Source organism: Micromonospora hortensis, from assembly GCF_022230935.1.
GTDB classification, from domain to species: Bacteria; Actinomycetota; Actinomycetes; order Mycobacteriales; family Micromonosporaceae; genus Micromonospora; species Micromonospora hortensis.
Genome location: NZ_JAKKFE010000017.1, coordinates 1 through 56,758 on the forward strand (window position 1 = coordinate 1; position 56,758 = coordinate 56,758).

Below are 56,758 nucleotides of genomic sequence, written 5' to 3' on the forward strand. Positions count from 1 at the left end.
CAAAGTGCAAGATCGACGCGGGGAACGCGGGGAACGCGGGGAACGCGGGGAACGCGGGGAACGCGGGGAACGCGGGGAACGCGGGGAACGCGGGGAACGCGGGGAACGCGGGGAACGCGGGGAACGCGGGGAACGCGGGGAACGCGGGGAACGCGGGGAACGCGGGGAACGCGGGGAAACGCGGGGAACGCGGGGAACGCGGGGCGGGGCAGCGGGAAACGCGGGGCGGGGCAGCGGGAAACGGCGGGGCGGTTAGACGGCGGCTAGGACTGCGGCTTCCAGGCGGGCTCGGGTGGCGTCGTCCGGCCAACCGCCCACCAGATAGAAGGCGTCGACCACGTCGGCGCCGAGGGTGGAGATGCGGGCCGCGCGAACCAGGGCGCCGGCCTCGTCGAGCGCGCAGGCGACCCGGTAGAGCAGCCCGGCGGCGTCGGCGGCGCGCAGTTCCAGCAGTACGGCGTCCGTGGCCGCCTCGCGGTGCCAGACCACTCGTGGAGCCGCGCCGCCGGCACGGCTGGCGAGCGCACGGCCACGCAACCGTTGGGTGACCGACACGTCGCCGGCGACCGCCCGGCGCAGGTCGGCGCGGAGCGGGACCGGGTCCGGCGGAAGGCCGTAGCGGGGCTGCACCCGGCACTCGACAAGGGCCCGCCCGTCGACGGCGGAGGCGTCCGCGGAGATCACCTCAAGCCGGTGCAACGCCAGGCAGCCGGCCACGGTGGCGAGCAGACCCCGCCGGTCGGCCGCCGCGACCGACACCCGGTCGCCGGTCAGGTGGACGACCGGCAGTGGCCCGGCCAGCAGCTCCGGGTCCGGTGCGGGTGGCTCGGGGAGTACGCCGGTGTCCAGCGCGGTGCGAACCCGGGCGACCAACTCGGCGACGAGTCGGCCCTTCCAGTCTGACCAGGCCGCCGGCCCGGTCGCCGCCGCGTCGGCGCGGACCAACGCGTGCAGCACGTCCAGGGTGCCGGTGTCGCCGACCGCCTCGGCCACCGAGGCGATGGTGACCGGGTCGCTCAGGTCCCGGCGGGTGGCCACGTCGGGCAGCAGCAGGTGCAGCCGGACCAGCTTGCCGATGAGCTCGACCTCCGCGGGAGGCAGACCGACAGTGGTGGCCACCGCCTGGGCAACCGGCACACCGACTGTGCTGTGGTCACCGGGGAGGCCCTTGCCGATGTCGTGCAGGAGAGCGCCGAGGAGCAGCAGGTCGGGGCGCTCGACCTCGCGGGCGTGCCGGCTCGCCTCGTGCGCGGTCTGTACGAGGTGCCGGTCGAGGGTGAAGCGGTGCACCGGGTTGTGCTGGGGCAGGCTGCGCAGCCGGGTCCACTCGGGTAGCCAGCCGTCGACCAGCCCGTACCGGTCGCAGGTTTCCCAGGCGGGCACCAGGCCGGGACCGGCGCCGAGCAGGGTGATCAGCGCGGCCCGGGCCTCGGCCGGCCAGGGAGCTGGCAGGGGCGGGCAGTACGCCGCCAGCCACTCGCAGGTGGCCCGCGCGATGGGGATTCGGGTCGTGGCCGACGCGGCGGCCACCCGCAGCGAGAGGCTCGGGTCGGGGCGGGCCCCGATCGCCGTGCGGGCGAGCACCAACTCGCCGTCGTGCTCGACCACGTCGCGGGCGACCGGGCGGCGGGCCGGGCGGCCGTTGCCGGCCCGGGAGCGACCGGAGCGCAGCCGGTCGGCGGCCCGGAAGGCGTCGTCCAGGGCGTGGCTGACCGTGCGGGCGTCACCGGCGACCCGACGCAGCAACGCGTCGCCGTCCTCCACGACGGCTCCAGGCCGCCGCGCGGCGTCAGACGCGCCGGGCTGGAGTTGTCGCAGGCCGAGCAGGGCGGCCACTCCGTCGCGTTCCTGGGCGACCAGTCGGTCGACCCGTCGGCCGACCTGCTGGTGCAGCGCGTCGCGGGTGTCCAACAGGCGCAGGTGGGCGGCGCGTACGGCGGGGCGCAGCGCGTCGGTGATGCCGGCCGCGGAGATCGCCCGCAGCAGCCCCACGTCGCGCAGGCCACCGGCGGCCTCCTTGAGGTCGCCCTCCAGCAGGAACGCCAGCTCGCCGTGGGCCTGCCAGCGGGCTTCGGTGACCTCCCGCAGGCCGGGCAGGTGCCGGACGGCGGTACGCCGCCAGTGATCGGCGGCGGTGCGGATCAGCGCGTCGGCCAGCGCCTGGTCCCCCACGATCAGCCGGGCGTCGAGCAGCCCGAGGGCGACCTTGACGTCGTCCTGGGCGACCGAGAGCGCCTCGGCGACGGTGCGGACGGAATGGTCGAGCCGCAGGCCCGCGTCCCAGATCGGGTACCAGACGGAGGCGGCCAACTCGTCGATGCCGGGCACCCCGGCGTGCAGCAGCACCAGGTCGAGGTCGCCGTACGGGGCACACTGCCGCCGACCCAACCCCCCGACGGCCAGCAGCGCCACCCCGTCCCGCGCCGGCAGCAACCCCCGCAGGAACGAGTCGTACGCGGCGGCCCGCCCCCGCCGGGCCGCTTCCCCGATCCCCCCGGGAACGCCGACGACCTCGTTGATCAAGAGGTTCGCGTCACCGTCGTCGGCGGGTCCTGACGCGTTCTTCTTGATCAACGAGGTCATGTCAGTAGTGGCCGCGTCAGAGTGCGTCGAGGCCGCGTTCGCCGGTACGTACCCGGACGACCTCTTCGACACCGGTGACCCAGACCTTGCCGTCACCGATCTTGCCCGTGCGGGCCGCTCCAACGATCGCGTCCACCACCTTGTCGACGTCGATCTCGTCGGTGAGCACCTCGACCCGGATCTTGGGCAGGAACTCGACCGTGTACTCGGCACCCCGGTAGACCTCGGTGTGCCCCTTTTGCCGCCCGTACCCCTGAACCTCGCTGACGGTCAGCCCGGCCACCCCGAGGGCGTGCAGGGCCTCCTTCACCGCGTCCAGTTGGTACGGCTTGATGACTGCGGTCACCAGCTTCATGTCCAACCCCTCCATCCCAGGAACGTTAACCGGCGACCTTTTCGCTGACCGGCTCGGCGGGCTCCGCCGGCGGCTTGGCACCACTCGTGCCGCCACCGGGGGTGCCGATGCCGGCCATCGCGAACGCGCTGCCCGTGCCGCCGCCGGCCGGGGACAGGTCGTAGCTGCTCTCGGCGTGCTCGGCGATGTCGATGCCCTCGACCTCGGCCTCACCCTTGACCCGGAAGCCGATCGTCTTCTCGATGACGAAGGCGAGCACCCAGGCGACGCCGAACGACCAGACGGTGACGATCAGGCCGGCGAGGGCCTGCCGCCCGAGCTGGGTCGCTCCGCCGCCGTAGAAGAGGCCGTCGGAGGCGCCCACCACGTCGGTGATCGCGGCGTTGACCGAGTTGGTGGCGAAGAGACCGAGCCAGAGCGAGCCGATCCAACCACCGACGAAGTGCACACCGACCACGTCGAGCGAGTCGTCGTAGCCGAGCTTGTACTTGAGGCTGACGGCGAGCGCGCACACCGCACCGGCGACGATGCCGAGCAGGACGGCCGCCCAGGGGGCGATGAAGCCACAGGCCGGGGTGATGGCGACCAGGCCGGCGACGGCGCCGGACGAGGCACCGACCATCGTCGGCTTCCGGGTCTTGACCCACTCGACAGCGATCCAGCCGAGCACCGCCGCCGCCGTGGCGAGCTGGGTGTTGATGAACGCGAGACCGGCGACCGAGTCGACGGTCAGCTCCGAGCCGGCGTTGAAGCCGAACCAGCCGAACCACAGCAGACCAGCACCGAGCGCGACGAGCGGGATGTTGTGCGGCTTCATGCCCTCCCGCGGCCAACCGAGCCGCTTACCGAGGACCAGGACCACGGCCAGGGCCGCCGCACCGGCGTTGATGTGTACCGCGGTGCCACCGGCGAAGTCCAGTGCGTGGATGTCGCCGCCGATGATGCCGCCGCCCCACACCCAGTGGGCGACCGGGAAGTAGACCAGGGTGGCCCAGCCGAAGGCGAACAGCAGCCAGCCGGCGAACTTGGCCCGGTCGGCGATGGCACCGCTGATCAGCGCGACGGTGATCACCGCGAAGACCATTTGGAAGGCCATGAACACGTAGAGCGGGACGCCGATGCCGCTGGGGTTCTCCGCCGTGGCACCCCACAGGTCGGTTTCGGCGAGGAAGGTCTTGGTGCCGAGGTACGCGCCCGGGTCTCCCCAGAAGCCGTTCACGTCGGCCCCGAAGGCGACGCTGAATCCGTAGAACCACCACAGAATAGAGATGAGCCCGATAGCCGAGAAGCTCATCATCATCATGTTGAGTACGCCCTTGGCCCGGTTGAGGCCGCCGTAGAACAGCGCCAGTCCGGGGGTCATGAGCAGCACGAGCGCGGTCGAAACCAGCAGCCACGTGGTATTGGCGCCGTCGATCGTCGGTGCTTCAGGCACGCTGGCCTCCTAAAGGGTGAAGTCCTCCTTCGCGGCTTTCCGGGGCAGCGTCGCCCGTAGGCCGGTTGCGCGGAAGCTTCGCGGCCGGCTGTTTCACTTTGGGTCCCGTGCGGGTTTCCGTTTCGTGACGGGTTGTTTCGGACGTGTCACGAACTCCGCACAGTCATCAGCATGGACGATTGTGGATCGACCGGACGGCGATCGTCGATGACTGACCGGTCAACGGCATCGACCGGTGCGCTTGACGGCCCCGGCCGAGCATCGCCCGACCGGCGCTCAGCGGAGGGCGTTCTCCAGGGTGTGCCGCTCGTAGTCGAGCAGCCGCAGATCGCGCATCGGCCGACGCAGGTGGCCCTTGTGCACGATCCGGACGAACGCCGGCTCGCCGGCGGCGGCCATCCGCCGGATCCCCTCGACGTGATCCACGATCCGTTTGCGGATGGTCCGGATCAGCCGGTGCCGGTCGCGAGGGATCAGCCCGTACGCGTCGGCGAAGAGCCGGAGGCGGCGGGGCCGGTCCGGGTGCTTCCAGCCCAGCGTGATCGAGTCCCGGTCCGCGAAGATCGGCACCCAGGTCCAGGCCGCGTACGCCACGTCGTAGATCCGCGCTCCGGGCGAGGCGAGGTCGAAGTCGATCAGCCCGAGGGTGCCGTCCGGACGCCAGATCACGTTGTGCGGCGCGGCGTCGTGGTGGCAGATCACCTCGGTGTCCGGTGGTGGGGGCCCGAACGAGCGCCAGACCGCCGCCTGCGGAGGAGTGAAGCCGTACTGCGCGTCGTGGAACATCCGCAGCATGGTGGCGACGGTGACCAGGGCCTCGTCGGTCACCCAGTGCGGGGCGAGCGGATATTCTCCGCACTCCCCCTCCAGGTACGACAGCACCTCACGGTTGCGCTCGTCCATCCCGAGCGCCCGGGGTGCGCCGGTGAACCCCACGTACTCCAGGTGGCGCAGCAGCGCGTGCACGGACGGGGTCCACGGCCCGGCGTTGCGCCGGACCGTGTCACCCACGCGGACAACTGTGCTCACGTTGCCGCCGTGCAGCGGGATCTCCTGCGAAGTCACGTACGGTCTCCCGAGGCGCTGCGAAGGATGGCCGGGGTCACGCCAGCCCGCGTACGCGCGATCGTCAGTGGTCACCCGAGACTACGCGTCCCGGCCGGTGGCCTCGGTCCCCAGCAACGCGTCGACGAACTGCGCCGGGTCGAACGGGGCCAGGTCGTCCTTGCCTTCACCGAGGCCGACCAGCTTCACGGGGATGCCGAGCTTGCGCTGCACGGCGATCACGATGCCGCCCTTGGCGGTGCCGTCGAGCTTGGTCAGCACCACACCGGTCACGTTGACCACCTCGGTGAAGACCCGGGCCTGCTCCAGGCCGTTCTGCCCGGTGGTGGCGTCCAGGATGAGCAGTGTCTCGTCGATCGGGCCCTGCTTCTCCACCACGCGCTTGACCTTGCCCAGCTCGTCCATCAGGCCGACCTTGTTCTGCAGGCGGCCGGCGGTGTCGATGAGCACGGTGTCCACGCCGGTGTCGATGCCGCGCTTGACGGCGTCGAACGCGACGCTGGCCGGGTCGGCGGCCTCGGGCCCCCGCACGGTCTCCGCTCCGACGCGCGAGCCCCAGGTCTCCAGTTGGTCGGCCGCGGCGGCCCGGAAGGTGTCCGCCGCGCCGAGCAGCACGCTGCGACCGTCGGCCACCAGCACCCGGGCGATCTTGCCGCAGGTGGTGGTCTTGCCGGCGCCGTTGACGCCGACGACCAGGACCACCGCCGGCACGCCGTCCTTCGGGGCGGTCCGCAACGAGCGGTCCAGGCTCGGGTCGAGCGCGTTGACCAGCTCGGCGGCGAGCAGTGCCCGCAGCTCGGAGGCCGAGCGGGTGCCGAGCACCCGGGTGCGCTCGCGGAGCCGGTCGACGATGTCGCGGGTGGCGTCGACGCCGACGTCTGCGGTGATCAGGCTGTCCTCGATCTCCTCCCAGACGTCCTCGTCGAGGTGGTCGCGGGCGAGCAGACCGAGCAGGCTCTTACCGAACACGTTCTGTGAGCGGGACAGCCGCGAGCGGAGCCGGACCAGCCGCCCGGCGGTCGGCTCGGGGACCTCGACCTGTGGTTCGAGCACCGGCGGCGGCTCGACCAGGACGCCGGTGGACAGATCGGACTCCGGGGCCTCGACCGGCGGGCCGGCGAGATCCTCCTCAGCTCTGGTGTCGACCTCCGTGCGTGGCAACGGGGGCTCGGGCCGCCGCCGCAGTCGCGGCACGACCAGCCCGACTGTGCCGGCGATCAGCACACCGAGCAGGACCAGAGCGAGGACGAGATATTCGGCCATGCCGGAATCCTGTCAGATGCCGGCGGCGGCGTCCCAGCCACCGCACCCCGAGCGGTGCCCGGAGTCTCAGCCACCGCACCCCGAGCCGGTGCTCGGAGTCTCAGCCACCGCACCCCGAGCGGTGCCCGGAGTCTCAGCCACTGCACCCGGCCGGTCCCGGGGACCGGCGGTAGGCTCGGCCGCATGCCCGCCGCACACCTCCTCATCGGCCCACTTCTGCGGCGTGTGGTGGACACCCGTGCGACGATCTGGGTGGAGACGGCAGCGCCCGCCGTGGTCACCGTCCGCACCGCCAGCGGCGCCACCGGCACCGCTCCCACCTTCTCGGCGTACGACCACCACTACGCCCTCGTGGTGGTGGAGGGCCTTGCCCCGGACAGCGAGACCACCTACGAGGTGCTGGTCGACGACGAGATCGTCTGGCCGGTGCCGAGCAGCGGGTTCCCGCCGAGCGTGATCCGCACCCGGGCCGCCGACGATCGGGACCAGCCGGTCAATCTGATCTTCGGGTCGTGTCGCGAGACCACCCAGCACGCCACCACCCGCAAGCTGCCACCGGACGCGTTGGACGCGTACGCCCGGCGGTTGATGGCCGACCCGGAGTCGAACCCGCTGCCCGACCTGTTGGTGCTGCTCGGTGACCAGGTCTACGCCGACGTCACCTCGCCCACAGTGCGCCGACTGCTGCGTCGACGGCGGCGGCGGCCGAAGGGCGCTCCGGCCGACCAGGTGGTGAGCTTCGACGAGTACACCAAGCTCTACCTGGAGTCCTGGCGTGATCCGGAGATCCGCTGGCTGCTCTCCACGGTGCCCAGCGTGATGATCTTCGACGATCACGAGATCATCGACGACTGGAACACCTCGGCGGCGTGGCGAGCCGAGGTGCGCGAGCAGCCGTGGTGGCAGGAGCGGATCGGCAGTGGGCTCGCCTCGTACTGGGTCTACCAGCACCTGGGCAACCTCTCCCCCGACGAGATCGTCGCCGATCCGGTCTTCGCGAAGGTGGCCGCCGCCGAGGACGCCACCAGCGTGCTGCGCGAGTTCGGCCACCGGGTCGACCAGGAGTCCGACCTGGCGCACGACACCGAGCGCTGGCGCGCGGTGCAGTACCAGTGGAGCTACGCACTCGACCTGGGCCGGACCCGGCTGGTCATGCTGGACAACAGGTGCAGCCGGGTGCTCGAGCCCAACAGTCGGGCGATGCTGCCGCCCGGCGAGTGGGCCTGGTTCCTCGACCAGGCGCACGGGGTCTACGACCACCTGGTGGTGGGCGCCTCGCTGCCCTGGCTGCTGCCGCAGGGCATCCACCACATCGAGGCGTGGAACGAGAAACTGGCGGACTCACGGCGACCGTGGGTGGCGCGCGGGGCGGAGAAGCTGCGCCGTGCCCTGGACCTGGAGCACTGGGCGGCGTTCCGGCGCTCCTTCGAGGCGCTCGCGGAGACGTTCGCCCGCATCGGCACCGGCACGCCACGGCAGTCCGGCGCGCGGATCGGGGCCGGCCCGGCGTACGCCCCGCCGGCGTCGATCAGCGTGCTCTCCGGTGACGTGCACCACTCGTACGTGGCGCGGGCCCGGTTCGCGGACCCGGCGGTGGTCACTCCGGTGCACCAGCTCACATGTTCGCCGATCCACAACCAGGTTCCGGCGGGCATCCGTCCGCTGATGCGGCTGGGCTGGTCGCCCGGTCCGGCCGGGGCTACCCGGGCGCTGGCCCGTTCGGCGGGCGTACGCCGGCCGGGGGTGCGCTGGCGCAAGCTGGCCGGCCCGTACTTCGGTAACGCGGTCGCCACCCTGACCCATCACGGGCGCGGGGCCGACGTGGTCATCGAGGGCACCACCAAGGACGGGCACCTACGCCCGGTGATGCGGCGTCGACTCTCCGGCGACCGCGAGCCGGCCGCGCCGTAGTCTCTACGCCGTGGACGAGCACCTGCCGGAGCCGATCCGGGCGGTTGAGCACGAGTTGACCGCTCTGCTGCGCCGTGGCCGGGCGGTCTCCTGGGAGATCGCCCGGGAGGTGCACCCGAACCTGGAGCCGAACACCTACGGGTTGCTGCTCTGGTTGCGCCGTAGCGGGTCGATCCGGTTGACCGAGTTGGCGGCGCGGCTGGGCGTGGGCAAGGGGACGCTGAGCCGGCAGATCAACGCCCTGGAAGTCCTCGGTCTGGTGCACCGCGACCCCGATCCGAGTGACCGGCGGGCCGCGCAGATCAGCCTCACCGACGAGGGGCAGCGCCGGTTCGACGTGGCCCGCGCGGCCCGGCTGGGCGAGTTCCTGCGCGCTCTGGACGGCTGGCCGGAGCGGGACGTCGAGGAATTCGCGCGGCTGCTCGGCCGGTTCAACGACTCCTGGCAGTAGCCCTCAACGCGGGGCGGTAGCTCCCAACGCGGGGGAATAGGGCCCCGGTCCGACAAGTTGTTGCTTCAGGCAACCAAGGCATACGGTTGCCTCAGGCAACTCAAAGGCGGCCCGTGCGTACCAGCCCCGCCGTTCCACCTCGACTCCGCTCGGAGGCAACAAACGATGAGCCAGGCGACAGTGCCTCCCCAGGCGACCGCCGTGACCATGACCCACCGGCAGATCCTGGAAGCACTCTCCGGCCTGCTGCTGGGTCTGTTCGTCGCGATCCTCTCCTCCACGGTCATCTCGAACGCGCTGCCGCGGATCATCACCGAACTGCACGGCGGCCAGTCCGCGTACACCTGGGTGGTGACGTCGGCACTGCTCGCGACCACAGCGACCACCCCCATCTGGGGCAAGATGGCCGACCTGACCAGCAAGAAGACACTGGTCCAGCTCGCCCTGGGGATCTACGTGCTGGGCTCGGTGCTGGCCGGCCTCGCCCAGGGCACCGGTGAACTGATCGCCTGCCGGGTGCTCCAGGGTGTCGGCGCCGGCGGTCTCACCGCGCTGGCCCAGGTGATCATGGCCACGATGATCGCGCCCCGCGAGCGCGGCCGCTACAGCGGCTACCTCGGCGCCGTGATGGCCGTCGGTACCATCGGCGGCCCGCTGATCGGCGGCGTGATCGTGGACACCTCCTGGCTCGGCTGGCGCTGGTGCTTCTACGTCGGCGTGCCGTTCGCCATCCTCGCGCTGATCGTGCTCCAGAAGACCCTGCACCTGCCGGTGGTCAAGCGGAAGGCCGAGATCGACTGGTGGGGCGCCACCCTGATCACCGCGGCCGTCTCGGTGCTGCTGATCTGGGTCTCGCTCGCCGGCGACCAGTTCGCCTGGGCCTCCTGGCAGACCGCCGTCATGGTCGTCGGCGCGCTGGTCCTCGGCGCGCTGGCCATCCGGGTCGAGACCCGGGCCGCCGAGCCGATGATCCCGCCGCGGCTGTTCCGCAACCGCACCATCACCCTCGCCGTCGTCGCCAGCATCGCGGTCGGCGTGGGCATGTTCGGCGCGTCGATCTTCCTGGGCCAGTACTTCCAGATCAGCCGCGGGCAGAGCCCGACCATGTCCGGCCTTATGACCCTGCCGATGATCCTCGGCCTGCTGGTCGCCTCCACCGTCATCGGGCGGGTCATCAGCAAGACCGGCCGCTGGAAGCGGTACCTGGTGATCGGCTCGGCCCTGCTCACCATCGGCTTCGCGCTGATGGGCACCCTTCGCGCGGACACCAGCTTCACACTGCTCAGCGTCTACATGCTGCTGATCGGCGTCGGCCTGGGTATGACCATGCAGAACCTGGTCCTCGCCGTGCAGAACACCGTCGGCCCGCACGAACTCGGCGCGGCCAGCTCGGTGGTGGCGTTCTTCCGCAGCCTGGGTGGCGCGATCGGCGTGTCCGCCCTCGGCGCGGTACTCGCCCACAAGGTCAAGGACTACACCGCCGACGGGCTGGCCCAGCTCGGTATCCCCGCCTCCAGCTCCGGCAGCGGCGGCGCCCTGCCCGACGTGCACACCCTGCCCGGCCCGCTGCGGGCGGTGGTGGAGAGCGCGTACGGCCACGGCGCCGGCGACATCTTCCTGGCCGCCGCCCCGTTCGCGCTGATCGCGCTGATCGCTGTGGCCTTCATCAAGGAGGTGCCACTGCGCCAGCACAACGGCAACCCGGTTTCCGACCAGGTCGAGCGGGAATCGACAGTCGCCGCCGGCGCTGGCGCACCCGTGATCCGTACCGGCGAGCAGAGGTGAGGTAGAGCCATGGGCGTGGGAGCACCGGACCGCGAGGAGTACGGCCCCCGGACCCGACCGCTGCCCTTCGAGCGCGGTACGGACGGCCCTCGGGTGATCATGGTGGGCATCGACGGCACCCGAACCTCCGAGCGGGCCGGCTCCTACGCCGCGGGCCTGGCCCGTCGGCAGGGCGCCGCGCTGGTGGTGGTCTTCGTCAGCTCACCGAGCGGGCTGACCGCCCTGGTGCCCGGCATGGACGCTGGCGCGGTCCAGCGCACCCACGACGAGTTGGCCGACGAGCTGCGCCGGGAGTGCCGGCGCGGGGCCGAGCAGTGGGGCATTCCGGTGACCCTGCTGGTGCGGCGCGGCGACGCGTACGGCGAGCTGTGCGCGGCGGCCGACGAGTTCCAGGCCGACATGGTGGTCGTCGGCGCCTCCGAGCAGGCCGGACACCGGCTCGTCGGCTCGGTCGCCACCCGGCTGGTCCGCGCCGGCCGCTGGCCGGTCGTCGTGGTGCCCTGATAACCCGTCGCGGCATGTCCGGGGTGCCGGGCAGGATGCGCGGCATGACCTGGATCGCGCCGGAGATCACCCGGACCCCCGAACCGTACGTCGGCGACGAGCGCACGATGCTCGACGGCTGGCTCGACTACCACCGACAGACGCTGCTGCTCAAGTGCGCCGGCCTGACCGAGGAGCAGTTGCGGACGCCGAGCGTGGAACCGTCCGGGCTGACCCTGCTCGGCCTGGTCCGGCACCTGGCCGAGGTGGAGGCCTGGTGGTTCCGGGAGAACTTCGCCGGCGAGCATGTCGACTACCCGTACTTCACCCCGGACAACCCGGACGCCGACCACGACGTCAGCGCCGCCGACGCCGCTGCCGACTTCGCCACCTTCCACAGCGAGGTGGCGCTGGCCCGCGAGGCCGCCGCCGGCCACTCGCTCGACGAGACGTTCACCGAGGTCGGCGCGAAGAAGCGCACCTTCAACCTGCGCTGGGTGTACGTGCACATGATCGAGGAGTACGCCCGGCACAACGGCCACGCCGACCTGATCCGGGAACGCATCGACGGCGTCACCGGCGAGTGACGAGCGCTCAGTAGTCCAGGGCCGCCCGCAGGTACCGCAGGTCGGCGTGGCCGCCCCAGCGGTGCGCCGACAGCCCGGCGGACCGGGCACCCCGCACGGCCCAGTCCTCGTCGTCGACGCAGAGGACCCGGGCCGGCGGGGTGGCCAGGGCCACGCAGGCGGCCTTGAAGTATTCCGGGGCGGGCTTGTGCACGCCGATCACCGAGGAGTTGACCACCACGTCCAGCTCGCCGACCAGGCCGAGTGCGGCCAGGTCGGCGTCGAGCAGGTCGGTGGCGTTGGTGCCCAGCCCGACCCGGACGCCCGCCGCACGGACCTCCCGGACGAACGCCAGCACCTCCTGGTCGACCTCTCCCCGGTAGCTCTGCCACTGCTCCACAGCGGCGCGGGCCCGCTCCGGGCTGCCCACCGATTCGGCCAGGGCGTCCGCCACGCTGTTCATCCAGTCGGCGTGGTTGACCTGGCCGGTGAGCACCGGCTGGAGCCGCCCCCACTGCATGGCGATCTCACCGAGCACCCCCGCGGAGAGGCCGTACTCCCGCTCGACAACGGCAGCCACCGCCGGGTCCCACCGGCGCAGTACGCCGTCGAAGTCCAGCAGGAGCGCCGTCGCGCGTTCCCGAGCCACTACCCGTTCTCCTCGCCGCGGCCGTGCCGCTGGTCGTCCTCGTCGGCCCGGTTGAGCCGTTGGCTGATCACCTGAGTGACCCCACTGCGCATGGTCACGCCATAGAGCGCGTCGGCGATCTCCATCGTCCGCTTCTGGTGCGTGATGACGATCAGCTGACTCTTCTCGCGCAACTGTGCCAGCAACGTGATCAGCCGGCCCAGGTTGACGTCGTCCAGGGCCGCCTCCACCTCGTCCATGATGTAGAACGGGCTGGGTCGGGCGCGGAAGATCGCCACCAACATGGCCACCGCGGTCAGTGACCGCTCGCCACCGGAGAGCAGCGACAGCCGCTTGATCTTCTTGCCTGGCGGGCGGGCCTCCACCTCGACGCCGGTGGTGAGCAGGTCGTCCGGTTCGGTGAGGATCAGCCGTCCCTCGCCACCGGGGAAGAGCACTGTGAACACCTGCTCGAACTCGCGGGCGGTGTCCTCGAAGGCACTGGCGAAGACCTCCAGGATCCGCTCGTCCACGTCCTTGACCACTGTGAGCAGGTCCCGACGGGTGGCTTTGAGGTCCTCCAACTGCTCGGAGAGGAACTTGAAACGCTCCTCCAGCGCGGCGAACTCCTCCAGCGCGAGTGGGTTGACCTTGCCGAGCAGGGCGAGTTCGCGTTCCGCCTTCGCGGCCCGCTTCTCCTGCACCGGCCGCTCGTAGCGCACCGGCTCGGGCACCGGCAGACCGTCACGTTCGGCCGCCGCGACGTCCACCTGGGTCGGCGGAACGGGCTGAGTCGGACCGTACTCGGCGACCAGCGTCTCCACGTCCAGCCCGAAGTCCTCGGCGGCCTTCGCCTCCAACTGCTCGATGCGCAGCCGTTGCTCCGCCCGGGCCACCTCGTCGCGGTGCACCTGGCTGGTCAGCCGCTCCAACTCCGCGCCGAGCCGCTTGGCGGCGCCGCGTACCTCCTGAAGCTCTGCCTCCCGCGCGGCGCGCTCCAGGGCGACCGCGTCGCGGTGCTCCTCGGCCGTCGCGATCGACTTGGTCAGCCGGGTCAGCGCCTCCCGGGCGCCAGCGGCGACAGACCGGGCGATGCCGGCGCCCCGGGCGCGGGCGGCCCGTCGGGCCGCCGCGCGTTCCCGGGCGGCCCGCTCCGCGGTGGCCTGCCGCGCGAGCGAGTCGGCCCGGCCGGCGATCGAGGAGACCCGCTCCTCGGCGGTACGCACGGCGAGCCGGACCTCCATCTCGTTCTGCCGGGCCTGCGGCACCATGGCCGCCAGTTGATCCCGTTCCTCGGTGGAGGGCTCGGCGTCGACCGGGGTCTCCTCGGCCAGCCGGAGCCGCTCCTCCAGCTCGGCGAGCGCGGTGAGGTCCCGTTGCCGGGCGGCCTCGGCGCGGGAGCGGGAGTCGCCGAGCCGGTCGGTCTCGGCCTTCGCGGAACGGGCCGCCGCGCCCAGCTCGGCCAGCCGGCGAGCGGCGGCGTTGCGGTGGCTCTCCGCCTCGCGCTTCTCGGCTGCGGCGTGCTGCACGGCCTCCTTGGCGGCCGCCACCTCGGCGCGCGCCTCGACCAACTGATCGCGCAGCTCCAGGCCGGCGCGTTCGGCGGTGACCCGGTTGGCGCGGGCCTCCTCGACGGCGGCCTGCACCTCGATGTAACTGGGGGCCTTGGCCGACCCGCCCGCCGCCGCGTACGCCCCGACCACGTCGCCGTCTGGGGTGACCGCCCGCAGCTCGGGGTTGCTGGCGACCAGCTCGGCGGCGGCGGCGAGATCGTCGACGAGCGCCACGTCCCGCAGGGCCCGGTGCACCGCCGGACGCAGCTCGGCGCCGCACTCCACCAGGTCGGGTGCCCACCGGGCGTCGTCCGGCAGCTTCGGGCGCAGCGCGTCCGCGGAGCCGGTCATGCCGGGACCGGCCGGGCTGCCGACCAGCAGGCCGGCCCGACCGGCGTCGGAGATCTTCAACAGCCGCATCGCCTCGACGGCCTCGTCCACCCCGCTGACGGCGACCGCGTCGGCGAGGCCGCCGAGCGCGGCGGCCAGCGCGGCCTCGTGACCGGGCGCGACGGTGAGCAACCCGGCGAGGCTGCCGAGCAGGCCGGGCACGTCCCCGGCGCGGGCGAGCAGCGCCCCCGCGCCGTCCTTTCGCCGCAGCCCCAGGGCGAGCGCCTCCTCGCGGGCCTTCCAGGTGGCGGCGTCCTTCTCCGCCGCCCGCTCGGCGTCGGACAACGATCGGACGGTGGCCTGGGCCCGTTCCTGCACGGCGACCGCCTCGGCGTGCCGGGCGTCCAGGTCAGCGTTGTCCCGGTCGGCCTCGGTGGACTGGGCGGCGACCGCGTCCAGGTCGGCCTGCGCCTGCTCGGCGCGGCCCAGCGCGTCGGCGTGCGCGATGGCGAGGCGTTCGATCTCCTCGCCGGCGCTGGTGGTCCGGGCCCGGGCGGAGTTGACCTGGCCGGTGAGCCGGGCCATCCCCTCGCGCCGGTCGGCGATGGCCTTGGCCGCGGCGACCAGCTCGCGCTCGGCGGCGGCCAACTGCCGCTCCAACTCCTGGCGGTGCTCGACCGCCTCAGCCAGCCGGACCTGGTCGTCGGTGAGCGCGCCGCGCAGCTCCTCCTCCTGCTCGCGGACGCGTTCCGCCTCGGCCTCCAGCTGGTCCGGGTCGCGGCCGGGCCGCTCGTCGTCGCCGGTGGCGCTGAGGTGCCGCAGCCGTTCCCGGGCCAACTGCTCGATCGAGCGGAAGCGCTCCTGGAGGGCGGAGAGCTTGTACCAGGTGTCCTGTGCGGCGGCGAGCAGCGGCGCGTCCTCCGCGAGGGCGGCCTCCAACTCGCCGAGCCGGCCCTGCACCTCGGTGTGCTCACCCTCGATCTGCTCGCGCCGCTCGCGCAGCGCGGTCTCGTCGGCGATCTCCCGGTCGAGGGTGTTCCGCAGGGTGGCCAGGTCGTCGGCGAGCAGCCGCAGCCGGGCGTCGCGCAGGTTGGCCTGGATGGCGGCAGCGCGTCGGGCCACCTCGGCCTGTCGGCCCAACGGCTTGAGCTGACGACGCAGCTCGGCAGTGAGGTCGGTGAGGCGGTTGAGGTTCACCTGCATCGCGTCGAGCTTGCGCAGCGCCTTTTCCTTGCGCTTGCGGTGCTTGAGGACGCCGGCCGCCTCCTCGATGAACGCCCGGCGGTCCTCCGGCTTGGCGTGCAGCATGCCGTCGAGGCGGCCCTGCCCGACGATGATGTGCATCTCCCGGCCGATGCCGGAGTCGGAGAGCAGCTCCTGGATGTCGAGCAACCGGCACGAGTTGCCGTTGATCTCGTACTCGCTCTCGCCGGAGCGGAACATCCGACGGGTGATGGAGACCTCGGTGTACTCGATCGGCAGCGCGCCGTCGGTGTTGTCGATGGTGAGGGTGACCTCGGCGCGACCCAGCGGCGCCCGACCGGCGGTGCCGGCGAAGATGACGTCCTCCATCTTGCCGCCACGGAGGGCCTTGGCGCCCTGCTCACCGAGGACCCAGGCGATGGCGTCGACGACGTTGGACTTGCCCGAGCCGTTCGGGCCCACCACACAGGTGATCCCGGGCTCCAGCTTCAACGTCGTCGCGGAGGCGAAGGACTTGAACCCCTTCACCGTCAGGCTCTTGAGATACACCTACTCGATCCTCGTCCGGTGGCCGCCGTACCGTCGCCGGCTGCGGGGACCTGGGTGAACCCGCAGACTAACCCGCCGGTGGGAGCGGCCCGGCACGCGACCCGCCCCGCGTCGCGTCGACAGTGGGCGCGCTGTCGTCCGGGAGACCGCGGGAAAGACAAGCGCCTTTCATGATCGGCTTATCCGCCGACGCGCCTTTCGGTAACTGTGCGGCGCTGTTCCCGCACGATCGGCCGCATGATCATGAATCGTCGGCGCCGAAAAGGCCCGGGACAGTGTTACGCGCCGGCACAGAGGTGTCGGCGCGCATTTTTGCGATGGTGCGATTCAGTTTTTACGACCTGAAGATCAGGTCAGCGCCGGCTCGGCCAGACGGAGCAGATCGTCCGCCTCCGCCGCAGCCGCCGCGAGCCGATCATTGTCGGCACGCAGACGCGTGATCTCGAACTCCAGTGCCTGAACCCTGGAACGCAGTCGGGTGACCTCGTCGAGCAGACGCCGGTCGGGCGCTGCACCTACGTGGCCGTAGAGGGCCTTCGCCATGCTGACTCCTTGATATGCGCTGCCGGAAAGGCCGGCCAACGCGCGCCCAATTCATACGCGGCTGTCATTCCAGGCTGTATCTGGGCATGACCGGGCGCGACTGGCGACACCTATATATTGAGCCGCAAACCCCTCCTTCGTCAAGTTCTCGCAGGCCGTAGATCATCTCTACGTCGACCTGTCCACTTGTCGGGGGGCTGCCGCAAGGCACGGACACTCTCTGTCCGGACGCCTTTACTGTACGCCCGGATTCACGGAAGTCCGCACCCTGGCGTCCGACTTCCCCTTAACTCTTTCTTAGCCACGTTGCCGCAGGTCGTAGGCGCGCCGTAGCGTCACCCCGGCCCGCAACCGACCCCTGGAGGCATAGGCGTGTACGGCTGGACCGATCCAATGGACCCGAACGGCGCCCCCCGGCGCGCCGAGGGACCGACCGACGAGCCGGCCTGGCTGCACGACCGCCCGGAGCCCCGCTCGGCCTACCTCTTCGGCGACGAGCCCGGGCAGCCGGGCGACGAGTGGCACCGGGAGCAGCCCACCGACAGCCGGCAACCGGCAACCCCCGCCGAGGCGGCCGACGCCCGCACCGTTGCCTGGGAGGCCTACCAGCCGCAGGGCGAAACCGGCGACTGGGGCGACAGCCGCCCGACCCAGGACACCACGGGCGGACGGCGCGCCGAGTCACCCGGCGGCTGGCACACCGACACCGAACCGGAGACCACCGACGGCTGGCGCGGCGCCGCCGAGACCGACCGGCCCAGCGAGGGACGGCACCGCTCCCCACGCCGCTGGCGCCGGCCGCTGATGATCGGGGGCGCCGCCGCGGCCGCCACCCTCGTCGTGAGCTTCGGCGTCGGCGCGCTCACCCTGCCCGGCGGTGACGACGGGGCCGCCCAGCCGACGGCCGTCGACGACTCCTTCGCCACGTCGGCCGCGCCGACCGGAGAACCGGAGCTGGACGCCCTCGCCGCGCCCTCCCCGTCGACGGTCCCCACCCCGGCGTCTCCGAGCCCGTCGCCCAGCAAGGTCGTCAAGCCCACGCCGGCATCGTCGCGGAGTACCGCGGCGTCGCGCCGCAGCGTCGAGCGCAGCACCGCGCCGAGCAACACCGGCGGTTCCACCGGCTCCAGCGGTTCCAGCGGCTCCAGCGGCTCCGTCAGCGCTCAGGCCCGCGAGGTGGTGGACCTGGTCAACGCCGAGCGAGCCAAGGCCGGCTGCAAGGCGCTGAGCATCGACGACAAGCTGATGACGGCCGCCCAACGGCACAGCCAGGACCAGGCCGACAAACAGAACATGTCCCACACCGGCAGCGACGGCAGCAACGCCGGCACCCGACTGGACCGGGTTGGCTACACCTGGCGCACGTACGGCGAGAACGTCGCCTGGAACCAGAAGACCCCGGCCGCGGTGATGGACGCCTGGATGAACAGCTCCGGCCACCGGGCCAACATCCTGAACTGCGCGTTCACCGAGATCGGCGTCGGCATCGCCAACGGCAACGGACCGTACTGGACGCAGGTCTTCGCGGCGCCGCGCTGACCGCGCGTCGTTCCCGCCCCCGCGCTCGTTGACCTGGTGAGGTACGTCCGGCCGGAGCGTGGGGGCCGCGTACCGGTGCGGGCGGCGACCGGCCGCCCGGGACCCGGGAGCTGCCGATGGGGATCCGGCCGCGGCGACGCGTCGCCGTACGCCCAGTGCGTCGCGTCCTGTCCGCCAGCGTCGCTCTCGTGCTCCTGGTGCCGGCGTACGGGTGCCGGCCCGCGCTTACCCCGCCCGGCGCGCCCACGGCGTGGCCGGCGGCGCAGGCCCGGCACTGGCAGTGGCAGTGGCAGCTCAGCGGCCCGCTCGACCCGGCGGTGGACGCCCACGTCTTCCTCCTCGACCCGGTGGCCAGCACCGCCGCACAGACCGCCGAACTGCGCTCCCGGGACCGCCGGCTGATCTGCCAGGTCAACGTGGGATCGGTCCGCTCCGACGACCCGGACGCCAGCCGGTTTCCGGAGGTCATCCAGGGCGGGGCCGGGCGTCGACCCGACAGCCGGTGGCTGGACGTCCGGAGTTGGGACGCAATCCGGCCGGTGCTGGCCGACCGGTTCCGGCTCTGCCGGGGCAAGGGTTTCGGCGCGGTGGCGCTCTTCGACGCCGACGGGTACGCGGCGCGCACCGGCTTTCCGCTCGACTTCGACGACCAACTGCTGTTCAACCGCCGGCTCGCCGAACTGGCCCGCTCGCTGAGCCTCTCCCCGGGGCTGGTCAACGACGTGCCGCAGCTCGCCGCGCTGGCCCCGGACTTCGACTTCGCTGTCAACGAGGAGTGCGTCCGGCTGGCCCAGTGCGCCAAACTGCTGCCGTTCAGCGACGCCGGTAAGCCGGTCTTCCACGTCGAGTACACCGGCTCGACCGACGACTTCTGCGTCACCACCGTCGGCTACGGCTTCGCGTCGATCCGGAAGGACCGCACGCTGGACGCGTCCCGCGAACCCTGCCCCCTCCCCTGACCCACCCCCGCCCCACCCCCGCCCCGGCCTCGCCCCGGCCTCGCCTCGCCCCGCGATCTTGCACTTTCGGTTGTCGAATTGCCGGGTTAGCCATGCTTTGTCGCGACAGAATCTGCAAGATCGCCGAGGCGGAGGCCGAGGGCGGGGCCGGGCGGGGCGGGGTGGGGCGGGTTCGGTTGGTTAGGGGACCGGGACCAGCTCTGGGGTGGGGGCGGGCGGGTCGGTGGGCGCGGGTGCCGGGCGGGGGCGCAGGAAGCGCGGGGCCCACCAGTTGGCGTCGCCGAGCATCGTCATCAACGCCGGCAGCACCACTCCCCGGATGATGGTGGCGTCCAGCAGGATCGCCGCCGCCAGACCGATGCCGAGCTGCTTCATGTCGATGGTGCTCAGCGTGGCGAAGATCGAGAAGACTCCGACCATCACGATCGCCGCGCTGGTCACCACCCCGGCCGACGAGGTGATCCCGTACGACACGGCGTCGCGGTTGGGCAGGCCGGACCGGACGCCCTCGCGGATCCGACTGACCACGAAGACGTGGTAGTCCATCGAGAGGCCGAAGAGCACCACGAACAGGAACAGTGGCAGCCACGACACGATCGCGCCCATCGACGTGAAGCCGAGCAGTCCCTGTGCCCACTCGCCCTGGAAGATCAGAACCAGCAGGCCGTACGCGGCACCGGCGGAGAGCAGGTTCAGCACGATCGAGCTGGCCGCGATCACCACCGACCGGAAGGTGAACGTCATGACCAGGAAGGTCAGCACCAGCACGAAGCCCATGACCAGCGGCAACTTGTCCCGGACATGCTGGGCGTAGTCCTCGCTGTCGGCGACGCTCCCGCCCACCGCGTACTCGATGCCGGGGATACCCCGCAGTTCGGCCGGGACCAGGTCCCCGCGCAGCTTCTCCAACGACTGCACCGACCGGTCGTCGCGACTGGCGTACGGGGTGGGAACGTCCAGCACCGAGACCCGCCGGTCGGCCGACACCTCGATCTTCGGGCCGTCCGCCTCGGCCGGGGCGAACAGCGGATCGCCGGCCGCCCGGGTGGACAGGCCGGTGAGGGCGGCGCGTACCCGGTCGGCCTGGTCGGCGGGCGCCTGAACGGCCACCACGTGATTGGTGCCGGCGCTCGGGAAGGCGGCGGTGAGCCGGTCGTACGCCTGCATCGCCGGAGTCGTGCGGGGCAGGTCCTCCATGCCGGGGAACTTCAGCTTCATGCCGAGCGCCGGCGCGGCCAGCGCGAGCAGCAGCCCGACCGAGATGACAAGCGTCGCCACCGGCGCGCGCAGCGCGGGCCGGAGCACCGCCGGCCACAGCCGGGGCGTGCGGGGCTCGCCGTGCCGGCCGGTACGCGGCGCGGTCAGTCGCCAGAGCAGCGGCACCCGGGGCCGGTCCACCCATCGGCCGAGCCGGGCCAGCAGGGCGGGCAGGACGGTCAGTGAACCGGTCACCGCGACGGCCACCACGAGGATCGAGCCGATGGCGAGGGACGAGAAGACCACGTCGCCGGCGAGCAGCAGCCCGGCCATCGAGATGATCACCGCGAAGCCGGAGACCACCACGGCGTGCCCGGAGGTCTCCGCGGCGATCTCCACCGCGTCCAGACCGGACCGACCCTTGGCGCGTTCCTCCCGCTCCCGACGGATGTAGAACAGCGAGTAGTCGACGCCGACAGCCATGCCGATCAGCAGGATCACCGGTGCCGTGGTGTCGGTGGCCGGCACCAGGTGCGAGGCGAGAGTGGACAGACCCATCGCGGCGGCCACCGAGGAGAGTGCCAGCAGCACCGGCACGCTCGCCGCGATCAACGCGCCGAACGCGATGATCAGGATCGCCAGGGTGACCGGCAGACTGAGCAGCTCGGCGCGCTTGAAGTCCTTACCCAGCGTGTCGTCCAGGGCTTGGCCGATCGACGGCCCGCCGACCTGCTCGACCCGCAGCTCGGGATGCGCGGCCTGCACGGAGGCGGTGGCGTCGCGCAACGGCTGCACCCGATCCGAGGCCGTCTCCGAGTCACCCGACATGGTGATCGGTAGCAGCATCGCCGAGCCGTCCCGCGCGGTGACCGGCTGGCCCACCCCGGCCACCCCGGTGACCGTACGCAGGCGGGCCGCCGCGTCGTCGGCCGCCGACTTCGCCGCTGCCGGGTCCAACGCGCCACCCCGGGAGGTGATGAGGACGTTGTCCACCGCCGGGTCGTCGAAGGCACCGGCGTCCACGATCAGGCTGGCCCGCCCCGCCTCGCCGATCGCCTGGTCACCGCTGGTGGCCTCGTTGAGCCCGGCGGCGCTGCCACCCACGAAGCACACCGCCACGAACACGGCCCACAGTGCGATCGCCCGCCACGGGTGCTCGGCGCTCCACCGCGCCAGCCGCACCGTCACCGGTCTTCTCCCCATCTCGGGTCCCCCTGTCACGTCAACCCCCTGTCAACGCTGCTGACGCTAGGTGCGTGACGAGGCGGTCACATCGGGGATCGACCCGGGCCCACCCTGGAACCACCGGACCGGGCGCGGGGGTCCGTTCGCCGGGGGTCGAACCCCGATCCGGGCGTACACCGGGGTCCACCCCGGAGCGACCCGCCGCGACCCGCCGGCATCGCCCCGAGCCGGCTCCGGGTCATCCCCGAAGGGAACCCCGGGGCCGTGGCTGACAGTGCGGGCAGCTGTACGAGGACCGGTTCATGAACGCCTCACGGCGGATCGGCGCGCCACACCGCCGGCACGGCTCGCCCTCGCGGCCGTACGCGTTGAGCGCCCGGTCGAAGTAGCCACTCTCGCCGTTGACGTTCACGTAGAGGGCGTCGAAGCTGGTGCCGCCCTCGCTGATCGCCTCGGCCAGCACGTCGCGGACGTGGCCGAGCAGGCGCTGCGCGGCCGGGCCGGTCAGCGCGTCGGTGGGTCGGCCACCGTGCAGCTTGGCGCGCCAGAGCGCCTCGTCGGCGTAGATGTTGCCCACCCCGGAGATCAGGGTCTGGTCGAGCAGCGCCCGCTTCACCTCGGTGTGCCGGCGGCGCAGCGCCGCGACGAACGCCTCGTCGGAGAACTCCGGGTCCATCGGGTCGCGGGCGATGTGCGCGATCTCGTCGGGCAACTCGGCGCCACCCTCGCTCACCGAGAGCCCGCCGAACGTGCGCTGGTCGACGAAGCGCAGCTCCGGACCGTCGTCGCTGAACCGGAACCGGACCCGAAGGTGGGTCTCGTCAGGCGTCCCGGGTGGCTGGAGCAGCAGTTGACCCGACATGCCGAGGTGCCCGACGATCGCGTCACCGCTGTCCAGTGGCAGCCACAGGTACTTGCCGCGACGGCGGGCGTCCAGCACCGTCCGGCCGGCGAGCACGTCGGCGAAGTGCACGTCGCCGGGAACGTGCCGGCGGACCGCACGCGGATGACGAACCTCGACCGAGGCGATCCGACGGCCGACGACCCACTGGGCCACCCCCTGCCGGACGGTCTCCACCTCGGGCAGCTCAGGCACGCGGCCGACCCGTCTCGTGACCGTCGGCGCCCCCGGCCGGCAGCGCCTGCGCCAGGTGGTCGGCCTGCTCGGCCTGAGCCGCCCGCTCGGCGCGCTCCAACGGCCCGAACGGCTCGTCGGAGTCGGCCGAGTCGTCCCGACCGATCGGCTGGTCCTGGCGATCGTCGCCGGCCCGACCACCCCGGCCGTCGTCGCCGGCCCGACCGTCCTTGCCGTCGTCGCCGTTCTGACCGTTCTGCTCGGCGAGCGTCCGCCAGGCGGCCTCGGCGGCCCGCTGCTCGGCCTCCTTCTTGCTGCGCCCCTCGGCGCCGCCGTACCGGATGCCGGCCACCACCACCCAGGCGGTGAACGTCTTGAGGTGATCCGGGCCGGTGCCCTCGATCCGGTACTCCGGGACGCCGAGACCGAGCGCCGCCGTCAGCTCCTGGAGGCTGGTCTTCCAGTCCAGTGCGGCTCCGCGACCGGCCGACTCGGCCATCAGCGGGTCGAAGAGCCGGTGGATGACGATCCCGGTGGTGTCCAGGCCGTACTGGAGGTAGATCGCGCCGAGCAGCGCCTCCAGTGTGTCGGCGAGGATGCTCGCCTTGTCCCGACCACCGGTCGTCTCCTCACCCTTGCCGAGCAGCAGGTACGCGCCGAGCCCGTCCGGGCCCAGACCGCGGGCCACGTCGGCGAGCGCCCGCATGTTGACCACGCTGGCCCGCAGCTTGGCCAACTGCCCCTCGGGCAGATCAGGGTGGTTGTGGAACAGCGCCGTGGTGATCACCACGCCGAGCACCGAGTCGCCGAGGAACTCCAGCCGCTCGTTGGTCGGCAGCCCGCCGTTCTCGTACGCGTACGACCGGTGGGTCAACGCGCGCTGGAGCAGCTCGGGTTCCAGGCTCACTCCGAAGGCGGCTTCCAGGTGACCGACGGACGCCCGCCGCCGCTTGTCGTTGCTCATGTGCGTACCTCGGTGTCGGTGGAGCGGTCGGTGCGACCCGTCGCGGCGTCGCTGTCGAGCAACGCGGAGACCAGATCGGTGGCGCGCCGCCGCCACAGGTGGGCGGCGAGAGCTATGCCGGAGGCGACGTCGTCGGCCCGGGCGGACCCGTGACAGACGACCACCGTCCCCGCGACGCCCAGCAGGGCCGCCGCGCGGGGCGCGCCGCCCTGGGCAGGTGGGCCGCCGGCCATCGCGTACGCGCCCTCAATGGCCTTGAGCAGCACGTTACCGGTGAAGCCGTCGGTGACAACCACATCGGCGCGCGCGCCGAGGGCCACGTCGTACCCCTCGACCAGGCCGACGTAGCGCGCCCCGCCGGGCAGCGGTTCGACGGCGAGCAGGGGGTCGGTGGCGCGCCGGACCCGGTCGCCCTTGCCGGCCTCGGTGCCGACCGAGAGCAGCCCGACCCGGGGCGCGGCGATCGAGTGGGCCACCGCCGCGTACGCGGCGCCGAGCACGGCGTGGCGGGCGAGGGTGGCCGGGCGGGGTTCGAGGGAGCCGCCGACGTCGAGCAACACGACAGGCCCCGCCACTGCGGGCAGGGTGGCCGCCAGAGCGGGTTGGCGGATCTCCGGCGAGCGGCCGAGACCGAGTACGGCAGCGGTGACTGTGGCGCCGGTGGCGCCGGCGGAGACCAGGGCGTCGGCGGTCCCGTCCCGGACGGCGGTGACCGCGGCCCGGACGGTGCTCTCGGCGCGGGCGGCGCTGGGATGGTCGGCCATGCCGACGACATCGCGAACGGGCCGCACCGTGATCCGGGCGCGTTGCGCCGGATCGAGGGCAGCAATCAGCTCGTCGGCGACCTCGGTCGGACCGACGAGAAGCAGATGCAGGTCAGGGTCGGCGCGCATGGCCCGCAGAGCGCCGTCAACCACGACGGCGGGAGCGTCGTCCCCGCCGAGGAGGTCAACGGCGATCCGCGCGGCGCCCGGCTCCACCGGAACGCCGGCCGGATTGGGCCGGCCGGCGTCGGAGGGAGCCGGAGCACCGGGCGAATGCCAGGATGCGCGCGCCGCCCGACCTGGGGTCGGGGGCGTCACTCGGCGTCCAGGTCAGACCTCGAGAACCTGGCGGCCGTTGTAGGTGCCGCAGACGGAGCAGGCGGCGTGCGGCAGCTTCGGGGACTTGCACTGCGGGCACGCAACGGTCGCGACCACTGTCGCCTTCCAGTTCGCCCGGCGGGACCGGGTGTTGCTGCGCGACATCTTGCGCTTCGGGACGGCCACGGTTCTTACTCCTCTGTAACGGTCAGTTGCGACAGGCCCGCCCAACGCGGGTCGATCTGCTGGTGACTGTGGTCGGCCGGCAGATCGTCCCAGTGCGCCCCGCATTCGGGGCACAGTCCTGGGCAGTCCTCCCGGCAGAGCGGGTTGGTCGGCAGCGTGAGCACCAACGCGTCCCGCAGCGCCGGCTCCAGGTCGATCAGATCGCCCTGCATCCGGCCCACCTCGTCCTCGTCGGTCGTGGCGTCCGTGGTGCTGTCCTCGTACGCGTACAGCTCCTGGATCGTCACGCCCATCGAGTCGTTGATCTCGCGCAGGCAACGGCCGCACTCGCCCCGGACGGGACCGGTGATGGTCCCGGAGACGAGCACGCCCTCGGACACCGACTGCAACCTCAGATCGAGGTCGAGGTCCGCGCCCTCCGGCACGCCGATCAACTCCACACCGAGGTCCGCCGGTGCCGGCACGACCCGCTGGACCTCACGCAACGCGCCAGGGCGACGCGGCAGGTCCCTCGTGTCGAGGACCAGCGGCGCCCTGGGGTTGAGTGTCGATGGCGAGTGCTTGGGCATAGTTAGACTCCGGCCGGTGAGAGGCCGACAAAAAAGGTTACCTGGACGACCGCCGGCCCGTCGAACCGGGGGCGACGCCCGCCTGAGAAGTCGGCTGGTGAGGTGCCGCTCAGAAGGGTAGCGGGCGTTCCGCCTCATCCCCACCGAAGGTGCCGATCTCCCGTAGCGCGTGCATCTTGTCGCGGCCGCGCTCTATCGAGGCCAGCGCCCGGGTGAGGAACTGCTCGAAGTTGGCCAGCGCGGTGTCGACGTAGTCGTCGACCTCCTCACGCAGGCGCTGCGCCTCGGCGCGGGCCTCGCCGATGATCCGGGCGCCCTCATGCTCGGCCGACACGGTGATCTCGTTCACCGAGACCAGGCGGGCGTGTTCTGCCTCACCCTCGCTGATGATCCGGTCCGCCTCGCGCTTGCCGGCTTCCATGATCTTGTCGCGCTCCTCCAGGAGCGCGGCGGCGCGACGCAGGTCGGCGGGGAGATCGACACGCATCTCATCGAGGGCAGCGATCATCTCACCCCGGTCGACCATGCAGTTGTTGCGCGACATCGGGACGGAGCGCGCCTGCTCCAGGATGGCGATCAGTTCGTCGATGCGATCGAGCGGGTCCACCGGCTACCTCACTCCTGTCGTTCGTCGGCCGACCTCCATGATGCGGGCTACGGCCGTTCCCCGCGCCACCAATCATGTCGTGCCGGCCCCACCGCCGCCCCACTCACCCCAACCCGGCGAGTCGCGACATAGTCACCCCCGGCTCCCACCACGCCGATCTTGCACTTTCGGTCGCGTCAAACCACGCCGAAAGGGGCGATGCGGGCACCGTAAGTGCAAGATCGCGAGGATGAAAGGGGGACGCCAGGGTCCGCTTAGCGGCGGGGGCCCAGGCGGGCCTGGAGGGCTTCGCGGACCGGGTCGGGGACGTGGGCGGAGATGTCGCCACCCCACTTGGCCACGTCCTTGACCAGGCTCGAGGAGAGGAACGAGTAGAGCGGATTGGTCGGCATGAAGAGCGTCTCGACGCCGGCCAGACCGATGTTCATCTGGGCCATCTGCAACTCGTAGTCGAAGTCGCTGACCGCCCGCAGGCCCTTGATCAGCACACTGGCCTGCTGGGCCCGGCAGAAGTCCACCAGCAGCCCTCGGAACGACTCGACCCGCACGTTGCCGTACGACGAGGTCACCTCGCGGAGCATCTCGATGCGCTCCTCGACGGTGAACAGGCCACTCTTCGACTGATTCACCAGCACACCGACGATCACCTCATCGAAGAGCCGACTGGCCCGCCCGATGATGTCGAGGTGTCCGTTGGTGACCGGGTCGAACGAACCGGGGCACACCGCACGTCTCATGATCGGCGACCGTACCAAAGGGTGGTCTCGCCGTAACGACGACTGCGCTCGGGGGTGATCCCCTCCACCCAGTCGAACTCCCTGGTGCGACGGGACCGCTCCACCACCACCAACGCGTCGGGCGCCAGCCAGCCGCCGTCGACGAGCGCGGCCAACAGCGCGGTGATCTCCTCGTCCGGCACGGCGTACGGCGGGTCGGCGAAGACCACGTCGTACGGCTCACCGTCGGGTCCGGCGGCCAGCACCGTCGCCACCTTGCCGGTGACCAGACGGGCCGCCGGACCGGCACGGAGGGCCGCCACGTTCTCCCGGATCACCCGGGCCGCCCGCGGGTCGGACTCGACAAGCAACACGTGCCGGGCACCCCGGGAGAGCGCCTCCAGACCGACCGCGCCGGAGCCGGCGTACAGGTCGGCGAAGCGGGCGCCGTTGAGATCGACCTCGGCTTGGACGGCACTGAACAGCGCCTCCCGGACCCGGTCCGAGGTGGGTCGGGTGCCGGCGCCGGGCGGCGCGGCGATCCGCCGGCCACCGAGCGTCCCGGCCACGATCCGGGTCACCGTTTCCTCCTGCTCATGCCCGCGACGCTACGCGATGCGGCGGACCTGGCGGCCGACACGGTCGGTGCCACGATGAAGATCACGTGATCACTTCTCGTATATCAATGATCTCAACTTAATAACATCCGTCTTAGCAAATCCTGAGCGCTGTATCACGAGCGGCGATCTCGCTAGGGTCTGCCGGGTGCCGGCGGCAACCCACCGGCCCGCGGTGCGGGAGGGCCCCTCTCCTATCGGACGTGCAGTGACCGTCCACTGTCGCTCCCGTGCCACACCCCTGACGCTTCAGCACTCCAGGAGTACCCGTGATCCGTCCCAAGCTGTCGCTACGGCGACCGCTGGCCATCCTGGGAGCCGCCCTCGTCGGCCTCACCGGGGCAGTCGCGGTGGCCGCTCCGGCCAGCGCGCACCACACCACCATCACCGCCACCGCCGACTGTGACCGGCTCTCCGGCGAGCGCGTCATCACGTGGAAGGTCGAGAACAGCGAGCGCGGCAAGGCCGTGACGCTGAAGAAGGTGACCGCGGAGCCCTCGACTGAGGTCACCGTGCCCGTGGAAGGCGCCAAGGCAGTCCCGCTGCAGGGCTATGTCATCCCCAAGGCCGGCAGCATCACGGCCGTCCAGCGGGTGCCGGGCGACACCGCTAACGCCAAGCTCACGGTGTTCGGCAAATGGAAGAAGAACGGCCAGGAAGCAACCAACGACGGCAGCATCAACCTCGCCGCCGACAATTCCTGCGCACCGACTCCGAAGTGCGTCGACGTCAACAAGGCCAAGTACAGCCACACCTTCGACGGCCCGAAGGGCACCGCGACCGTCAAGCTCGACGGTGACCTGCCGCTCTGCGGCGAGGGCAAGCAGTGGTTCACGTTGGTGTCGTACTTCGCACCCCGGCCGCAGTTCGCCACTCCGCAATACGTGTACGGCACGCCGGACAGCAACTGGATCGGTGGCACCCAGACCGAGATCAAGCTGAACGTCGAGATCCCGGACTGCCACACCCAGGTCGACCTGATCTGGGGCGACAAGGACGAGGTCATCGGCGAGCTGGTCGACGGCGGCGAGCGCTACGGCAACAAGAAGCTGGGCTCGGCGGGCGCTCCGGGTAACCGGTCCAACGGCCCGCAGGGCTGGTACAACGGCGGCGACAAGAGCTGCGTCACCCCGGCCACGACCTTCGCGTCCAACTGCGACGGATCGGTCGCCGTCTCGCTGAGCAACGACGGCAAGATCAGCAAGTACGCCGTCGAGTTCGAGGTCAAGGGCGAGAACGGCTTCTCCAAGAAGGTCTCCGTCCCGGCCGGCAAGGCCGACAACAGCATCGTGGTGCCCGCCAACGCCGGCAAGATCGAGGTGCTGGTCGACGGCAAGGTCATCGAGAACGGCACGTACTCGTGGCAGCGCCCCGAGGACTGCCCGCTGCCGGCCGTCACCACCAAGGCCGACTGCAAGGACTTCGCCCTCACCGTGACCAACCCCGAGGGTGGGCTCCCGGTCAAGGCGGCCTTCACCTACGGCGGCAAGACCGAGACCCGTACGGTCGCGGCCGGCGCGTCGGAGACGGTGACCTTCAAGGCGGGTAAGGCCGAGACGGCGCTCGTCGCGCTGCCGGAGCTGGACCTGGAGATGGAAGCCGTCTACACGCCGGAGGGCGACTGCGGTGGCGGTGGCGCCGGCGGCGAGGAGCCGGGCCTTCCGGTCACCGGTGCGGCGGCGGGCGGCATCGCCGCTGGCGCGGTCGCGCTGCTCATCGCGGGTGCGGTGCTGTTCGTCATCGCCCGTCGGCGTCGGGTGACCTTCACCGCCTGACCTGACCTGCGCTGAACCCGAGGGCGCGTCGACCATCCGGTCGACGCGCCCTCGGTCGTTATGCGTTGACAGCATCCGGGCGTAGTCAGCGGCCCCGGTTGAGTTCCCACCCTTCCGAGAGCATGAGTGGGTCGTCAGTGCGCCGACGTATCGGCGCTATCCGAGGTAGGGGGCGTCGACGAGCAGCCGCGGTGACGTCAGCCCTTTTCCAGGTATTCTGCGCGGTCCTCGTCCACCAGTGCGGCCACCGAGGCGGCAAGTGCCGGGCTGTGAGCCAGCTCCGGGTCGTCCTCGATCAGGGTGATCGCCTCGGCGCGGGCGTCGCGGATCAGGTCGGCGTCGCGTCGCAGGGACAGCAACCGCAGGTGCGAGCGGTGCCCGGACTGGGTGGCACCCAGCACGTCGCCCTCGCGGCGTTGCTCCAGATCCAGTTCGGCGAGCTTGAAACCGTCGCTCGTGGACGCCACCGCGTCCAATCGTTCCCGCGCCGACGAACCCTCGGCCGCCTCGCTGACCAGCAGGCACAGCCCGGCGGCGGCGCCCCGGCCGACCCGGCCCCGCAGCTGGTGCAGCTGGGAGACGCCGAACCGCTCGGCGTCGAGCACGATCATCACTGTGGCGTTCGGCACGTCGACGCCGACCTCGATCACTGTCGTCGCCACCAGCACGTCCAGGTCGCCGGCCGCGAAGGACCGCATCACCGCGTCCTTCTCGTCGGCCGGCAGGCGACCATGCAGCACGCCGATCCGCAGGCCGTGCAGCGGGCCCTCGGCCAGCAGCGGGGCGACCTCGGTCACCGCCAGCGGCGGCCGACGGCCGTTGTCGTCCTCGGGTGGCGGTTCCTCGTCGCTGGTCGGCCCGTCACCGATTCGCGGGCACACCACGTACGCCTGGTGGCCGGCGGTCACCTCCTCGCGCAGTCGACGCCAGGCCCGGTCCAGGTAGGCCGGCTTCTCGGCGGCCGGCACCACGTGCGAGGTGATCGGCGACCGCCCCCGGGGCAGCTGGGAGAGCGTGGAGACCTCCAGGTCGCCGTAGACGGTCATCGCCACAGTGCGCGGGATAGGGGTGGCCGTCATCACCAGCACGTGCGGCGGTTGGTCGGCCTTGGCCCGCAGGGCGTCGCGCTGCTCCACGCCGAAGCGGTGCTGCTCGTCGACCACCACCAGGCCGAGGTCGGCGAAGTCGACCCCCTCGTACAGCAGGGCGTGGGTGCCGAGCACGATGCCGGCGGCGCCGCTGGCCACCTCGCCGAGCGCCCGGCGGCGGGCCGCCGCGCCCAGCGAGCCGGTGACCAGCTCGACCCGGGTGGCGTGCTCGGCGGAGCCCAGCTCACCGGCTCGCCCGAGCGGCCCGAGCAGGTCGAGCATGCCCCGGTGGTGCTGGGCGGCCAGCACCTCGGTGGGCGCCAGCAGCGCGGCCTGCCCGCCCGCGTCGACCACCTGAAGCATCGCCCGTAGCGCCACCACCGTCTTGCCCGAGCCCACCTCGCCCTGCAACAGACGGTGCATGGGGTGCGGAGTGGCCAGGTCCGCCGCGATCTCCACACCGACCTCCCGCTGACCGGCCGTCAGCTCGTACGGGAGTCGGGCGTCGAAGGCCTCCAACAGCCCGCCAGGGTGCGCCGGGCGGGGCCGGGCCGGCCAGTCGGCCGCCCGGTGCTTGCGCTGCACCAGGGTCACCTGGACGGCGAAGGCCTCGTCCCACTTGAGGCGCCGCCGCGCCTGGTGCAGCGCCTCCTTGCTGGACGGCCGGTGGATCTCGGTCAGCGCGGCGCCCAGCCCGACCAGCTTGCGGCTGGCCCGCACGGCGCTCGGCAGTGGATCGTCCGGCGGGGTGAAGGTGTCCAGTACGACGCGCACGCAGCGCGCGATCACCCAGGTCGGCACGGCCGCGGCGGCCGGGTAGACCGGGATCAACGCCCCGGCGAACTCCTCGATGTCGTCGCTGACCGCCGCCTCGCCGTCGCCACCCTCGCCGAGCAGGACGTACTCCGGGCCGTTGAGCTGCCGTTTGCCCCGGAACTCGGTGACCTTGCCGGCGAACAGACCCCACCGGCCCGGGCGCAGCTCTCGCTCGCGCCACGCCTGGTTGCCGAAAAAGGTCAACGTCAGCACCCCGCCGGAGCCGTCGCCGACTGTCACCTCCAGCAGATTGCCCCGCCGCTGACGCATCGGGCGCACCGCGGTGCGCTGCACCTGGGCCAACACGGTGACCTGCTCACCGACGTCCAGTGAGCGGATGTCGGTGTGCTCACCACGCTCGTCGTAGCGACGCGGAAAGTGGTAGACCAGGTCACCCGCGGTGTGCAGGTCGAGGTGCGAGGCCAGCGCCTTGGCTGTCTTGTCCCCGACCAGCTTCTTCAGCGGAGTGTCCACAGTGGCTGGTTCGCTCATTCGATCCCTACCAGGAGCGGATAAAACGGCTGGCCGCCCGGGTACGCGTGCACCTCGACGAACGGCCAGCGCCGCGCGACGTGCGCGCGGACGGCGTCGGTGAGCCCGGCCGGGGCGTCCACCCCGGCCAGCAGGGTGACCATCTCGCCACCACCGCCGAGCATCCGGTCGACCACCGCGGCGCAGGTGTCGGTGAGGTCGGTGCCGATCAGGTGCACCTCCCCCTCCACCAGCGCCAGCACGTCACCGGGACGGCACGGGCCGGCCACTGTCAGCGCCTCCCGGCTGGCATGGCAGACCTCGGCATAGCGGCAGGCGCCGGCCGCCTCGGCCATCGCGATGACGTCGTCCTCGAAACGGCGGTCACCGTCGCGGACCGCGAGGGCTGCGAGGGCCTGCACCGGTGAGCGGGTCGGCACCACGCTCACCTTGATGCCGTACCGATGGGCCTCGCGGGCGGCAGCGCTCGCCACCGCCTCGGTGTTGGCGTCGTTGGGCAGCACCACCACCCGGGCCGCGCCGGTGCTGCGGACGGCGTCCAGCAGCTCACCGGTGGACGGGTTGCCCGGCACGACCGTGGCGCCCTCCGCGGCGAACAGGTCGGCGATGCCGCCGCCGGTGGCCACCACCACAGCGGCCCGGCCGGCCACCACCGGGCCGGAGGGCGACTCCGACTGGTCGGCGAACCGGGTGACCGAGATGCGGTAGGGGCGGCCGGCGGCAACACCGGCCTCGACCGCCGCACCCACGTCGTTGACGTGCACGTGCACGTTCCAGGTGCCTTCCGGCTCGCGCCCGTCGCCGACGACGACCAGCGAATCTCCCAGGGCGTCGAGCGCCCGCCGCAGACCGGCGACCGCCTCGGCCGGGGCGTCGAGCAGGAACTGCACCTCGTACGCGTATTCGTCGGAACCGGTCTCGCGGGCGACGGTGGCCGCCGGGCGGGCGGCGGAGCGCGGCGTCGGCGCGGGCCGGGCGGTGCGCTCCCCGGTCAGCACCTCGACCAGGGCGTCGAGCAGGACGCAGAGCCCTCGGCCACCGGCGTCGACCACACCGGCGCGGGCCAGCGCCGGTAGCTGTTCCGGTGTGCGGGCGAGGGCCTCGGCCGCCGCCCGGGCCGCGACACCGGCCACCGTCGGCAGGTCGTCGCTGTCCGCGCCCTCGGCCGCGGCGGCGGCCGCCGCGACAACGGTGAGCACTGTGCCCTCGACCGGCCGGGAGACCGCTGTGTACGCGGCGGTGGTGCCGGAGCGCAGCGCGGCGGCCAATTCCCTGCCACGCACCGCCGGCACCCCGGCGACCTGGTCGGCGAAACCACGCAGGATCTGCGAGAGGATCACCCCGGAGTTGCCCCGCGCGCCGAGCAGCGCGCCCTGGGCCATCAGCCGTAGCGCGTGCCCGTGCGCCGTCGGCCCGCTGTCGGGGAGAGTGTCCAGATCCATGGCGAGGGCCTGCTGCGCCGAGGTGAGGGTGAGCACCAGGTTGGTGCCGGTGTCGCCGTCGGGCACCGGATAGACGTTGAGCTGGTCGATCTCGCCCTGGTGGCGCTTCAGTGCGGCCAGCCCGCTCGCGCACCAGCGGCGGACCGCGGCGGCGTCGAGGGTGTCCAGCACGGGCAGAAGCCTACTGGCGCGCACCGACACCCGTCGGACTCGTCCGGCGTGTCCTCGCCGGCCCGGGCCGGCGCTGGCGGCGGCGCGGACGAGCGCCTCCGGTACCCTTGCCGCCGGGCCGGCCCACCGCTGGGCGGGCGGGCCCACGACCAGGCGGAAGCCGGAGCACGGGCGAGCGCCGGACCGGGCCGGTTGGCCGGGTCGGCGAGTCATCGGGTAACCTGACCAGGTTGCCCGGGCAGCACCTGCCGGCGACCTCATGAACGTATCAATCCCAGGAGTATCCCGTGGCTAGCGTGTGCGACGTCTGTGGCAAGGGACCGGGCTTCGGCCACAACGTGTCCCACTCGCACCGGCGGACCAACCGCCGCTGGAACCCGAACATCCAGTCGGTGCGTACCCCGGCCGGTGGCGGCAACACCAAGAAGTTGAAGGTCTGCACCTCGTGCATCAAGGCCGGCAAGGTCACCCGCGCCTGACGCGGTAGCACCCACCTTTTCGTTCGGCTCAGCCGGCGGACCCAGAGGGTCCGCCGGCTTAGTCGTGTCCGCGGCCCGGCACCGCGCGCCTACGTCTGGCGCGCGGCCCCGGCCGGGCCGACCGTGACACCCGGCACACGGGCCGGTCGGGCCCGGCAGGGCTGACCCACAGGTCAGAGGGTGCGGCCGAAGGAGACGCAACCCTCCGCGTCCTTGTAGAAGCCGAAGTTCGGGATCCGCTCGTACCCGGCGGAGCCGTACATGGCGATCGCCTCGGGCTGCTTGTCGCCACACTCCAGGACCACTCGCTTGCGGCCGTGCTCGCGGGCGGAGCGCTCGACGGCCGCCAGCACCGCGCGGGCCACCCCCCGCCCCCGTGCCGCCGGGGCCGTGTACATCCGCTTCAGCTCCGCGCTGTCCGCGCCGTGGCTGCGCCAGCCACCGCAGCCGACCGGCTCGCCGGCCAGGTAGGCCACCAGGAACGCCCCATCGGGCGGCTCGAACTCGGCCGCGTCCACCGGGGTGTCGTCGCCGGTGCCACCGTAGCGGGCACCGAGGTCGGCCAGTGCGGCGATGATCAGGTGCTGCGCCACCGGTGCGTCGAACCGCACCACCCGGATCTCGATCTCACTCACGGTATCCAGGGTACGGCCGCCTGCGGGCCTCACCGGAAGTGGTCCCAGCCGGCCGGGCCGTCGTGGGCGACGCCGTCGACAGTCACGCCGGCACCCTCGGTGACCAGACCGATCGGCCGCCAGTCCGGCGGCAGCGCCACCGCCGGGGGGAAGGTCGCGGCCAGCGCATGATCGTCGCCACCGGCGAGGATCCAGGTGTACGGGTCGACGCCGAGCGCCTGCGCCGCGTCGGCCATCTGCCGGGGCACCTCGAACCCGTCGCGGCGTACGTCGATCGCCACCCCGCTGGCCGCCGAGACGTGCCCGAGGTCGGCGAGGAGCCCGTCCGACACGTCGATCATGGAGGTGGCGCCGAGCAGGGCGGCCTGCGGGCCGGCCTGGTAGGGCACCTGCGGCCGCCGGTACGCCTCGACCAACAGCCGAGGGGTACGGAAGCCCCGGGTCAGCACGGTCAGCCCGGCTGCCGCGAACCCGGTGCGCCCCGCCAGAGCGAGCACGTCCCCCGGTCGGGCGCCCGAGCGCAGCACGGGCGGACGGCCCGCCAGGTCGCCCAGCGCGGTGACCGCGACGGTCAGGGTGGGACTGGCCGACATGTCGCCGCCGACGACGCTCGCGCCGACAGTCGCCGCCTCCGCGGAGAGCCCGTCGGCCAGTTCCTCCGCCCACGCGGTGTCCAGGTCCGCCGGCATGCAGAGAGCGACCAGCAGGGCTGTCGGCGTGGCACCCATCGCCGCGATGTCCGCCAGGTTGGCGGCTGCCGCCCGGTGCCCGACGTCGCGGGCCGAGGACCAGTCCCGCCGGAAGTGCCGCCCGTCGACAAGCACGTCGGTGGAGGCCGCCACCCGGCCGTCCGGCGCGGCCACCACCGCCGCGTCGTCGCCCGGACCGAGCAGGGTCGTCGGCCCGTACGACAGCCGGGCGGTGATCTTCCCGATCAGCCCGAACTCCCCGATCCCGGACACGCCGACGCCACCGCGGGCGTTCCGCCCGTGCTGCCCGGCTCCGCCGTGCTCGCTCACCGCTGCTCCTTGACCACCGATAGGGATCAGACCTGGTCCGTAAGGTACTTTCACCCTTCGGGCCGCTCCCGGGCGGCGACGGACGGAGGTCGAGTCGTGGTACAGGCGTACATCCTCATCCAGACCGAGGTCGGGCGCGCACGTGACGTGGCGGGTCTCATCGCGGACATCCCCGGCGTGGTACGCGTCGACGCCGTCACCGGCCCGTACGACGTGGTCGTCCTCACCGAGGCGAACACCGTCGACGAGCTCGGCAAACTCATCGTCAGCAAGGTGCAGATGGTGCCCGGCATCACCCGCACCCTCACGTGTTCGGTGGTGCGGCTGTAAGTGGACGAGATGACGACCTCCTCCTCGGCTCTGGACGACGACAGGGCGCGCGACGCGGCCGACGGTACGTCCGAGCCGGCTGACGGTAACCGCGAGTCGACCGATCCGGCCGCCGCCGCGCCGGCCGGCCGCGATCGGACCATGCGTGGCGCGGCCCTGCTGGCCACGTTGATCGCGCTGCCGATCACGCTGCTGGTGGCCGTGCTGGCCTTCAGCAAGCTCAGCCCGGACACGCCGGCCGCCGCGCCGACGCCCTCCGCGACCACCGCCCGGGTGCAGTCCACCACCCCGGTGGAGATGGCCGCCCCGGCGCTGGCCGCCCGCCCGGCCACTGTCTGCCGGGCCCTGCTCTCCCAGCTTCCGGCGAGCATCCGCGACCTGGCCCAGCGGCCGGTCACCGCCGGTCCGGAGCAGAACGCCGCCTACGGCGACCCCGCGCTGACCGTGGCCTGCGGCGGCACCGAGCCGGCCTTCCCCAGCACCGACGAGGTCTGGACGGTCAACCGGGTCTGCTGGCACCTGGCCGAGCAGGCCGACGCGGCGGTCCTCTCCACAGTCGATCGGGAGACGCTGATCACGGTGCGCGTCCCGCGCTCGTACGAGCAGCCGTTGCAGTGGTTGCCGACGATCTCCAGCACGATCGTGGCGAGCGTGCCCTCCGGCGGCGCGATCCCGTCCGGCTGCCAGCGCTGAATCCGAACCGACTCCGCCCGCGTCGGCTGACCGGCGCGGGCGGGGTTCGGACGGCTCAGTGCAGGCCGACGCCGCGCCGCTGGGCGGTACGGATCAGCCGGTTGACCAGCTTCGGGTACTCCAGGCCGGAGGCCGCCCACATCCGCGGGAACATCGACGTCGGGGTGAAGCCGGGCATCGTGTTGATCTCGTTGAGGTAGACGTCCAGGTCGGGAGTGACGAAGAAGTCGGCCCGGGCCAGACCGGCGCAGTCCAGTGCGGTGAACGCGCGGACGGCGTACTCCTGCACCTGGCGGGTCACCTTCTCCGGCAGGTTGGCCGGGATGTCGTACTCGCAGGAGTCGTCGAGGTACTTCGCCTCGAAGTCGTAGAAGTCGTGGTCGGCGACGACCCGCACCTCGGCCAGCACGGACGCCTCGGGCGTGCCGCCGGCCTCGCCCTCCAGCACACCGCACTCGATCTCGCGGCCGACGATCGCGGCCTCGATGATGACCTTCGGGTCGAACTGCCGGGCGGCGGCGACGGCCGCGTCCAGCTCTGCCCAGTCGGTGACCTTGCTGACGCCGAACGACGACCCGGCCCGGGACGGCTTGACGAAGACGGGCAGGCCGAGCCGCTCCTTGTCCTGCTCGCTGAGCGTCATGCCGTTGCGCAGCACCGCGTACGTGCCGACCGGGATGCCCTCGACGGCACAGAGCTTCTTGGTGAACTCCTTGTCCATGGCGGCCGCGGAGGCGAACACGTTCGCCCCGACGTAGGGGATGCCGGCCATCTCCAGCATTCCCTGGATGGTGCCGTCCTCGCCGTAGGTGCCGTGCAGCACCGGGAAGACCACGTCCACGTCGGCCAGCGCCCGGGGGCCCTCGGTCGGGTCGAGCACCATCAGTCCGTTGCCGGTGGGGTCGGCGCGCAGCACGATGTCGTCACCCGAGTCGGCGGTGATCTCCGGCAGCTGACGGGCGTTGATCGCGAGCTGGGCGGGGTCTCCGTTGGTCAGCACCCACTGGCCCGCCCGGGTGATGCCCACCGGCACCACCTCGAACTCGTCCGGGTCGAGTGCGCCGAACACACTGCCGGCGCTGACGCAGGAGATGCCGTGCTCCGGGCTGCGGCCGCCGAAGACGATCGCCACGCGGGTCTTGCCTGGGGTGGTCACTCCGGTCACCTCTTCGTACGCGACTGCGGCTGGTCGTGCTCGCCGGTGGCGCTCACCCGGTTGACCTTACTGTGCGTGGCCGCAGGGCGAGGCGATACCCGGCGAGCCACGGCACGACACGGCAAACAGTCAGGAGAGGATATACGGTGTGTAATCGGACGGTAGTGCTGCCACAGACCGCCGACCTGGGCCTGTTCAGTCCCGGGAGTGCCGGCGCCCGACCGCGATCACCTTCACCCGCTGCCGGCCGGCCCGCACCATGCCCAGCGCCATGAACGCTCCGGCGATGCGGTCGGCGGCCTCCCGGCTGCTCGCGCCGACGACCTGCCGGCGCCGTTCCGGCGCGACCCGCTCGTTGCGGTTGACGCCCTCGACGTGGCGCACATCGGTGAGCACCACGAGGAAGCGGGTCATCGCACTCCGCCCGAGGGTACGGCGGGGGGCTCCGGGCGGGTTCGCACGTCGTCTCCTTCCGGCAGGCCGGGATGGAGGGGCGGCACGCGACGATCGGGTACGGGGGAGAAACCCGATCGCCGCGCGCCCCATCCCCTCCGGTCGCTCACCACCACCGTCGCCACGACAACCGGCGGTGAGGACGCCATAACAGATTGACACGTGTATAGGCGTGAATGCAACTCCCATCGACGTTCTCTCATGCAGACGTTCCCGCAAATGTGTGCGACCATCGATGCATGGCTCCGAAGACCGCCCGCGCCCGCCGGCTCGGCATCGCCCTGCGCCACCACCGGGAAGCCGCCGGGCTGACGCTGGAGACCGCGGCGGATGAGATCAACAGCACCCGCAGCACCCTCTCCCGCTACGAGAACGCCCAGACCCTGATCAGCCCGGCCACCGTGCGCGCCCTGCTCACGTCGTACGGGGTGAGTGCCGAGGAGGTGGCCGCGGCGGTGCAGCTCGCCAAGGACGCCCGCAAGCCCGGCTGGTGGGTGTCGTACTCCTACCTGCTGGATCCGCGCACCATCGACTTCATCGCGCTGGAGGCCGAGGCAACAGCCATCGCCAACTTCGAGCCCTCGGTGGTCCCCGGCCTGTTGCAGACCGCTGACTACATCCGTGGCGTGATGCGCGGCGGGCCACACACCCTCGGCGACGACCTGGTGGAGCAGCGGGTCAAGATCCGGCTCGACCGACAACAGCGGCTCACCGCCGACCAGCCGCCCATCCTCGACGCGATCATCGACGAGGGCGCGCTGCTACGGCCGGTCGGTGACCAGTCGGTGATGAACGGGCAACTACGGCACCTGGTCAAGATGGCCGAGTTGCCGAACATCAGCGTCCAGGTGATCCCGCTCTCCGCCGGCTACCACCGGGGCACCCGGGGTTCCCTGCACATCCTCGAGTTCGCCGACCCGGAGGACCCGATCATCGCGTCGGTGGAGACAGTTGCGGGTCAGATGATCCTCGACCGCGCCGGCGAGACGCGTACCTGCACCAAGATCATGGAGCATCTCCGAAGCGTGGCGCTCAGCCCGGCGGACAGCCGCGAGATGCTCCTGTCAGTCCTGAAGGGACGGTAGGACCGATGACCCCGATGATCACAGCGGCGTTGGCCGCGGCGCGGTGGCGCAAGAGCAGCCGCAGCGGCGACGAAGGCGCCTGCGTGGAGGTGGCCGCGATCCCGCGGCTCGTTGCTGTGCGCGACTCCAAGGACCCGGCCGGCCCGGCTCTGCTGTTCCCAACGGCGGCCTGGGCCGCCTTCGCCCAGGCGCCACCGCAGCGCTGACCACAGGTGCCGAGCCGGTGCGGGCCGAGGCCCGCGCCGGCTCAGGCAACCAGCCGACGAGGCTCCGGCACGGCGCGTAGCGCCTCCAGCGCGGCGATCGCGACGCCTCGGGCACCGGCCATGTCCCGATCCGGTACCAGGGCGAAGGCGGCCACCGCGGCCTGCTCCTCGCGGAGGACCGTGTGCTCGCGGACAGTCGCCAGAAACCAGTCGCGGAACTCCGGCGCCGCCTCCACCACTCCGCCCCCGACGAAGTACGCGTGCGGGTCGGTGAAGTTCGCGGCGACGGTGAACAGCCGCCCCAACGCCATCGCCTGCTGGGTGAAGAGGTCCCGCGCGAGAGCGTCCTCGCGCTCGCCGTACCCCCGGACCAGCTTGGCCCCCCGGGCCACCGGCTCGGCCACGAGCGGGTGCTCGGGGTACCGGGTCAGCCAGTACGGCAGCAGGTTGCGTTCGATGCCGGTCAACGAGGCGACGCTCTCGACATCTCCGGTGAAGCCGCAGGCGCAGGTGGGCTCCGGCTGGCCCGGGCCGAGCAGCCCAGTGAGCGGGATGTGCACATGGCCCAACTCCCCCGCCATCCCGGCCGCACCGGCGATCACCCGGCCGCTCTCGACCACACCGCCGCCGAGGCCGGTGCCGACGATCGCGGACACCGACGAGCGGTTCATCGCGTCGGCGCCGAAGTAGACGTGGTGGGCGTAGAGCGCCGCCGCGTTGCCGTCGTTGTGATAGATCACCGGCAGCCCGAGCCGCCGCTCCAGCGCCCCTCGCACGTCGAAGCCGCGCCAGGCCGGCTGGGAGAAGTTGGTGGAGCCCCGCGACGAGATGACGCCCTCGGCGCTGGCCGGGCCGGGAGTGTCCAGCCCGACCGCCTGAACCAGGTCGCGCGGCACGCCGGTCTGCGCCAGCGCGCCGTCCAGCGCCTGGGCCAACGCCTCGATCGCCGCCTCCGGCCCGGCCCGTACCTCGCTGGGGATCTCCAACAGCCCGTCCACCAGGAAGCGGCCGTCCACCGTCAGCACTGTGGCGTTGTTGCTGGTGCCGCCGTTGTCCAGCCCGACGACCACCGGCACCCCTGCGCTGCCCACCGAAACCGCCTCCCGCCGTCGTGAGTGTGAGCCGAGGCTAGTGCCAACCCCCCTCCCCCGCCATGCCCGGGCAGCCGCACCCTCCCCGCGATCTTGCACTTGCTGTCCCGACACAAGGGGCATCCCACTCATCCCGACAACCGAAACTGCAAGATCGCGGGGAGGGGGCGGGGCGGGGCGGGGTGGGGTGGGGTGGGGGCGGGCGGGGCGGGGCGGGTGGGGCGGGGCGGGTTAGGGGCGGCGGGCGCAGACCGCGGTGGCGTCCAGGTCCTCGTCGTGGCGCACTGTGGGTACCAGGCCGGCCGCGGTGAAGGCCGCGCAAAGGGTTTCGACCTGGGTGGTGCCGGCTTCGACCACCAGGTGGCCGCCGGGGGTCAGCCACTCGGCGGCGTCGGCACCCACCCGGCGCAACACGGACAGCCCGTCCGGGCCGCCGTCGAGCGCCACCGGGGCCTCGTGCAGCCGCGCCTCCGGCGGCATCAGCGCGACCGCGTCGGTCGGCACGTACGGGGCGTTGGCGACCACCAGGTCCAGCCGACCCCGCCACTGCCGGGGCAGCGGCGCGAAGAGGTCACCCTCGTACACCTCGACCTCCAACCCGACGACGTTGCGGCGCGCACACGCCACAGCCGCCGGGTCGATGTCGGCGGCGGCCAGCCAGCGCGGCGCGAGCCGGTGTGCCAGCGCGACGGTGGTGGCCCCGGAGCCGCAGCACAGGTCGACCACGGCCGGAGCCGCGCCGGTCAGGTCGGCCGCCACCTCGACCAGCAGGGCGGTCCGGGCCCGGGGCACGAAGACGCCCTCGTCGACGGCGATCCGCAGGCCGCAAAACTCCGCCCAGCCGAGCAGGTACTCCAACGGAACGCCCGCCACCCGACGGTCGGTCAGGTCAGCCAACGCCGCAGGGCTTCGCGCGGCGGCCAGCAGCAACTCGGCCTCGTCCTCGGCGTAGACGCAACCGGCGGCCCGCAACCGACCCACCAGGGCGGCCCGGTCGGTGCGGAAAGGGAGCGCCATGGGAGACGTCAGACCGATCCCGCCACATCCAACGCGGCGGCGATGTCGGCCACCAGGTCCGCGGTGTCCTCAGCGCCGCAGGAGAGCCGGACGAAGCCGGGAGCGGTGTCGTCGCCCCACTGCGCCCGCCGGTCGGCAGTGGTGTGCAGGCCACCGAAGGAGGTCGCCGCCGCCACCAGCGTGGCGGCCTCGACGAATCGGCCCACCCGGTCAGCGTCGCCCAGGTCGAACGAGAGCACCCCCGGTATCCGGCGCATCTGCGCCGAGGCCACCGGGTACGCCGGGTCCTCCGGCCGCCCCGGCCACCGCAGGCCGGTCACGTCCGACCGGCCCGCGAGCAGGTCCACGACAGCGGCGGCGTTGGCGCTCTGCCGCGCCAGCCGCAGGTCGAGAGTGGCCAGTGACCGGTGGGCCAGCCAGGCGTCGAACGCGCCCGGAACCGCCCCGGTGGTGGTACGCCAGGTCGTCACCGCCTCGATCAGCTCGGTGGACCGGCTGGCCAGGTAGCCCAGCAGCAGGTCGGAGTGGCCGGTGAGCGCCTTCGTCCCGGAGGCGACAACCAGGTCGGCACCGAGATCCAACGGACGCTGTCCGAGCGGGGTGGCTGTGGTGTTGTCCACCGCGAGCAGCGCGCCGGCGGCGTGCGCCCGCTCGGCCAGGGCCGCCACGTCGACCACGTCGAGGCCCGGGTTGGCGGGCGTCTCCACCAGCACCAGCCGGACGCCCTCGAACGACGGGTACGGCCCGACGGTCGGCGCGAACAGCACCCGGACGCCGATCGCCTCCAGCACACCTGTGGCGAACGCCCGGACCGGGAAGTATCCGTCGGTGGGGAGCACCACTGTGTCCCCCGGCCGCAGCAGGCTGAGCAGCAGGCCGGTGATGGCCGCCTGACCGGTCGCGAAGACGCGGCAGTCACCGCCCTCCAGCTCGCCGACCGCCGCCTCCAGCAGCCGGCGGGTCGGGTTGTCGGGGCGACCGTAGCCGTTCGGTGACGTGCCCTGACCCTCGAACGGATCGAGGTGGTACGGCGCGGCGAAGACCGGCCCGGGTAGGAACGGGTCCCCCGGCGCCGGCTCGGGCAGGCCGGCACGTACGCAGCGGGTGCCGTCTCCCCACTCGCTCATCGGGTTCCTCACTCGTACGACTCGGGTTTGGCGGTGCGGCTCATCAGGGTCTCCACGGCAAGGCGCGGGTCCATGCCCTCGTGGCAGATCCGCTCGACGTGCTCGGTGATCGGCATCTCCACGCCGTGCGCCCGGGCCAGGTCGCGGATCGCCAGGCAGCTCTTCACGCCCTCGGCGGTCTGTCGGGTGGCGGTCTGGGCCTGCTCCAGCGTCTCGCCCCGGCCCAGATGCTCGCCGAAGGTGCGGTTGCGGGCCAGCGGGGACGAGCAGGACGCGACCAGGTCGCCCATGCCGGCGAGGCCGGCGAAGGTGATCGGGTCCGCGCCGAGCGCCACGCCCAGTCGGGCCGTCTCGGCCAGCCCACGGGTCATCAGCATGGCCCGGGTGTTGTCGCCGAAACCCATCGCGGTGGCGATGCCGTACGACAGGGCGATCACGTTCTTGACCGCCCCGCCCAGCTCACAGCCGATCACGTCGTCGTTGGTGTAGGGGCGCAGGTACGGGGTCCGGATCGACGACTGGACGAGCGTGGCGCGGGCGCTGTTCGTCCCGGCGACCACTGTCGCTGCGGGCTGCTCGGCGGCGATCTCCGGGGCCAGGTTCGGGCCGGACACGACGACCACCCGGTCCGCGGCGACCCCGGCGGTCTCCACGATGACCTCGCTCATCCGCTTGGTGGTGCCCAGCTCGATGCCCTTCATCAGCGATACCAGGGTGGAGTCCGGGTGCAGGTGCCCGGCCCATTCGGCGAGGTTGCCGCGCAGGGTCTGCGACGGCACTGCCAACACCACCACCTCGGCACCGGTGATCGCCTCGGCGGCGTCGGCGGTGGCGGTGACGCGGGCCGGGAGCAGCAGGCCGGGCAGGTACTCCGGATTGCGTCGCTCGGTCCGGATGCACTCGGCGACCGGTGCCCGGCGGGCCCACACCGTCACGTCCCGCCCCGCGTCCGCGAGGATCTTGGCGAACGCGGTGCCCCAGGAACCGGCACCGAGAACCGCGACGTGACCGCTCATGCCACCGCTCCGCTTCGCTTCGCGGCGGCCTGAACGGCACCGCTACTGAGCCAGACGATCCGCTCGCTCATGCCGCGTCGTCCCGCTGCTCGGGGCCGACGGAGGACCGGGCCGGTCGCTCCCACAGTGGCGGCGGGGTACCGCCACGGATCTCGGCGAGCATGTCCCGCAGCCGCAACATGATGGTGTCCGTCATCTCCTCGAGGGTGGCCCGGGTCGGCTGGGCGTCCGCCCATCGGCTCAGGTCGATCGGCTCCCCGGCGGCAACGGTCACCGGGATCCGGGGTCGCAGGCTGACACGGGTCGTCCGCGGGTCGAAGATCCGTTCCGGCCCCCACATCACCACCGGTACGACCGGGGCGCCGGTGGCCAGGGCCAGCCGGGCCGCACCGGTCTTGGCCTTCATCGGCCAGAGCTCCGGCTGTCGCGTGGTGGTGCCCTCAGGGTAGATCACGACGGCGCCGCCCTCGTCGAGCGCGGCGACCAGTGCGTCCAGTGAGCGGACGGCGTCAACGCTGCCCCGCTCGACCGGGATCTGCCGGCACCGGTGCAGGATCCAGCCGACCACCGGCACCCGGAACACGCTGGCCTTGCCCAGGTACTGCGGCCAGCGCCCGGAGTCGTAGATGAAGTGCGCGGACACCAGTGGGTCGGCGTGGGAGATGTGGTTCGCGACGATGATCATGCCGCCGTCGCCGTGGAGATGCTCCTGACCACGCCAGGTACGCCGGGTCCAGACGGTCATCACCGGCTTCACCAGCCACACGGCGAACCGTTGCCAGAACCCCAGCCTCCGCCGTGCCACTGTGCCTCCTCTTTCGCGCCCCAACCCCGCCGCGACATCCCGCCCGCGACGCCCGCAGCGGAAATCATGCCTGCTCGCCCCCGGTACGGCCAGCGAGGGGCCCACCGTCCGGCTGGCAGGATTGCGGACGTGACTCAGCCGAGGTGGGCCGTGGTGGTGCCGGTGAAGCGGCTGGCCGTAGCCAAGAGCCGGCTGCGGGGCGCGCTGCCCGGCGTACCCCATGAGGAGTTGGCGCTGGCCCTGGCGGCCGACACGCTCCGCGCGGTGCTGGCCTGCCCGGCGGTCGCCGAGGCCCTGGTGGTCACCGACGACGCCCGGGTGGCGGCGGCGGCACGGGCCGCCGGCGCGCGGGTGCTGCCGGACGAGCCGGACGCCGGCCTGAACGCCGCGTTCCGGCACGGGGCGGCCACTGCCGCCGCCGGGTGGGTGGCCGGGATCACCGCGGATGTGCCGGCGCTGCGCCCGGCCGAGTTGGCCGGCGCGCTGCTCGCGGCGCAGAACGGCCGGCAGGGGGTACGCCGGTTCCTGCCGGACGCGCCCGGCGGGGGCACCGTGCTGCTCACCGCCGGCCCGGATGTGCCGCTGGATCCGCGTTTCGGGGTGGGCTCGGCGGTAGCGCACGCGGCGAGCGGTGCGCTGCCGCTCGACGGCGACTGGCCCAGCCTGCGCCGGGACGTGGACACCGCCGCGGACCTGGCCGCCGCCGCCCGCCTCGGGCTGGGGCCGCGCACCGCCGCACTGATGGCCGCCGGTCGCCCCGCCCGCGCCGCAGGCTGAGCCGCCCGGCGGGCTGAGCCCACGCCACTGGGTCAACCGCCGGGTGTACGGTGCCAGCATGCAGGGCACTGTGGCCAGCTACGACGCGGCGACGCGCAGCGGAGTCCTGCTGCTCGACGACGGCACCGAGATGCGTTTCCCCGCCCGGGCCTTCGACGCCTCCGGGCTGCGACTTCTCCGGCTCGGGCAGCGGGTCCGCATCGACACCGATCCCGACGGCGAGGTTGTCCGGGTGACATTGCCGACGATGATCTGACCCGGCGAGCCCAAGTTCATTTTGCGTTTACCGTAATCGGGTGATTATGAGCGGGTGAGCACCCCTCGCGAGCAACCGGCCCACCCGCCCGCCACCGACCTCCGCAACGGCTCCCGTACGCGCGGCACCGATGGGCGCTTCCGCCCGTCCCGTGCCGAACGTGCCAGTGCCGCCCGCGCCGACACGCTCGCCGACGATCCTGGTGCCGCCTCCTCCGGGCTGGACGAGGTCATCGACCCCGCCCCGAACATCGAGGCGGACGGCCCGGCCGCCGGTGACGTCCACCCGGTCCTGCCCGACGACCTGCCGACCGGCGCCGCAGCGGAGGACGACGACGAGCCACCGACGGCCCCGCCGCTGCCCGAGGACCGGTTCCTCAACCGGGAGCTGTCCTGGCTCGACTTCAACGCCCGGGTGCTCACCCTGGCCGAGGACCCGCGCACCCCGCTGCTGGAGCGGGCCAAGTTCCTGGCCATCTTCGCCAGCAATCTCGACGAGTTCTACATGGTGCGCATCGCCGGGCTGAAGCGGCGGCTCTCCGCCGGCCTGCCGGTGCGCGGCGGGGACCGGCTGCCCCTGCGTACGCAGTTGGAGCTGATCGCCGAGCGGACCGCCGCGCTGGGCGCCCGGCACGCCGCCTGCTTCGTCGACGACGTGCTGCCCAAGCTGGCCGACGAGCGCATCCGCATCCTGCGCTGGGGCGAGTTGGGCGACGGCGAGCGGGAGCGGCTGCGCACCTACTTCCGGGAGCACATCTTCCCGGTGCTGACCCCGCTCGCTGTGGACCCGGCGCACCCGTTCCCGTACATCTCGGGGCGGTCGCTGAACCTGGCGGTGTCGGTTCGTGACCCGGACGGCGGTTCGGAGCTGTTCGCCCGGGTGAAGGTGCCCAACAACGTCCCCCGCTTCGTCCGGGTGGACCGGGACCAGCCGGGCGTCCGGATGTTGCCGGTGGAGGACCTGATCTCGGTGCACCTGGGGCAGCTGTTCAGTGGCATGCAGGTGGTCGAGTGCCACCTGTTCCGGGTCACCCGCAACGCCGAGGTGGAGGTCGACGAGGACCGCGACGAGGATCTGCTGCAGGCCCTGGAACGGGAGCTGGCCCGTCGGCGGTTCGGTCCCCCGGTCCGCCTGGAGGTCGCCGCGTCCATCTCCGACCACATGTTGGAGCTGCTCGTCCGCGAGCTGGACATGGACGACCAGGACGTGCTGCGGGTGCCCGGCCTGCTGGACCTGTCCGCGCTGTGGCAGGTCTACGGCGAGGCGGACCGGCCCGACCTGAAGGACCCGCCGTTCGTGCCGGCCACCCATCCCCGGCTCGCCGAGGGTGAGGTGCCGCGCAGCGTCTTCTCCACACTGCGCGACGGGGACATCCTGGTGCACCACCCGTACCACTCGTTCGCCACCAGCGTGCAGCGCTTCATCGAGCAGGCCGCCGCCGACCCGAACGTGCTGGCCATCAAGCAGACCCTCTACCGGACCAGCGGCGACTCCCCGATCGTCGACGCGCTCGTCGACGCGGCCGCCGCCGGCAAGCAGGTGGTGGTGCTGGTGGAGGTGAAGGCCCGCTTCGACGAGGTGGCGAACATCGGCTGGGCCCGCACGTTGGAACGCGCCGGCTGCCACGTGGTGTACGGCCTGGTCGGCTTGAAGACGCACTGCAAGACCGCGCTGGTGGTCCGGCAGGAGGGCAACCAGATCCGTCGCTACTGCCACATCGGCACCGGCAACTACCACCCGAAGACGGCCCGACTATACGAGGACTTCGGCATGCTCACCGCCGACCCGGAGATCGGCGCCGACCTCACCGACCTGTTCAACGTGCTCACCGGATACAGCCGGCAGACCGCGTACCGGCGGTTGCTGGTCGCCCCGCAGGGCATCCGCAGCGGCCTCATCGAGCGGATCGAGCGGGAGATCTCACACGTCCGCCTGGGCATGCCCGGCCTGGTCCAGTTCAAGGTCAACTCCCTGGTCGACGAGGGGGTGACCGACGCGCTGTACCGCGCCTCCCAGGCCGGCGTCCACGTCGACCTGCTCATCCGGGGCATGTGCACGCTGCGCCCAGGGGTGCCGGGGCTGTCGGAGAACATCAGGGTCCGCTCGATCCTCGGCCGGTTCCTGGAACACTCCCGGGTCTTCCGGTTCGGCAACAACGGTGAGGCCGAGTTCTGGATGGGCTCGGCCGACCTCATGCACCGCAACCTGGACCGGCGGGTGGAGGCGCTGGTGCGGGTGAGCGACCCGATCGCCCGCGCCGAGTTGGACCATGTGCTGACCGCCGCGATGAGCCCCGAAGTGGACGCGTTCGAGCTGGCCGGCGACGGGACCTGGACCCGGCGTACCGGCGGTGACGACGCCCCCCGGGCCCATCTGCAGGAACTGCTGCTGCGCCGCGTCGGTGGCACGGCCAGCTGACCGCGCAGCGCATAGGCTGAGCTGATGGTCGAGGAGGAGCAGAAGTACGAGGTGGACGACGCCTACGTGCTGCCGGACCTGGCCGGCGCGGCCCCGGCCGGCGGTCGGGTCCGGGCACTGCCACCGGTGACGCTTGTCGCCCGCTACCTCGACACTGTCGACCTGCGGCTGGCCCGGGCCGGTGCCTCACTGCGCCACCGCAAGGGCGACGAGCTGCCCTGGACGGTGAAACTACCGACCGGGACGCCGGGCGTCCGGCACGAGATCTCCCGTCCCGGGCCGAAGGGGCAGCCGCCCGCGGAGTTGCTGGAGTTGGTCACCGTTCTGCACCGGGGGGCGCCGCTGGCCCCGGTGACAGTGGTGCGGACGGTGCGGCACGCGTACGAGGTGTGCGACCGGGCCGGCTCCGTGCTCGCCGAGGTGGTGGACGACCGGGTGACAGTGCTCGACGACGCCGGCACCACCACCGACACGTTCCGCGAGGTGGAGGTGGAGCTGAAGGCCGGCGATCGAGAGCTGCTCGACCGGGTCGGCGGGGTGCTGCGCGAGGCTGGCGCCCAGGGCGGGTCGTTCACGCCGAAGCACGTACGGGCGCTCGGCGCCACGGCGCAGGCCGATCCGGACCTGGTCGCGCCGGCCGGGCTGACCGCCGAGCCGAGCGCCGGTGACGTGGTGACCGAGGCGCTACGCAAGGAGATCCGCCGGCTGTTGGCGCACGACCCGCTGGTCCGGTTGCGCGCCCCGGCCGCCGGCGGCGACACCGCCGTGCATCAGATGCGGGTGGCCTGCCGACGCCTGCGCAGTGATCTGCGCACCTTCAAACCGTTGCTGCGAAAGACCTGGTCCCGCCCACTACGCACCGAGCTGCGCTGGTTGGCCGACGTGCTCGGCGCGGCCCGCGACGCCGAGGTGCTGCGCGCGCGGCTACGCCGTACCGCCGACGCCGATCCGCTGAGCCCGCTCGACACTGGCGCTGTGGATCGGCTCGACGAGGTGCTCGCCGAACGGCAGCGGCAGGCGCTCACCGCCATCGACGAGATGCTGCGCTCCGCGCGCTACCTGGCCCTGGTGGACTCCCTGGTGCTGGCCGCCGGCGCGCCCCGGTTCACCCGCCGGGCGGCAGCGCCCGCCGCGCAGGCGCTACCCGCGCTGGTGGCCCGCCCCTGGCGGCGGTTGACCGGGCCGGACGGCGTCGGCGGGCTCGACGCGCAGTCGCCGGACGAACGCTGGCACGCCGTCCGCAAGGAGGGCAAGCAGGCCCGGTACGCGGTCAACGCGGTGGCCCCGACGGTCGGCAAGGGCGCACGGCGGCTGTCCCGCGCACTCGCCCGGGTGCAGGACGTGCTCGGCGAGCACCAGGACGCGGCGGTGGCGGCGGACACCTGGTTGGAGATCGCCGCCGAGCGACCGGACGACCACGAGCTGGCGGTCACCGCCGGGCGGCTGGCCGAGCGGGAACGCCAGTCGGTACGCCGGACGAGGGGTCTCCTCTCGGCCGCCTGGCACCGGGCCACCCGGCGACGGCGCACCAGTTGGCTGCCGTGACGGGCATCCGGGCGGCGGGCGGGGTGGCCTGGCGGCCGACCGACGACGGCGTACGCGTCTGCGTGGTGCACCGCCCCCGTTACGGCGACTGGACACTACCGAAGGGCAAGTTGGAACCGGGCGAGCACGCGTTGGCCGCAGCTGTCCGTGAGGTGGCCGAGGAGGCCGACGTGCGGGGCGTGCCGCAGGTGCGGCTGCCGTCGGTGCGGTACCGCAGCGAGGGGCAACCCAAGCTGGTCGACTACTGGTCGATGCTCGCTGTGGCCAGCGGCGGTTTCCAACCGGACACCGAGGTGGACGACATCCGCTGGCTCGCCGTGGACGACGCGATCCGGTTGGTCAGTTACCCGCACGACGCCGAGGTGTTGGCGGCGTTCGCCGCCCTGCCGTCGGTGACGGCGACTGTCGCGCTGGTCCGGCACGCGCACGCCGGTAAGCGGGCCACCTGGTCCGGCCCGGACGTCGGGCGGCCCCTGGACGCCGAGGGGTGGGCCCAGGCGAGCACGCTGGCCGAGCTGATCGCCCTGATCCGACCGGCCCGACTGGTGTCGGCGTCGCCACGACGGTGCGTGCAGACGCTCGACCCGGCCGCCGCGTTGCTCGACCTGCCGATCGAGGTCTGCGGCGACCTGGACGAACCACAACCCGGCCAGCAGAGCGACGAGCAGATCCTGGCCACCGCAGCCCGACTGCTGGAGCTGGCCGACACCGGTGGGCAGTCGGTGGTGTGCAGCCAGGGCAAGGTCCTGCCGGGCGCCCTGGAGCGGCTGACCGGCCGCACCGATGAGGACTTCACCACCCCGAAGGGCGGCGGCTGGCTGCTCGCCTTCGCCGCCGACCGGCTGCTCGCCGCCGATCGCCTGTAGGGCCCACGTTCGGCGGGTCCCGGCTTGGTCAGCGGGGCGGCAGTGTCACTGTCACAGCGACCGGCAGGTGGTCGCTGGCGGTGCCGCGCGGCGCGACCGGATCACTCGGGGTCAGGCCGGGCGAGACGAAGATGTGGTCGATCTGCTGGCGCGGATCGTCCGCCGGGCTGGTCGCCAGTGGTCGGGCGGCGGCCAGCGCGTCGACCAGGCCGGCCTTGGTGAACTCCGCGAACGCCTCGTCGCCCGGCTCGGTGTTCAGGTCACCCGCCACCACCAACGGCCGACCGGCCGCGTACCGGGTGGCGAAGTCGGCGACCGCGCGGGCCTGGACCACCGGGCCCGTGCCGGGCGGCGGTTGCAGGTGGGTGCTGACCACTGCGGTACGGACACCGTCGCCGAGGTCCAGCGTGACGGCGAGGGCCTGCGCTCCGGTGGGCGCGCCGACGGCGGCCAGCGGCAGGGTCCGCGGATCGCGTACCGGCCAACGACTGAGCACCGCGTCGCCCCAGACCGGGTCGGCGGCCGGCCCGAAGACGTACGGCATGGCGAGCCGGTCGGCCAGCAGGTCCAGGGTGTCGTGCCCGCCGTTGAGCAGCCACGCCCGGTCCACCTCGCTGAGCAGCACCACGTCGGGCCGTTGCCGTTCGACGACCTCGGCGAGGCCGGCCAGGTCGAACCGGCCGTCCAGCCCGAACCCCATCCGGATGTTGTACGCCACCACCGTCAACCGTTCCGGTGGGCCGTCCCGGTTGCTGGCCACCGGCACCTCGTCGGCGAGCACCGGTGCCAGCAGGGCCAGCGCGGTGACCGCGGCGGCGGCCCGGAGCGGCGGAAACGGCCCGGGTGGCCGGTCGGCGACGGGGCGGGCGGTGAACGCCACGGCGGCGATCAGCACGGCCACCACCACCGGCACCGCAGCGTTGGGGTAGCCGAGGTCGTAGGCCGAGTAGTAGCCGACGGCCCCGAGCGCGAAGACGAGCATCCCGGCGGCGACCGCGTACCCCCGCCGGGAGGCGCCGGCGCTCGCGGTGTCGGCGGCCGACTGGCTGGTGTCGTCGGTCAACGCGAGGCAGGCGCCGAGGCCGACAGCGGCGAGGAGGATGGCTGGCAGGAGCAGGTCACCCCGGTCGAGGGCGAACAGCACCGCGCCGCCGAGCAGTGCCACCGGGCCGTACGCCCGGCCCCACCCACGGGGCGGCCGGGTCAACGCGGCGCACAGGAACCCGGCGACAGCCACCGGCACCGGCGCCAGCCCGAACAGCGGCGAACGAGCCACCCCGTCCCCGGCGACCAGGTACGACATCCCGGTTCGGGCCAGCGCCGGGGAGAGCGCCACCATCCCGGCCAGCAGCAGCGCCGGCCCGGCCAGCAGCCAGGCCCGGCCACCACCGGGGCCGGCAGCGGCGTCAGCGAGGCCGTCAGGGGCGTCAGCGAGGGCGTTAGCCGCACCGCCGCGCTGGCCGGGTTGCGCCGTGCCGGCCAGGAACACCGCCACCGCGACGGCGCTGAGCAGCCAGGCCACCCAGTCACCCCGCCAGACCAGGTCGACGGTGTCCAGCACCGCGTGCACTGCCGCGTTGACAGCGAACCCCAACGCCAGCCCCGGGACCGGGCGATCGGTGTCGGCGGCGACGCCGACCAACCAGACCAGCCCGGCGAGCAACCCGGCGGTGGCCAACCAGAGCTGGGTACGCCCACCGGGAGCGGCGGTGAGCGCGAGCCGGGCGACGGCGAGCGCGACGGCGGCGACGACAGTGACCGGGCGGGCTCCGACTCGGCGGACCACTGCGGGTGCGCCCATCGCGAGCACGAACCAGCCGAGGGCGAACGCCCCCATCAGCTCGGCCGGCGTGGACGCCGCCTGACCGAAGATGGTGATGATGCCGGGCAGCCAGACCCGCAGCACGTCGATGAGGAGGAGCACGCCCAGCGCGAGCGTGCCGGTGGTGAGCTGGCGGTAGCGCACCGGCGCCCCATTTCCCGTCGACGGGCCGGCCCAGGGGTGGCCGGCACGGCGATTCTGCGCGAGCGAGCCAACAGGGTCAACGGTCCCCGTACGCCGAGAAGCCGGCCCGGTACGCCGAAAGGGCGCCCACCCACTGGTGGACGCCCTCGCGGTACGGGTCGGTCAGCGCTTGCTGGCCGCCTTCTTGGCCGGAGCCTTCTTCGCCGGCGCCTTCTTGGCCGCCGTGCTCTTGCTCGCCGCCGCGGTGGTCTTCTTCGCCGCGGTCGACCGGGTCGCGGCGGTGGTCTTCTTCGCCGCGGTGGTCTTCTTGCTGGCGGCCGTCTTGGTCGCCGTGGTGGTCTTGCTCGCCTTGGCCGGGGCGGTCTTCTTGCTGGCGGCCGCCTTGGTCGCCGTCGCGGTCTTGCTCGCCTTGGCCGGGGCGGTCTTCTTGCTGGCCGCCTTCGCCGTGGTCGCCTTGGTGCCCGCCGCCTTGGCGGTGGCCGCCTTGGTGCCGGTCGCCTTCGTGCCCGCCGCCTTGGCCGTGGCGGTGCTGGTGGTGGCCTTCTTCGTCGCCACCGTGGCCTTCGGCACCTTGCCGCTGGCCACCATCTCCTTGAACCCGGCGCCGGGGCGGAAGGTCGGGACTGACGTCTTCTTGACCTTCACCGCCTCGCCGGTACGCGGGTTGCGCGCTGTTCGCGCGCCACGCACACGCTTTTCGAATGCTCCGAATCCGGTGATCGCCACCTTCTCGCCCTTGGTGACCGCCGCCTGGACCTCGGTGAGGACCGCGTCGAGCGCGGCCGTCGCCATCTTCCGGTCCCCCAGGCGAACGGCGAGCGCCTCGATGAGCTCGGCCTTGTTCACGACTTCCTCCCGATTGTGCAACTGACTCGTCGCGAGCCATTCTGCGCGCACGGTATGCCCTGTGCTGCCGGGACACAAACATTCGGTAGAAAAAAGCCCTTGTGTCGTAACGGATTCACCCCCACCGGATGGACCGATGGGGGTGAAATCCGCTGTGCGGGCGGCCTAACGGCTATGCGACGGAGGGCAGGAACGGCAGCCGGCGCGCCTCGTAGGAGTCGATGTCGGCGGCGTGGCGGAGGGTGAGTCCAATGTCGTCGAGGCCTTCCAGAAGCCGCCAACGGCTGAAGTCGTCCAGCGGGAAGGACCAGCTAGCGTCCCCCGCCCGGAGCTGGCGGGTGGTCAGGTCGACAGTCACCGTAGTGGTGGGATCCGCCTCGACCAGGTCCCACAACTCTTCGACGGCTTTCAATTCCAACTCGACCGGCAACAGACCTTCCTTGAGGGCGTTGCCGCGGAAGATGTCACCGAAGCGCGGGGCCACCACGGCACGGAAGCCCCAGTCCCGTAGCGCCCAGACGGCATGCTCCCGGGATGAGCCGGTGCCGAACTCCGGGCCGGCGATGAGGATCGACGCCCCAGAATAGTTTTCATCGTTCAGCACGAATGCCGGATCTTCCCGCCAGGCGCTGAACAGCCCGTCGGCGAAGCCGGTCCGGGTCACCCGCTTGAGGTACACGGCGGGGATGATCTGATCGGTGTCCACGTTGGACCGGCGCAGCGGCACGGCGGTGCCGGTGTGGGTGGTGAACTTGTCCATCTCGTCGGTCCCTTCTACAGGTCGGCGGGGGCGGCCAGCCGGCCGACCACTGCGGTGGCGGCGGCCACCGGCGGGGAGACCAGGTGGGTACGTCCGCCCCGGCCCTGACGGCCCTCGAAGTTGCGGTTCGAGGTGGAGGCGGAGCGCTCGCCCGGCTTCAACGTGTCGGGGTTCATCCCCAGACACATGGAACAGCCAGCGAACCGCCACTCGGCCCCGGCGTCGGCGAAGACCTTGTCCAGACCCTCGGCCTCGGCGGCCTCGCGCACGGCGGCGGAGCCGGGCACCACGAGCATCCGGACGCCGTCGGCGACCCGGTGGCCACGCAGCACGTCGGCTGCGGCCCGCAGGTCCTCCAGGCGACCGTTGGTGCAGGACCCCACGAACACCACGTCGATGGGCAGCTCCCGCAGTGGGGTGCCGGGGCGAAGGTCCATGTACTCCAGGGCCCGGCGGGCGGCAGTGCGCTCCGAGTCGGTGGTGAACTCCTCAGGGTCCGGCACCGGGGCGCTCAGCGGCGCACCCTGCCCGGGGTTGGTGCCCCAGGTGACGAACGGGGTGATCTGGCTGGCGTCCAGGGTCACCTCGGCGTCGAAGCGCGCGCCGTCGTCGGTGGGCAGCGTCCGCCACCACTCCACCGCCGCGTCCCAGTCCGCGCCCTGCGGCGCGTTCGGTCGACCCTTGAGGTACGCGAAGGTGGTCTCGTCCGGCGCGATCATGCCGGCCTTGGCACCCCACTCGATGGACATGTTGGCGATGGTCATCCGCCCCTCCATGGAGAGGGAGCGGATCGCCTCGCCGCGGTACTCGACGATGTGGCCCCGACCTCCACCGGTGCCGACCTGCGTGATCAGCGCGAGCACCAGGTCCTTGGCGGTCACGCCGGGCGCGAGCTGGCCGGTGACGTTCACGGCCATCGTCTTCGGCCGGCTCTGCGGCAGCGTCTGGGTGGCCAGCACGTGCTCCACCTCGCTGGTGCCGATGCCGAAGGCGAGCGCGCCGAAGGCGCCGTGGGTGGCGGTGTGCGAGTCGCCACAGACGATCGTCAGGCCCGGCTGGGTGAGACCGAGCTGCGGGCCGATCACGTGCACGATGCCCTGGTTGTCGTCGCCGAGCGGGTGCAGTCGCACGCCGAACTCGGCGCAGTTGCGGCGCAACGTCTCGATCTGCGTACGCGACGTGGGGTCCTCGATGGTGAGCAGGTCACCACGGCGGAGGCGGAACGCCGGGTCGGCGTACCCGGTCGGGGTGTTGTGGTCCTCGGTCGCGAGGGTCAGGTCGGTACGACGCACCCGGCGCCCGGCGAGCCGCAGCCCGTCGAAGGCCTGCGGGCTGGTCACCTCGTGCAGCAGGTGCAGGTCGATGAAGAGCAGGTCCGGCTCACCAGCGGCGGACCGTACGACGTGCGCGTCCCAGACCTTCTCGGCCAGGGTCCTCGGCTCAGGAGTGACTCCCACCATCTGGACATCCTAAATTCTGGGAGGTAAGTTTCGGCTTGTGGGACACAGTATGAGCGGTGTCGGCGTTCTCGACAAGGCGGTGGTCATCCTGGCCGCCTGCGTGGACGGCGCCAGCCTGGCCGAACTCGTCGAACGCACCAAGCTGCCCCGGGCCACAGCACATCGCCTGGCCCAGGCCCTGGAGATCCACCGAATGCTGGTGCGTGACACCCAGGGCAGATGGCGGCCCGGCCCCCGCCTGGGCGAGCTGGCCAACGCCGCACCGGACGTTCTGCTGACCGCCGCCGAGCCGCTGCTGGCCGCGCTGCGCGACGCCACCGGCGAGAGCGCGCAGCTCTATCTGCGCCGCGCCGACGAGCGGATCTGCGTGGCGGCGGCGGAACGCGCCAGCGGCCTACGGGACACCGTTCCGGTCGGCTCGGTGCTGCCGATGACCGCCGGCTCCGCGGCCCAGATCCTGCTCGCCTGGGAGCCGCCGGAGGCGGTGATGCCGCTGCTGCCGCGCAGCAAGTTCACCGGCCGCACCCTCGCCGAGGTACGCCGACGCGGCTGGGCGCAGAGCGTCGCCGAGCGGGAGGCCGGTGTGGCGAGCGTCTCCGCACCGATCCGCGACCGCACCGGCCGGGTCATCGCCTCGGTCAGCATCTCCGGCCCGATCGAGCGCCTGGGCCGCCGCCCCGGCGAACGCCACGCCATGGCCGTAGTAAGAGCCGGCCAACGCCTATCCGGCCTCTAACCCCCCAGTGCCCGCGTTGATCATGAAGTTATTGCCACCCACCTCGGCGTGTCGTGACAATAACTTCATGATCAACCGGGGAACGAGGGGTGCGGGCCTGGGGTGGGGGGACGGGGGCGGGGTCGAGGGACGAGAAAGGCTCATCTCGCGTCGCGAGATGAGCCTTTGGTTGTAGCCCCGACCGGATTCGAACCGGCGCTACCGCCTTGAGAGGGCGGCGTCCTGGGCCGCTAGACGACGGGGCCAGAACTTTTCCGTTCACCACCCTCGCGGGCGGTGCGAATGTAGTCTAGCGGCACCGTACCCGGGCACGAGCGCGGGGTGTGCTGTCACCCGAGGGCCCGGCGGGGGGCCGGAACGGGCCCGGCGGCGGACACGAAACAGCCCGCCTCACGAGGTGAGACGGGCTGTGCACGCTGTAGCCCCGACCGGATTCGAACCGGCGCTACCGCCTTGAGAGGGCGGCGTCCTGGGCCGCTAGACGACGGGGCCAGAACAACTTTTGCTCCCCCACCTTACCGGTGGAGGAGCTGCACTCTACCGAAGACCACCCTCCGCCCCCGGAGGGGCGGAGTCGAACTCCGTCAGAATCCAGCGTCTGGAAATTCTCGCGAATTCCAGCAGCGCTGGGGTACCAGGACTCGAACCTAGACTAACTGAACCAGAATCAGTCGGGCTGCCAATTACCCCATACCCCATTGGCCCCTTGCGGTGCCGGGAGTGAACTTTACCCTCCCGGTACCGACAGGCCAAATCCGATCCCCCCGAACCGCCCGTGAGCTGCGGAAGCAGGGGCATCAGACGGATCAGGCGACGGGCACCACCGGGTTGGT

51 protein-coding genes, 3 tRNA genes and 1 pseudogene (1 of these 55 cut by a window edge) are annotated in these 56,758 nt (G+C 72.2%); 19 read left to right on the forward strand and 36 right to left on the reverse strand.

Translation table 11 applies throughout. The annotated features are described in order from the left end of the window. Positions 1-252: 252 nt before the first annotated feature. The 5 genes from NIE111_RS12740 to ftsY form a co-directional block, all read right to left on the reverse strand. Positions 253-2,583, reverse strand: coding sequence for a [protein-PII] uridylyltransferase (locus tag NIE111_RS12740; protein ID WP_238684602.1), 2,331 nt, complete (start codon positions 2,581-2,583; stop codon positions 253-255). Positions 2,584-2,599: 16 nt separating this feature from the next. Then, positions 2,600-2,938, reverse strand: a complete 339-nt coding sequence (locus tag NIE111_RS12745) for a P-II family nitrogen regulator (RefSeq protein ID WP_172862163.1) — start codon at positions 2,936-2,938, stop codon at positions 2,600-2,602. A gap of 25 nt (positions 2,939-2,963) precedes the next feature. Continuing rightward, the gene (locus NIE111_RS12750) at positions 2,964-4,373 is read right to left on the reverse strand and encodes an ammonium transporter (RefSeq protein WP_238684603.1); all 1,410 of its coding nucleotides are present in this window, start codon (positions 4,371-4,373) and stop codon (positions 2,964-2,966) included. 276 nt (positions 4,374-4,649) lie between these two features. Next, entirely contained in the window at positions 4,650-5,513 is an 864-nt protein-coding gene (locus NIE111_RS12755; protein WP_181518597.1) for a phosphotransferase, read from the reverse strand. Positions 5,514-5,519: 6 nt separating this feature from the next. Beyond that, the gene (gene ftsY / locus NIE111_RS12760) at positions 5,520-6,701 is read right to left on the reverse strand and encodes a signal recognition particle-docking protein FtsY (protein WP_112603473.1); all 1,182 of its coding nucleotides are present in this window, start codon (positions 6,699-6,701) and stop codon (positions 5,520-5,522) included. A 183-nt stretch (positions 6,702-6,884) separates the two neighbouring features. Here ftsY and NIE111_RS12765 point away from each other — a divergent pair, with 183 nt between their 5' ends. From NIE111_RS12765 to NIE111_RS12785, 5 genes are all read left to right on the forward strand, one after another. After that, positions 6,885-8,612 carry an alkaline phosphatase D family protein gene (locus tag NIE111_RS12765; RefSeq protein WP_238684604.1) on the forward strand — a complete coding sequence of 576 codons (1,728 nt, stop codon included), beginning with the start codon at positions 6,885-6,887 and terminating at the stop codon, positions 8,610-8,612. A gap of 10 nt (positions 8,613-8,622) precedes the next feature. After that, entirely contained in the window at positions 8,623-9,063 is a 441-nt protein-coding gene (locus NIE111_RS12770; RefSeq protein ID WP_238681244.1) for a MarR family winged helix-turn-helix transcriptional regulator, read from the forward strand. A 207-nt stretch (positions 9,064-9,270) separates the two neighbouring features. Continuing rightward, positions 9,271-10,848 carry an MDR family MFS transporter gene (locus tag NIE111_RS12775; protein ID WP_504858887.1) on the forward strand — a complete coding sequence of 526 codons (1,578 nt, stop codon included), beginning with the start codon at positions 9,271-9,273 and terminating at the stop codon, positions 10,846-10,848. 9 nt (positions 10,849-10,857) lie between these two features. Further along, entirely contained in the window at positions 10,858-11,352 is a 495-nt protein-coding gene (locus NIE111_RS12780) for a universal stress protein (protein WP_238684606.1), read from the forward strand. Positions 11,353-11,396: 44 nt separating this feature from the next. Further along, a complete protein-coding gene (locus tag NIE111_RS12785) occupies positions 11,397-11,918 on the forward strand; it encodes a DinB family protein (RefSeq protein ID WP_238684607.1) in 522 nt (173 codons plus the stop codon). Positions 11,919-11,925: 7 nt separating this feature from the next. On the opposite strand, the gene NIE111_RS12790 is transcribed toward NIE111_RS12785, so the two are convergent. From NIE111_RS12790 to NIE111_RS12800, 3 genes are all read right to left on the reverse strand, one after another. Further along, the gene (locus NIE111_RS12790) at positions 11,926-12,546 is read right to left on the reverse strand and encodes an HAD family hydrolase (protein WP_238684608.1); all 621 of its coding nucleotides are present in this window, start codon (positions 12,544-12,546) and stop codon (positions 11,926-11,928) included. After that, positions 12,546-16,160: a chromosome segregation protein SMC gene (smc, locus tag NIE111_RS12795; protein ID WP_238684609.1), complete on the reverse strand. Its 3,615-nt coding sequence runs from the start codon at positions 16,158-16,160 to the stop codon at positions 12,546-12,548. Before smc ends, NIE111_RS12790 begins: the two co-directional genes overlap by 1 nt. A 348-nt stretch (positions 16,161-16,508) precedes the next feature. Then, the gene (locus NIE111_RS12800; protein WP_030487463.1) at positions 16,509-16,703 is read right to left on the reverse strand and encodes a hypothetical protein; all 195 of its coding nucleotides are present in this window, start codon (positions 16,701-16,703) and stop codon (positions 16,509-16,511) included. Between the two features lie 393 nt (positions 16,704-17,096). Here NIE111_RS12800 and NIE111_RS12805 point away from each other — a divergent pair, with 393 nt between their 5' ends. Together NIE111_RS12805 and NIE111_RS12810 are read left to right on the forward strand one after the other, a co-directional pair. Beyond that, positions 17,097-18,242, forward strand: coding sequence for a CAP domain-containing protein (locus tag NIE111_RS12805; protein WP_238684610.1), 1,146 nt, complete (start codon positions 17,097-17,099; stop codon positions 18,240-18,242). Positions 18,243-18,358: 116 nt separating this feature from the next. Continuing rightward, positions 18,359-19,201 (forward strand): endo alpha-1,4 polygalactosaminidase, encoded by an 843-nt coding sequence (locus NIE111_RS12810; RefSeq protein WP_238684611.1) that lies wholly within the window; start codon positions 18,359-18,361, stop codon positions 19,199-19,201. A gap of 180 nt (positions 19,202-19,381) precedes the next feature. Here NIE111_RS12810 and NIE111_RS12815 read toward each other — a convergent pair whose 3' ends face one another. The 9 genes and pseudogenes from NIE111_RS12815 to rsmD all read right to left on the reverse strand — a co-directional run bounded on the left by NIE111_RS12815 (position 19,382) and on the right by rsmD (position 27,363). Then, positions 19,382-21,601, reverse strand: a complete 2,220-nt coding sequence (locus NIE111_RS12815) for an MMPL family transporter (protein WP_238684612.1) — start codon at positions 21,599-21,601, stop codon at positions 19,382-19,384. Positions 21,602-21,821: 220 nt separating this feature from the next. Beyond that, entirely contained in the window at positions 21,822-22,679 is an 858-nt protein-coding gene (mutM, locus tag NIE111_RS12820) for a bifunctional DNA-formamidopyrimidine glycosylase/DNA-(apurinic or apyrimidinic site) lyase (RefSeq protein ID WP_238684613.1), read from the reverse strand. Positions 22,680-22,872: 193 nt separating this feature from the next. Further along, a pseudogene (rnc, locus tag NIE111_RS12825) lies at positions 22,873-23,622 on the reverse strand (ribonuclease III); the annotation flags it as partial. Continuing rightward, entirely contained in the window at positions 23,619-24,602 is a 984-nt protein-coding gene (locus NIE111_RS12830) for a phosphate acyltransferase (RefSeq protein ID WP_238684614.1), read from the reverse strand. The pseudogene rnc and the gene NIE111_RS12830, both read right to left, overlap by 4 nt. Positions 24,603-24,716: 114 nt before the next feature. Next, entirely contained in the window at positions 24,717-24,890 is a 174-nt protein-coding gene (gene rpmF / locus NIE111_RS12835) for a 50S ribosomal protein L32 (RefSeq protein WP_030335284.1), read from the reverse strand. 5 nt (positions 24,891-24,895) lie between these two features. After that, a complete protein-coding gene (locus tag NIE111_RS12840) occupies positions 24,896-25,459 on the reverse strand; it encodes a YceD family protein (RefSeq protein WP_238684615.1) in 564 nt (187 codons plus the stop codon). A gap of 109 nt (positions 25,460-25,568) precedes the next feature. Then, entirely contained in the window at positions 25,569-26,066 is a 498-nt protein-coding gene (locus NIE111_RS12845; protein ID WP_238684616.1) for an SPFH domain-containing protein, read from the reverse strand. 254 nt (positions 26,067-26,320) lie between these two features. Then, a complete protein-coding gene (gene coaD, locus NIE111_RS12850; protein ID WP_030335289.1) occupies positions 26,321-26,803 on the reverse strand; it encodes a pantetheine-phosphate adenylyltransferase in 483 nt (160 codons plus the stop codon). Further along, positions 26,800-27,363, reverse strand: a complete 564-nt coding sequence (gene rsmD, locus NIE111_RS12855; RefSeq protein WP_238684617.1) for a 16S rRNA (guanine(966)-N(2))-methyltransferase RsmD — start codon at positions 27,361-27,363, stop codon at positions 26,800-26,802. The genes coaD and rsmD overlap by 4 nt, the downstream gene beginning before the upstream one ends. A gap of 305 nt (positions 27,364-27,668) precedes the next feature. Between rsmD and NIE111_RS12860 the strand changes: the two genes are divergently transcribed. Beyond that, positions 27,669-29,174: a cell wall anchor protein gene (locus tag NIE111_RS12860; protein ID WP_238684618.1), complete on the forward strand. Its 1,506-nt coding sequence runs from the start codon at positions 27,669-27,671 to the stop codon at positions 29,172-29,174. Positions 29,175-29,371: 197 nt separating this feature from the next. On the opposite strand, the gene recG is transcribed toward NIE111_RS12860, so the two are convergent. Both recG and NIE111_RS12870 read right to left on the reverse strand, forming a co-directional pair. Then, a complete protein-coding gene (gene recG, locus NIE111_RS12865; RefSeq protein ID WP_238684619.1) occupies positions 29,372-31,570 on the reverse strand; it encodes an ATP-dependent DNA helicase RecG in 2,199 nt (732 codons plus the stop codon). Continuing rightward, a complete protein-coding gene (locus tag NIE111_RS12870) occupies positions 31,567-33,183 on the reverse strand; it encodes a DAK2 domain-containing protein (RefSeq protein ID WP_238684620.1) in 1,617 nt (538 codons plus the stop codon). Before NIE111_RS12870 ends, recG begins: the two co-directional genes overlap by 4 nt. 287 nt (positions 33,184-33,470) lie before the next feature. Here NIE111_RS12870 and rpmB point away from each other — a divergent pair, with 287 nt between their 5' ends. Beyond that, the gene (gene rpmB, locus NIE111_RS12875; RefSeq protein ID WP_011905179.1) at positions 33,471-33,662 is read left to right on the forward strand and encodes a 50S ribosomal protein L28; all 192 of its coding nucleotides are present in this window, start codon (positions 33,471-33,473) and stop codon (positions 33,660-33,662) included. Between the two features lie 173 nt (positions 33,663-33,835). Here rpmB and NIE111_RS12880 read toward each other — a convergent pair whose 3' ends face one another. Together NIE111_RS12880 and NIE111_RS12885 are read right to left on the reverse strand one after the other, a co-directional pair. Beyond that, positions 33,836-34,297, reverse strand: coding sequence for a GNAT family N-acetyltransferase (locus NIE111_RS12880; RefSeq protein ID WP_238684621.1), 462 nt, complete (start codon positions 34,295-34,297; stop codon positions 33,836-33,838). A 29-nt stretch (positions 34,298-34,326) separates the two neighbouring features. Next, on the reverse strand, positions 34,327-35,316 hold the full coding sequence (locus tag NIE111_RS12885; RefSeq protein WP_238684622.1) for a thiamine-phosphate kinase: 990 nt from the start codon (positions 35,314-35,316) through the stop codon (positions 34,327-34,329). 96 nt (positions 35,317-35,412) lie between these two features. On the opposite strand from NIE111_RS12885, the gene NIE111_RS12890 reads away from it, so the two are divergent. Together NIE111_RS12890 and NIE111_RS12895 are read left to right on the forward strand one after the other, a co-directional pair. After that, a complete protein-coding gene (locus tag NIE111_RS12890; protein WP_030487446.1) occupies positions 35,413-35,646 on the forward strand; it encodes an Lrp/AsnC ligand binding domain-containing protein in 234 nt (77 codons plus the stop codon). 9 nt (positions 35,647-35,655) lie between these two features. Further along, the gene (locus NIE111_RS12895) at positions 35,656-36,339 is read left to right on the forward strand and encodes a DUF3515 family protein (RefSeq protein WP_274531045.1); all 684 of its coding nucleotides are present in this window, start codon (positions 35,656-35,658) and stop codon (positions 36,337-36,339) included. 55 nt (positions 36,340-36,394) lie between these two features. Here the strand turns inward: NIE111_RS12895 and NIE111_RS12900 are convergent, their stop codons facing one another. Beyond that, positions 36,395-37,495: a D-alanine--D-alanine ligase family protein gene (locus NIE111_RS12900; RefSeq protein WP_238684624.1), complete on the reverse strand. Its 1,101-nt coding sequence runs from the start codon at positions 37,493-37,495 to the stop codon at positions 36,395-36,397. Between the two features lie 195 nt (positions 37,496-37,690). Beyond that, the gene (locus tag NIE111_RS12905; protein ID WP_238684625.1) at positions 37,691-37,909 is read right to left on the reverse strand and encodes a hypothetical protein; all 219 of its coding nucleotides are present in this window, start codon (positions 37,907-37,909) and stop codon (positions 37,691-37,693) included. Positions 37,910-38,187: 278 nt separating this feature from the next. On the opposite strand from NIE111_RS12905, the gene NIE111_RS12910 reads away from it, so the two are divergent. After that, on the forward strand, positions 38,188-39,033 hold the full coding sequence (locus NIE111_RS12910; protein WP_091393087.1) for a helix-turn-helix domain-containing protein: 846 nt from the start codon (positions 38,188-38,190) through the stop codon (positions 39,031-39,033). A gap of 5 nt (positions 39,034-39,038) precedes the next feature. Beyond that, on the forward strand, positions 39,039-39,239 hold the full coding sequence (locus tag NIE111_RS12915) for a DUF397 domain-containing protein (RefSeq protein ID WP_112582016.1): 201 nt from the start codon (positions 39,039-39,041) through the stop codon (positions 39,237-39,239). A 41-nt stretch (positions 39,240-39,280) separates the two neighbouring features. Here the strand turns inward: NIE111_RS12915 and NIE111_RS12920 are convergent, their stop codons facing one another. From NIE111_RS12920 to NIE111_RS12940, 5 genes are all read right to left on the reverse strand, one after another. Continuing rightward, complete coding sequence (locus NIE111_RS12920; protein ID WP_238684626.1) at positions 39,281-40,330, reverse strand: ROK family protein; 1,050 nt, start codon at positions 40,328-40,330, stop codon at positions 39,281-39,283. Between the two features lie 231 nt (positions 40,331-40,561). After that, positions 40,562-41,347 carry a putative protein N(5)-glutamine methyltransferase gene (locus NIE111_RS12925; protein WP_238684627.1) on the reverse strand — a complete coding sequence of 262 codons (786 nt, stop codon included), beginning with the start codon at positions 41,345-41,347 and terminating at the stop codon, positions 40,562-40,564. Positions 41,348-41,355: 8 nt separating this feature from the next. Continuing rightward, positions 41,356-42,474, reverse strand: coding sequence for a cystathionine gamma-lyase (locus tag NIE111_RS12930; protein WP_238684628.1), 1,119 nt, complete (start codon positions 42,472-42,474; stop codon positions 41,356-41,358). Between the two features lie 8 nt (positions 42,475-42,482). After that, positions 42,483-43,490 carry an NAD(P)H-dependent glycerol-3-phosphate dehydrogenase gene (locus tag NIE111_RS12935; RefSeq protein ID WP_238684629.1) on the reverse strand — a complete coding sequence of 336 codons (1,008 nt, stop codon included), beginning with the start codon at positions 43,488-43,490 and terminating at the stop codon, positions 42,483-42,485. 67 nt (positions 43,491-43,557) lie between these two features. Further along, positions 43,558-44,295, reverse strand: coding sequence for a lysophospholipid acyltransferase family protein (locus NIE111_RS12940; protein ID WP_238684630.1), 738 nt, complete (start codon positions 44,293-44,295; stop codon positions 43,558-43,560). Positions 44,296-44,424: 129 nt separating this feature from the next. Here NIE111_RS12940 and cofC point away from each other — a divergent pair, with 129 nt between their 5' ends. Genes cofC through NIE111_RS12965 form a run of 5 tightly spaced genes read left to right on the forward strand, consistent with a single transcriptional unit; the run spans position 44,425 to position 50,157 of the window. After that, positions 44,425-45,072, forward strand: coding sequence for a 2-phospho-L-lactate guanylyltransferase (cofC, locus tag NIE111_RS12945; RefSeq protein ID WP_238684631.1), 648 nt, complete (start codon positions 44,425-44,427; stop codon positions 45,070-45,072). Positions 45,073-45,130: 58 nt separating this feature from the next. After that, a complete protein-coding gene (locus tag NIE111_RS12950; RefSeq protein WP_030335323.1) occupies positions 45,131-45,328 on the forward strand; it encodes a cold-shock protein in 198 nt (65 codons plus the stop codon). A 54-nt stretch (positions 45,329-45,382) separates the two neighbouring features. After that, on the forward strand, positions 45,383-47,746 hold the full coding sequence (locus tag NIE111_RS12955) for an RNA degradosome polyphosphate kinase (protein WP_238684632.1): 2,364 nt from the start codon (positions 45,383-45,385) through the stop codon (positions 47,744-47,746). 24 nt (positions 47,747-47,770) lie between these two features. Continuing rightward, positions 47,771-49,291 (forward strand): CYTH and CHAD domain-containing protein, encoded by a 1,521-nt coding sequence (locus tag NIE111_RS12960; protein WP_238684633.1) that lies wholly within the window; start codon positions 47,771-47,773, stop codon positions 49,289-49,291. After that, positions 49,279-50,157 carry an NUDIX hydrolase gene (locus tag NIE111_RS12965; protein WP_238684634.1) on the forward strand — a complete coding sequence of 293 codons (879 nt, stop codon included), beginning with the start codon at positions 49,279-49,281 and terminating at the stop codon, positions 50,155-50,157. Before NIE111_RS12960 ends, NIE111_RS12965 begins: the two co-directional genes overlap by 13 nt. Positions 50,158-50,185: 28 nt before the next feature. Here the strand turns inward: NIE111_RS12965 and NIE111_RS12970 are convergent, their stop codons facing one another. From NIE111_RS12970 to leuC, 4 genes are all read right to left on the reverse strand, one after another. After that, positions 50,186-52,123 carry an endonuclease/exonuclease/phosphatase family protein gene (locus NIE111_RS12970; protein ID WP_238684635.1) on the reverse strand — a complete coding sequence of 646 codons (1,938 nt, stop codon included), beginning with the start codon at positions 52,121-52,123 and terminating at the stop codon, positions 50,186-50,188. A 162-nt stretch (positions 52,124-52,285) separates the two neighbouring features. Then, positions 52,286-52,969: an HU family DNA-binding protein gene (locus NIE111_RS12975; protein WP_238684636.1), complete on the reverse strand. Its 684-nt coding sequence runs from the start codon at positions 52,967-52,969 to the stop codon at positions 52,286-52,288. Between the two features lie 172 nt (positions 52,970-53,141). After that, positions 53,142-53,729 (reverse strand): 3-isopropylmalate dehydratase small subunit, encoded by a 588-nt coding sequence (gene leuD, locus NIE111_RS12980; protein WP_238684637.1) that lies wholly within the window; start codon positions 53,727-53,729, stop codon positions 53,142-53,144. A 14-nt stretch (positions 53,730-53,743) separates the two neighbouring features. After that, complete coding sequence (leuC, locus tag NIE111_RS12985; RefSeq protein WP_238684638.1) at positions 53,744-55,189, reverse strand: 3-isopropylmalate dehydratase large subunit; 1,446 nt, start codon at positions 55,187-55,189, stop codon at positions 53,744-53,746. 49 nt (positions 55,190-55,238) lie between these two features. Between leuC and NIE111_RS12990 the strand changes: the two genes are divergently transcribed. Then, positions 55,239-55,925, forward strand: a complete 687-nt coding sequence (locus tag NIE111_RS12990) for an IclR family transcriptional regulator (RefSeq protein WP_007456408.1) — start codon at positions 55,239-55,241, stop codon at positions 55,923-55,925. Between the two features lie 172 nt (positions 55,926-56,097). Here NIE111_RS12990 and NIE111_RS12995 read toward each other — a convergent pair. The 4 genes from NIE111_RS12995 to NIE111_RS13010 all read right to left on the reverse strand — a co-directional run. Next, positions 56,098-56,170 (reverse strand) — tRNA-Glu (locus NIE111_RS12995). A gap of 174 nt (positions 56,171-56,344) precedes the next feature. After that, positions 56,345-56,417 (reverse strand) — tRNA-Glu (locus tag NIE111_RS13000). 134 nt (positions 56,418-56,551) lie between these two features. Continuing rightward, a tRNA-Gln gene (locus NIE111_RS13005) sits at positions 56,552-56,623 on the reverse strand. Between the two features lie 108 nt (positions 56,624-56,731). Then, positions 56,732-56,758, reverse strand: partial view of a fumarylacetoacetate hydrolase family protein gene (locus NIE111_RS13010; RefSeq protein WP_091393135.1) — the final stretch only. Its footprint extends 777 nt past the window's final position; the window shows 27 of its 804 coding nt (coding positions 778-804); the start codon falls outside the window, past its right edge — the gene reads right to left on this strand; the stop codon is at positions 56,732-56,734.

What these genes read in the sequence shown, in the direction of transcription:
- NIE111_RS12740 (WP_238684602.1), bottom strand. Translation starts at nt 2,583, where the DNA reads ATGACCTCGTTGATCAAGAAGAACGCGTCAGGACCCGCCGACGACGGT.
- NIE111_RS12745 (WP_172862163.1), bottom strand. Translation starts at nt 2,938, where the DNA reads ATGAAGCTGGTGACCGCAGTCATCAAGCCGTACCAACTGGACGCGGTG.
- ftsY (WP_112603473.1), bottom strand. Translation starts at nt 6,701, where the DNA reads ATGGCCGAATATCTCGTCCTCGCTCTGGTCCTGCTCGGTGTGCTGATC.
- NIE111_RS12765 (WP_238684604.1), top strand. Translation starts at nt 6,885, where the DNA reads ATGCCCGCCGCACACCTCCTCATCGGCCCACTTCTGCGGCGTGTGGTG.
- NIE111_RS12775 (WP_504858887.1), top strand. Translation starts at nt 9,271, where the DNA reads ATGACCCACCGGCAGATCCTGGAAGCACTCTCCGGCCTGCTGCTGGGT.
- NIE111_RS12780 (WP_238684606.1), top strand. Translation starts at nt 10,858, where the DNA reads ATGGGCGTGGGAGCACCGGACCGCGAGGAGTACGGCCCCCGGACCCGA.
- NIE111_RS12785 (WP_238684607.1), top strand. Translation starts at nt 11,397, where the DNA reads ATGACCTGGATCGCGCCGGAGATCACCCGGACCCCCGAACCGTACGTC.
- NIE111_RS12800 (WP_030487463.1), bottom strand. Translation starts at nt 16,703, where the DNA reads ATGGCGAAGGCCCTCTACGGCCACGTAGGTGCAGCGCCCGACCGGCGT.
- NIE111_RS12805 (WP_238684610.1), top strand. Translation starts at nt 17,097, where the DNA reads ATGGACCCGAACGGCGCCCCCCGGCGCGCCGAGGGACCGACCGACGAG.
- NIE111_RS12810 (WP_238684611.1), top strand. Translation starts at nt 18,359, where the DNA reads ATGGGGATCCGGCCGCGGCGACGCGTCGCCGTACGCCCAGTGCGTCGC.
- NIE111_RS12815 (WP_238684612.1), bottom strand. Translation starts at nt 21,601, where the DNA reads ATGGGGAGAAGACCGGTGACGGTGCGGCTGGCGCGGTGGAGCGCCGAG.
- NIE111_RS12840 (WP_238684615.1), bottom strand. Translation starts at nt 25,459, where the DNA reads ATGCCCAAGCACTCGCCATCGACACTCAACCCCAGGGCGCCGCTGGTC.
- coaD (WP_030335289.1), bottom strand. Translation starts at nt 26,803, where the DNA reads ATGAGACGTGCGGTGTGCCCCGGTTCGTTCGACCCGGTCACCAACGGA.
- recG (WP_238684619.1), bottom strand. Translation starts at nt 31,570, where the DNA reads ATGAGCGAACCAGCCACTGTGGACACTCCGCTGAAGAAGCTGGTCGGG.
- NIE111_RS12895 (WP_274531045.1), top strand. Translation starts at nt 35,656, where the DNA reads ATGACGACCTCCTCCTCGGCTCTGGACGACGACAGGGCGCGCGACGCG.
- NIE111_RS12905 (WP_238684625.1), bottom strand. Translation starts at nt 37,909, where the DNA reads ATGACCCGCTTCCTCGTGGTGCTCACCGATGTGCGCCACGTCGAGGGC.
- NIE111_RS12910 (WP_091393087.1), top strand. Translation starts at nt 38,188, where the DNA reads ATGGCTCCGAAGACCGCCCGCGCCCGCCGGCTCGGCATCGCCCTGCGC.
- NIE111_RS12915 (WP_112582016.1), top strand. Translation starts at nt 39,039, where the DNA reads ATGACCCCGATGATCACAGCGGCGTTGGCCGCGGCGCGGTGGCGCAAG.
- NIE111_RS12925 (WP_238684627.1), bottom strand. Translation starts at nt 41,347, where the DNA reads ATGGCGCTCCCTTTCCGCACCGACCGGGCCGCCCTGGTGGGTCGGTTG.
- NIE111_RS12930 (WP_238684628.1), bottom strand. Translation starts at nt 42,474, where the DNA reads ATGAGCGAGTGGGGAGACGGCACCCGCTGCGTACGTGCCGGCCTGCCC.
- NIE111_RS12935 (WP_238684629.1), bottom strand. Translation starts at nt 43,490, where the DNA reads ATGAGCGGTCACGTCGCGGTTCTCGGTGCCGGTTCCTGGGGCACCGCG.
- NIE111_RS12950 (WP_030335323.1), top strand. Translation starts at nt 45,131, where the DNA reads ATGCAGGGCACTGTGGCCAGCTACGACGCGGCGACGCGCAGCGGAGTC.
- NIE111_RS12960 (WP_238684633.1), top strand. Translation starts at nt 47,771, where the DNA reads ATGGTCGAGGAGGAGCAGAAGTACGAGGTGGACGACGCCTACGTGCTG.
- leuD (WP_238684637.1), bottom strand. Translation starts at nt 53,729, where the DNA reads ATGGACAAGTTCACCACCCACACCGGCACCGCCGTGCCGCTGCGCCGG.
- leuC (WP_238684638.1), bottom strand. Translation starts at nt 55,189, where the DNA reads ATGGTGGGAGTCACTCCTGAGCCGAGGACCCTGGCCGAGAAGGTCTGG.
- NIE111_RS12990 (WP_007456408.1), top strand. Translation starts at nt 55,239, where the DNA reads ATGAGCGGTGTCGGCGTTCTCGACAAGGCGGTGGTCATCCTGGCCGCC.